The sequence below is a fragment of the Blastococcus mobilis genome, from assembly GCF_900188025.1.
Classification (GTDB): Bacteria; Actinomycetota; Actinomycetes; order Mycobacteriales; family Geodermatophilaceae; genus Blastococcus_B; species Blastococcus_B mobilis.
In genome coordinates this window covers 227,745-282,340 of the sequence record NZ_FZNO01000002.1, presented here as the reverse complement: position 1 = coordinate 282,340, position 54,596 = coordinate 227,745, and the positions used below count along the sequence as shown (strand labels likewise).

The window sequence follows — 54,596 nt, the reverse complement described above, 5'->3', positions numbered from 1 at the left end:
CGCCGGCCCGATCCGGGGGATGACACCCGGCTCGTACCGCTGCAGCGGCTTCCCGTCGAGCGCCGCCGCGAGCTCCTGCAGATCCGCCAACCCCCACCGTCGATCGCCGAACCCGGGCACCCAGCCGTGCACCGCCGACGACCAGCGCATCGGGATCCCGCCCATGCCGAACACCGCACCCGCCAGCCCGCCGGCGACGCAGGCCACCGTGTCGGTGTCCCCGCCGAGGTCGATCACCAGCCGCATCGCGTCGGCGAAGTCGCGCCCGTGCCGCAGCGCCCACACCGCAGTGCCGAGCGTCGGCCACACCGCACCGTTGGATTCCGTCGCCTGCTCCGGCGTCCAGCCCGGATCCAGCACCGCCGTCCACTTTCCCCGGTGCTCAGGCGCCACCAGCGACAGCGCAGCAGGAACCGCGGCCAGGGGATCGCCGCCGTCCAGCGCCACCCGCAGCAGCTCGTGGAACACCACGCATCCCTCGCCGGCCGCCGGATCGCCGTGCGTCAGCGCAGAAACCCGTCGCGCGGCATCCGCGGACGCCTCCGCGCCGAACCGGGAGAACCAGATCGCCGCCGGCGTCGCCCGCATCAGCGAGCCGTTGCCGGCGGCGCGGCCGCCCGAAGCGAAGTGCTCGGCCGCCGCGGAGTCCCACGGCCGCCCGGAGGTGAGCACGGCGCGGGTCTGGTTGCCGATGTCCGGTGGGTCGGCGGCCGCCCAGCGCAGGAACCGGTCGAACAGATCCGCCTCGTCGAGGCCGTTGCTCTCCAGCAGCGACTCGGCGACCAGTAGTGCCATCTGGGTGTCGTCGGTGAACTCGCCCGGCTCCCACCCGAGCGACCCGCCGCCGCACATCTCCGTCCGCGAGCCCCGGACCGGCGTGGGGAAGCGGGCCGAGAACTGGCCGGGCGGACCGAACTCGAACGGAGCCCCGAGCGCATCACCGACGGCAGACCCGACGAGGGCGCCGGCGACCCGATGGGAGCGGTGCATCGTCAGCGGCATGAGGACATCCTCACCCAGCGACTCGCACGATCGGTCGACACGGACGGGAGCGTGGTTGGCCCCCCGTTCGTTCGGGCACCGAGGGGGTCGGTCAACCACGAGGAGGCGAACATGGCAGGCATGATCCGGAAGCTCATCGCGTCGGGCGTCGCGGCGAAGGTGCTGCAGGAGGCCCGCAAGCCGCAGAACCAGGCCAAGATCAAGAAGATGATCGCGGACTTCCAGAACAAGAACAAGGGTGGCACCGGCCGCACCGGCGGTTCCTACTGACCCTGACAGGCATCGGCCCCTGCCCGCACACCGCGGGCGGGGGCCGTCGTCTGTCGCGCGAGGGCCTCCGTGCAGTAGACCCACACCCATGCACCGCATCGCCGTCCTCGACGACTACCAGTCCGTGGCGCACACGTTCACCGACTGGTCGCAGGTTCCCGAGTCCCTCGAGGTCGTCGAGTTCCACGACCACGTCGCCGAGCCCGACGCCCTCGTCGCCCGGCTCCAGATCTTCGACGTCGTCCTCGCCATGCGGGAGCGCACGCGCTTTCCGCGGGAGGTGCTGGAGCGGCTGCCCAACCTCCAGTTGCTGGTGACCACCGGGATGCGGAACAAGTCCATCGACGTCGAGGCCGCCTCCGCCCTGGGCATCACCGTCTGCGGCACCGGCTCCCACGCGACGGCCACGCCGGAACTCACCTGGGGCCTGATCCTCGCGACCCTCCGCCACATCCCGCAGGAGGACGCCGGCATGCGCGCCGGCGGTTGGCAGCAGACCATCGGCGGCGACCTCTCGGGGCACACGCTCGGCGTCGTCGGCCTCGGGCGGATCGGCACCCAGGTCGCCACGGTGGGCCGGGCCTTCGGCATGGACGTCGTCGCCTGGAGCCAGAACCTCACCGACGAGCGCGCCGCCGAGCACGGCGTCCGCCGTGTCGAGAGGGACGAGCTGTTCGCCACCGCCGACGTCGTCACCGTCCACCTGCTCTGGTCCAGGCGCACCCGCGGCCTCATCACCGCCGACGACTTCGCCCTGATGAAGCACACCGCCGTCTTCGTGAACACCAGCCGAGGCCCCATCGTCGAGGAGGGCGCCCTCATCGACGTCCTCCGCGAGGGACGCATCGCCGGTGCGGGCATCGACGTGTACGACCAGGAGCCGCTGCCGCGCGACCACCCGCTGCGGGACCTGCGTCGCGCCGTCCTGACGCCGCACCTGGGCTACGTCACCCGCGGCACCTACGAGGTCTTCTACCGCGAGGCCGTGGAGGACGTCGCCGCCTTCCTGGCCGGCACACCCGTGCGAGTGCTCACCCCCGCCTGATCCGGCGGAGGGCAGGGCCCGGGTGCCCCGAACGGCCGGGGCACCCGGGCGATCTCAGGCGAGCCGGCGGGCCGAGTGGAAGCCCGGCATGCGGTCGAAGCTCGAGACCTTGACGACGTCCCCGGCCCTCGGCGCGTGCACCATCTGCCCGTTGCCGATGTAGATGCCGACGTGGCTGACCGGGTTGTAGAAGAACACCAGGTCACCGGGACGCAGGGCGTTCCGCGACACCGGCGCGCCCATCTTCGACTGCATGCGGGACGAGTGCGGGAGCTTGACGCCGGCCGCCGCGAAGGCGCGCTGCGTCAACCCGGAGCAGTCGTAGGAGTTGGGGCCGGCGCCGGCCCAGACGTAGGGCTTGCCCTTCTGGGCCAGCGCGGTGCTGACGACGGTCTGTGCGGCGGAGCTGGCCGCAGCGGCGGCCGGGGCGGCCGCCACCGCGGCGGAGGACGGGCCACCACCCCCAGCGGCCGCCTGGGCGGGGAGGGGACTGAGGGCGACTCCGGCGCCCGCGAGGAGCACGAGGGCGGCCCGCCGGACGGCGGGAAGTGAACCGGATCTGGGCATGCGGGTAGTCGTCATGGACGACGGATCTCCTGTTCTCCACAGCCGCCTACCGAGTTAGCTGTCGGGTTCGGGCGGGGAACTCGCCCGGCGCGCCGGATCTCACTCCGGCCCGCGCTTCACCCCAGTACTGCGGTGGGTCCCCGGTCCGGGCGTCAGCAGCGCTCACGCCCGGTTCGGCGGCGTCCGGCGGGGGAGTCACGCGGTCGGTGACGGTGGGGGCCCGGCCGGACGGCGAGAACGGTAGGGACGTACTGGGCGGTCCGCAGCAGGGGTCCGACCGGCACGACGGGGCTCCGCAGCGACGCTCACCGGCTCACCGTCGGACGGTGGTGAGCCCCTCACCACCGCCTATCCGATGGCCGGCCCCGAGCGCCGCCGATCGAGACCTGGGCCACAGTTGCGCTCCGTAATCTCTTCGGTGGCGGCGCGGCGGCACGCCTCGTGAGGGACCACGCCGACGAGCGCTCCGTGCTCCGACCGGATCACGCCACCGGACACCGGGGAAATCCCGCGGACAAGCTGTCGCCCGGCGGGTTGCGTCGGGGCCATCACGGCTATGACCGGAGAGCAGCGCACGACTCGGACGAGGGAGTGCAGTGATGACCGAAACCGGCCGTCCCTACGGCGGCGTCAACGACCCGAGCAAGGAGGAGGGCGTGCCCGGCGAGCGCCCCGAGAAGGACCAGGTGACCGCCGCTCCCGAGCAGTCACCGCGCGCGGCGCAGGGCGGCATGTCCGACGACGTCACCCATGTCCCGGAGGGCGGCGCGGGGGAGGGTCCCGAGAGCAGGCGACCCGGAGCAGCGGACGCCACCGGCCCCCAGGGCTGACCTCCACCGCGTGAACCACCCGGCTCCTGCGTCACCTGACCCGGGCCGACGTCGTTGGTCCCCCTGACGCGCCCCACCTGTGCCCGACGACGCCCCGCAGGAGAACCGATGCGCACCCGCACCCGCTCGCCCCGGACCGGACGTCGTCTCGCCGTCCTCGCGACCGCGGTCCTCGTCGTGCTCGCCGGGCTGACCACGACCGCCGCTGCGGCACCGGAGCGGGCCGGTGACGGCGGGCTGCCACGGCTCGACGTCACCGGCACCTACGTCGCCGGCATTTCCTCCGGCGGCTACATGGCCACGCAGCTGCAGGTGGCCCACTCCAGCCGGATCGCCGGCGCCGCGATCTTCAGCGCCGGGCCCTACTGGTGCGCCATGAACAGCGTCGTCGTCGCCCTGCAGTCGTGCACGGCCTACAACGTCCCGACGTCGATGCCGGTCATCCACGACGTCACCGAGCGGTACGAGCGCGAGGGGAAGATCGACCCGCTGTCGAACCTGGCGCGGATCCCCACGTACTTCTTCCACGGCACGCTCGACCCGACCGTCGTCCGCCCCGTCGCCGACAACCTGGCCGACTTCTACGCGCACTACGGCGTCCCGCTGACCTACCGCGACGACCTGGCCGCCGGCCACGGCTGGATCAGCCCGCTGGGCCCGGTCCCCTGCGACCGGACCGCGGCGCCCTACATCAACGACTGCTCGCCCTACGACGCCCAGGCCGACTCGCTGCGCACCATGTTCGGCTCGGTGAAGGCGCCCAACACCGGCACGCCGCGGGGCACGCTCGATGCCTTCGACCAGGACCGCTACGCGGTGGCCCCGAGTCTCGGCAACGGCGACGTCACCCGCTCCGGCGGGCCCGCCATCGGCATGGGCAGCACCGGCTACGTCTACACGCCGGACGTCTGCGCCCGGGGCGCGGAGTGCAAGGTGGTGGTCGCGCTGCACGGCTGCCAGCAGACGGCGGAGCAGATCGGCGACACCTTCGCCCGGAACTCCGGCCTGAACGCCTACGCCGACACCAACCGGTTCGTCGTCCTCTACCCGCAGGCCCGGCCGGACGAGGGCCCCGCCATCTACAACCCCAGGGGCTGCTGGGACTGGTGGGGCTACCTCGGCCCGCGGGACGTCGACTACGCGAACAAGCTGGGCCCGCAGATGCGCACCGTCATGAACATGGTGACGGCGCTCGGCGGCTGACCGACCGGCCATCCGAGCGGATCGGCCTCACTCGCAGCCGACCCCGTCGCCGTCCCGATCGAGGTGCCGGCCGTAGCCGGGCTGTCCGACCCGGACCGGCGCCGCCCCCGCAGCCCGGGCCGCGGAGCAGTTCTCGTAGTAGGGGCCGGGCGCGGGTGGCGCAGGCGCGGGAGCGGGGGCCGGAACAGGAGCCGGGACCGGCGCGGGAGCCGGAGCGGGCGCAGGCGCGGGAGCCGGGACGGGAGCCGGGGCGGGGGCGGGCGCCGGCGGCTGGACGCGCTCAGGGACCTGGGCGACGACCCCACCGGGCAGTGGCTCCTCCGGGCACGACGTGAGGACCGTGGCGATGGCGTTCTTCTCCGCCTGCGTCATCCAGAGGCCGTAGCTCACCTTGACGGCCACCTGCCGCGCCACGTACGCGCAGCGGTACCCCCGGTTCGGGGGCAGCCAGGTCGCCGCATCCCCGTCGCCCTTCTGCATGTTGAGGGGGCCGTCGACGGCGAGCAGGTTCAGCGGGTCGTTGCCGAAGGCGACCCGCCGGGCCGGGTCGAGGTTCTGCGCGCCCTTCTGCCAGGCGTCCGACAGCGCGACGACGTGGTCGATCTGGACGTCGTCGCTGGTGCCCTGCCCGCGCTGGAAGGCGATCGACCGGCCGGAGTACGGGTCGGCCAGCGTGCCGGTCAGGACGACGCAGTTGCGTGTGCCGGCCTTGAAGGTCTCGTTCTCGAGGTCGCGCGCCAGGATGTCGTTGCGGGTGTCGCAGCCGTTGCGGTCGGTGTCGACCCAGCCCGAGCCGAAGTTGTCGCGGTCGTAGCCGGTACGGGGTGCACGACCCTTGACCTCGACCGCGGCGAGGGCGGCCAGCGCCGTCGTCCGGTCCGCCGAGCCGACGGCGGCCTCGGCGGCGGCGTCGTCGAGCACCCCGGTGGACCGGGCGAGCGCGTCGGTGGCCACCGTCTTCTCGGCCGTCTCCGCCTCGGCGAGCGCAGACTCTGCGGCCTCCTCCGCCTGCGTCGTCGGTGCGGCGGGCTCGACCGTCTCCGTGACCGGAGCGCGCGCCCCGGCGGTCGGCGTCGTCGGAGTGGCGGTGGCGCCCGCCACCGCGAGGGCGACGACCCCGGCGGTGGCCACGATCCCGGCGACGCGGCGGCTGGCGATGAACGCCCACCGCGCGTGGCCGGCGACGGCGGCGCCCGCACCGAGGAGCAGGGCGGCGACGCCGGCCATCGCGAGGCCGCCGGTCACGCCCTGCGTGGCGATCCCGCCGATGACGAACAGCAGGACGACACCCGCGGCGACGCCGGCGGCGATCCGCTGGAGCTGTGAGGTGGGACGGGCGACCATGATCTTCTCCGGGGCCGGACACGGGCAGTCGACCGGAAGCTATGGCGCGGGGAGCCGGCGCCGCGGCTGCGACACGGAACGCGCCCCCTCGCGCCCCAGCGGTCGCACGCACCCCTCCTGGGGGAGCCCCTCGCCTGGAGTCGGCCTAGATTCGGCGACGTGAGCCACACCCCGAGCCCCGAGCAGGCACTCCGCTGGTGGGCCGACGGCGAGCTGATCGCCTCCCGCATGGTCCACCGGCTGACCGACGCCGAGCTGGCCGCGGACTCGGCCCTTCCCGACTGGTCCCGGGCCCACGTCGTCGCGCACCTGGCCCGCAACGCCGACGCGCTGGTCAACCTGCTCACCTGGGCGCGGACCGGCGTCGAGACGCCGATGTACCCCTCCCGTGCCGCCCGGGACGCAGGCATCGAGGCGACCGCCGCCCTGCCGGCCGCCGAGCTGCGCAGCGACTACGCGGCCGCGTCCGACCGGCTCACCACCGCCGTCGAGAGCATGCCCGCCGAGGCGTGGACGGCGACGGTGCGCAACGGGCAGGGCGCCGCCGTGCCGGCGTCCGCGGTGCCGTGGATGCGGACCAAGGAGGTGTGGGTGCACGGGGTCGACCTGCGCAGCGACCTCGCCTTCGCCGACGTCCCGGCCGACGTCTGCACCGCCCTCGTCGACGACGTCCTCGGGCTGTTCGCTGCCCGCGACCAGGCACCCGAGGTCACCGTCGTGGCCACCGACGTCGACCGGACCTGGGGGAACGGCGGCACGAGGGTCGAGGGACCGGTGACCGCGGTCGCCGCCTGGTTGACCCGCTCCGACGCATCGGGTCTCAGCGGCGACGTCCCACCGCCGCCGACCTGGCTCTGACTAGACGAGGAAGCGGTAGGCCGTCGTCCCCGGCGCGACGTGCTGGATGCGGAGGGGGCTGGCCTCGATGCGGGCCAGCAGGTCCGACAGCCCGTCGGGTCTGCCGAGTTCGATGCCGGTCAGCGCGGCACCGGTCTCGCGGTTGTCGCGCTTCACGTACTCGAACAGCACGATGTCGTCGTCGGGTCCGAGCACCTCGTCGAGGAAGCGGCGCAGCGCGCCGGGCTCCTGCGGGAACTCCACCAGGAAGTAGTGCTTGAGCCCCCGGTGGACCAGCGACCGCTCGACCACCTCGGCGTAGCGGCTGACGTCGTTGTTGCCGCCCGACAGCAGGCAGACGACGGTCTGGCCGGGCTCGACGGTCACGAGTCCACCGCTGAGGGCGGCGGAGGAGAGGGCGCCGGCGGGCTCGGCGATCACCCCGTCGACCTGGTACAGGTCCAGCATCTCGGTGCAGATCTGTCCCTCGGGGACGGTGAGCAGCTCGGCACCGGAGTCGCGCACCAGCGGATACGTGACGGCTCCCGCCCGGCGGACGGCGGCGCCGTCGACGAACGTGTCGATCTCGGGCAGGTCGACCGGCTGACCGGCGGCCAGCGCCGCGGCCATGTTCGCCGCCCCCGCGGGCTCCACGCCGACCAGCCGGGTGTCGGGGGAGTGGATCCGCAGCCAGGTGCCGCAGCCGGCCAGCAGCCCACCGCCGCCGACCGGGAGGACGACGACGTCCGGCGGTGCGCCGAGCTGCTCGAGGATCTCCACGGCGACCGTCGCCTGACCGGTCACGGTGGACAGCGCGTCGAAGGCGGGCACGAGCGCGGCGCCGCTCTCGCGCGCGAACGTCCCGGCCGCGGCGGCCGCCTCGTCGTAGGAGTCACCGATGACGACGAGCTCCACCATGTCGCCACCGAGGGAGGCGATCCGCTCCCGCTTCTGCCGCGGCGTCGTCCCCGGCACGAACACGCGCCCGCGCACCTGGAGGGCCCGGCAGGCGTAGGCGACCCCCTGCCCGTGGTTGCCGGCACTGGCGCAGACCACACCCGCCGAGCGCGCGGCGTCGTCCAGCCGGCTGATCGTGTTGTAGGCGCCGCGGATCTTGTAGGAACGGCCGACCTGGAGGTCCTCGCGCTTGACCCACACATCGGCACCGGTGCGCGCGGACAGCCGGGCGTTGGGCTGCAGCGGCGTCCGCTCGGCGATCCCGGCGAGCCGGTGACCGGCCTCGCGGACGGCGACGGTGAAGGCGTTGGCGGTCAGAGCGGTGTCGTCCACGGGTGCGCTCACGCCCGTCATCCTCGACGACCTTCCGGTCCTGCGAGCGGCGGGGTCCATCGGCCGCATGGCCCCATCGGGTGGTGTGCAGCCGCTGGTCCCTTCAGCGAGCGCCCGCACTCCCCGTAGACCCGAGGGGTCACACGACGAGGGGGACGGCGGTTGATGGACGGTCACGGGTACGACGGGTCGGGTCCGCTGCGCGCCTCGGCAACCGGCCGGATCCCGCAGTGGGTCCGGGACGAGGCCGCGGGACGGCCGGTCGAGTCGTCGTCGGGGCGCGCCTGGTCCCCGCCACCGGCGTCAGCGATCCGACGCCGCCCGCGGGTCCGGGGCGTCCTGATGGCGCTGGTCGCCGTCGCGCTGACCGCCGGCGCGGCGGTGCTCGTCGCACCCGACTTCCGGGTCGGCGCCCCCTGGGCAGCGGGGCCGGGGTCCCGGCACCCGACGCCGGGTGTCGGCGCCGCCGACGAACCACTCGGCGCTCCCGGACCCGCTCCCGTCGCCGACGGCTCCTACGCCTTCGTCGCCCTCCAGCGGGACGGGAGCGGGCCGGTCGCGTACGACCCCTGCCGGCCGATCCACTACGTCGTCCGGCCGGACAACGCCCCGGTCGGCGGCGAGCAGATCCTGCACGACGCCGTCGACCGCCTCTCCGCGGTCACCGGACTGCAGTTCGTCCACGACGGCGCCACCGACGAACCGCCGTCGCGGGACAGGGAGCCGTTCCAGCCGGAGCGCTACGGGGACAGGTGGGCACCGGTCCTGATCACGTGGGAGACCGAGCAGGAGAACCCGGACTTCGTCACCGATGTGGCCGGGGAGGCCGGCAGCCAGTGGATGTCGCTGCCCGGTGGGCCGCAGGTCTACGTCACAGGTGCCGTCGCCCTCGACGCCGCGGAGTTCGCGCACATGCTCACCGTCAGCGGTGGCGCCGCGGTCGCGCGAGCGGTGATCCTGCACGAACTGGGCCACCTCGTGGGGCTGGACCACGTGTCGGACGCCGGTCAGCTCATGTTCCCGACGACGAGCCACGCGCTCGACTACTCGGACGGCGATCTCACCGGGCTGGTGGAGCTCGGCCAGGGGGACTGCGTTCCCGGTCTGTGAGCGGCCGGCCGATGATCGAACGGTCGAGCCGTGACGACGGAGGCCCCACGGTGGGGAACGCGGCTCTACCGTCGGGAGCCCACCACGGAGGCGGTGAGCGACCCATGAACCGAGCCCTGGTCGTCTACGAGTCGGTGTTCGGCGACGCCAAGCAGATCGCCCTGGCGGTCGCGGAGGGCCTGGCGACCCGGTTACCCGTCGACGTCGCCTCCGCCCGGGAGGCGCCGACGCAGGTGCCGGCCGACGTGCGGATGCTCGTCGTCGGCGGGCCCAACCACGCCTTCAGCATGCCGAGGAGGTCCACCCGCGAGGGTGCCGTCAGGGACCACGGCGCCCAGATCCCCGACACCGGGTTCGGGCTGCACGAGTGGCTGGACATGGTCCAACTGCCCCGGGCGATCAGCGCGGCCGCCTTCGACACCCGGATGGACCGACCGACGCTGATCACGAAGCTGGACCACGCCGCGAGGACGGAGGAGAAGCTCCTCCGCCGCCTCGGCGCCACCCTCGCCGCACCGGCCGAGCACTTCTTCGTCACCGACACGAAGGGCCCGCTCGTCGACGGCGAGGCCGACCGCGCCCGCCGGTGGGGTCAGGCCCTGGCAGAGCTCGTCGCGGCCCGTCCCGCCAACGCCGGCGGCTGAGCGGCCGACGACGGGACACGGTGTCGCACCGAGCGCTGCGTCACCGCCCCACCGAGCGGGCCGGCTCGTCGGCCACCCGGCTGCCGGACCGCAGGAGCACCACGGGTTCCCCGCGCGGCGCCGCCAGCCGCTCGCGCGTCACCGCTTCCCGGTCGCACGAGGCCCGCCGGTGGGTCAGGACTACCCTCTCGGGAGCAGGGTCGTCGCCGGTGAGGAGCCGTTTTCGTGCTGTTCGAGATGCAACGGACGACCGTCGCCGGGCGTCCGGCGCTCACGGTACGGGGCGAACTAGATCTTGCCGCCGCGCCGCAGCTGGCGGCCGCGGTCGAGGCGCAGCTCGCTGCCGGTCCTCGCGCCCTCGTCCTCGATCTCACCCCCACGATCTTCATGGACTCGTCCGGCGCCCGGGAGCTCGTGCGGCTCGCGCGCAGGGCCGCCGCCGCCGGCGTCCCACTGCACGTGGTCGCCCCGCGGTCCAACACCGCCGTGCGGCTGACCATCGACCTGCTGGAGCTCGGCACCGTCGTGCCCATCGTCGAGTCCGCGGCCGACATCCCCTCCGGCAGCGGCTCCGCCTCCGGCGGCGGCACCGCCTCCCGTAGCACCGAGCAGCAAGCCCGCCCGTAACCTCGCGGCGGTGAGCACCGACGCCGCCGCCACCGAGCCGACCGGAGCGACCGAGCAGGCGCTGCTGCGGTGCGCCGACGAGCCCATCGCGGTGCCCGGCGCCGTCCAGCCGCAAGGTGCCCTGCTGGCGGTCACCGAGCCCGACCTCGCCGTCGTGGTCGCCTCCGCGAACGCCTCCGGGTTCTTCGGGCAACCGGTGGCCGGCAGTTCCCTCGACGTGCTCCTGGCGGAGCCGGACGTCGCCCGGCTGCGCGCGGGCCTGGCCGGGGACCTGGCCGAGGTCAACCCGCTGCGCGTCCGGCTGGCCGGCGCCCACGTCGACCTGGTCCTGCACCGCGCCGACGGGCTGCTGCTCACCGAGTGGGAACGCGCCGAGGGCGCCGAGGAGGCCGGCGCGGCGTGGCACCGCCGCCTGCCCTCGGTCCTCCAGCGACTCTCGGGCGCCGCCACGCTGGACGAGCTCACCGACGTGCTCGCCCGCGACGTCCGCGCGCTCACCGGCTTCGACCGCGTGATGGTCTACCGCTTCGACGCCGAGTGGAACGGCGAGGTGATCGCCGAGGACCGGCGCCCCGACCTCGAGCCCTTCCTCGGCCTGCACTACCCGGCCAGCGACATCCCGGCCCAGGCCCGCGCGCTGTACACCACCAACTGGACGCGGCTGATCCCCGACGCCACCTACCGTCCGGTGCCGCTCGACCCGCCGGTTACGCCGTCCACCGGCCGGCCGCTGGACCTCTCCGGGGCCATGCTGCGCAGCGTCTCCCCGGTGCACCTGGAGTACCTGGCCAACATGGGCGTGGTCTCGTCCATGTCGATCTCGCTGATCGACCGCGGCCGGCTCTGGGGCCTCATCTCCTGCCACCACTACGCCGGGCCGCACCGCCCCTCCTACACCGACCGCACCGCCGCGGAGTTCCTCGGCCGGACCGCGTCGCTCCTCCTGCACACGAAGGTCGCGGCGGGGGAGCAGAGCGGCGTCGTGGAGGTCGCCCACCGCGGGGCACAGCTGGCCGGAGCCGTCGGCCGCAGCCCGAGGGCGGTGGCGGCCGCGCTGACCGACGGCGAGGTCACCGCCCTGGACCTGCTGCCGGCCTCCGGTGTCGCGCTGCGGATCAGCGGCCAGCTCACGCTGCTCGGGAGGACGCCACCGGCCGACCGGGTGGAGCCCCTGGTCCGCTCCCTGCTCGCCGCGGGCGCCCCGGTCACCGACGCCGCATCCCGGGTCGTGCCGGAGGCAGCCGATGTCGCCGACACCGCCAGCGGTGTCCTCGCCGTCGAGGTGGCCGGCGGGCGGGACGACTTCCTCGCCTGGTTCCGCCCCGAGACGCTGCGCGAGGTCACCTGGGGCGGCAACCCGTACACGTCGAAGACGACGCAGACCGATCCCGGCCCCCGGCTGAGCCCGCGGCGGTCGTTCGACGCCTGGAGCGAGACGGTGCGGCAGACGTCGCAGCCGTGGCGGGAGCACGAGGTCGCCGCCGCCCGCGCGCTGGCCGGCCAGCTGACCCAGGCCGCGCTGAGCCGGGCGGCGGACGACAACCGGCTGGCCGGTGCGCTGCAGCGCACCCTGCTGCTCGAGGAGCTCCCGAAGGTGCCCGGGCTGGCTCTGGCCGCCCGGTACCTGCCGAGTGCCAAGGACGTCGTCGGCGGGGACTGGTACGACCTCGTCCCGCTGCCCGGCGGCCGGATCTCGATCGTGCTGGGTGACGTCGCCGGCCACGGACTCGCCGCCGCGGCCATCACGGCCCAGCTGCGGCACGCCCTGCGCGCCCACCTGCTGCGCGCGCCGGGGCCGGCCGCGGCGCTCGACGGACTCAACCAGGTGATCGGCACGCTGCTGCCCGCCGAGATGGCGACGGCGGTGGTCGCCGAGCTGGACCCCGCGACCGGGGACGTCGTGGTCGCCAGTGCCGGGCACCTGCCGGTGCTGCACGCCACCGGCGGGGGAGCGGAGTACGTGACCGGCGGCCGCGGGCCCGCCCTCGGGGTGCTCGACGTGGCCGACTACCAGGAGGCCCGCCTCCAGCTGGCCGGCGACGACCGGCTGCTGCTCTTCAGCGACGGACTGGTCGAGCGGGGCCGGAACGGCCTCGGTGCGGGCCTCGACGAGCTGCGCGACGTCGTCGGCACCGGTCCGGTGGACCCGCACGCCCTGCTAGATGCGGTGCTGGGCACGCTGAACCCGCCCAGCACCGACGACGTCACGCTCCTCGGCGTCGCCCGGACCTGAGTACGGCAGCACGGTGTGACAGGTGTACATGAGTCCCTGGGCGTTTCCGGGGTACGGGCCCCCACCATGCGGAACGGGCAGGTGTCGACCGGAGACATGATCGTGCGCGGCGTTGTCGCGGGAGTGGCCGGAACCGTCGTCATGACGACCTTCCAGAAGCTCGTCGAGATGCCGCTCACCAAGCGCGGCGACAGCTACGCCCCCGCCGACTTCGCCGAAAAGGTGACGCCGGTGCGCGCGAGCTCTCCGGAAGGCCGCCGACGCCTGAACTGGGTCACCCACTTCCTGCTCGGAACCATGTGGGGCGCGGCCTACGGCATCGCCGCCGCCCGGGGCCTGCGCGGTCAGAAGGCCGTCAACGCCGTGTTCGGTGTGGTCTACATCGGCGACGTAGCACTCAACACGGCTCTGGGGCTGTACCGCCCGCTGCAGTGGTCGGCGAAGGACGTGCTCGTCGACGTCGTGGACAAGTACGTGCAGGCCCAGGGCACCGGTGCGGTGTTCGACCGAATCCTCGACCCGGCCAGGTAGTCGAGATCTGTCCCCCCACGGCGGGTAGGGGTCAGGCGGGCACCTTGTCGACGACGTAGCAGCCGGGCGCGGCCTCGCGCGGAGGATGGACGGCGCTGCCGAGGTTCGTCGGGGCGTCCACCAAGTGGCCCGAGCGCTCCACCGTCCACGGTGCCCAGGCCTCCCACCAGCTGCCCGTCTGCCGCTCGGCGGACGCCCGCCAGTCCTCCGGGTCGGGGCCGACCTGGCCGCCGGTGAAGTACGACGCCTTCGGATTGCCGGGCGGGTTCACCAGGCTCTGGATGTGCCCGCTGGAGCTCAGCACGAAGGTGCTCGGCCCGGACAGCAACTGGGTCGTCCGGTAGCAGCCGGCCCACGGCGTGAGGTGGTCGGTGAGCGCGCCGGTGACGAAGGTCGGCACCGTGATGCTGGCCAGGTCGACCGGCGTCCCGAGCACGGTCATCGCGCCGGGTCGCACGAGCGCGTTGTCGCGGAGGATCTGCTGGAACTGCTCGTGCAGGGCGGCCGGCAGGTTCGTCCCGTCGGCGTTCCACGCCAGGATGTCGAAAGCCGGCGGGGCCTCGCCCATCAGCCACTGCGTGACCACGTAGTTGAAGATCAGGTCGTCGGGACGCATCCAGGAGAAGACCGAGCCCAGGGAACGGGCCGTGATGACGCCCCGGACGTTCGAGGACAGTCGTGCGACGTCCAGCAGCCGGCGTCCGGAGAACGCGCCGAGCGGCGCCCGCGTCGCGAAGTCGAGCAGGGTGACCGCGTATGCAGCGCTGTGCACGCTGTGGTCGTCGATGGCGGTCAGATGGTTGAGCAGTGTCGTCTGGATGATGCCCCCGGCGCAGAACCCCAGGGTGTTGACGTCGGGAGAACCCGTGATCTCCCGCGCCACCCCGATCGCCCGGCGCACCCGCTCGGCGTAGGTGTCGAGGTTCCAGCCGCCCTGCTTCCGCGTCGGGTTGCGCCAGCTGATCAGGAAGACCTGCAGCCCCTGGCCGACCGCGTACTCGACGAGGCTGCGACCCGGCTGGAGGTCCAGGAAGTAGAAGCGCCCGATCGGCGGCGGCACGATCACCAGCGGCCGCTGGCGCACCTGCGCCGTCGCGGGCTGGTACTGGATGAGTTCGATGACGTCGTCGCGGTAGATCACCGACCCCTTGGTCACCCCGAGATTGCGGCCCACCGCGTAGGCCGACCGGTCGGTCTGCGTCGGCATGCCGCCGTTGTGCCGCAGGTCGTTCACCAGTCGGCCCATGCCGCGCAGGACGCTGAGGCCTCCGGTGTCGAACGCCCGCTTGAGCGCCGCCGGGTTGCCGAACAGCGTGTTCGTGGGGGCCATCGCGCTGGTCAGAGCCCGTACCGCGAACCGCGCGCGCTCCACGTCGCGCCAGTCCGCACCGTCGGCTTCGTACCGGTCGACGAGGCGGGTCAGCGAGGAGCCCCACGCGAGGTAGGCCTGGCCGAGCCGGCGGTAGCCGGGGTTGGACGACCACGCGGGGTCGGTGAACCGCGTGTCCTTCGCCGGCGGCGCGATCCGGTCGGTGCCACGCACGATCGAGCCGAGGTCCCGGCCGAGCCGGACGGTCTCCGAGGCGAGCACGCGGGGTCGGGCGGCCGCCCCGACCAGGCCGCCCACACGGCTGGGCGTCGAGGGAGCGACGGCGGCGTCGTCCAGCGGCGGAACGGGGCGGGCAGGGGACGAGTCGAGCTGGGCGGTCACGCAACCTCCAAGGTCGGTTGCGTCGTGACGCTATGGAGATCAGGGTTTCGTGCCCAAGGGCTTTGGGCCCCGTCGGTGTGCCGACCTGCTCACAACCGGCGAGTAACCCCGTCGGCCCGACGAACGGTCAGACGGTCATCAGGCCCGAGGGCTGCTCGACGAGGCGGCCGCGGTGCAGCGCGAGCTTCAGCGCCGCCTCCAGTACCGGCGTCACCGCGGGGGTCCGGCGCTTGTAGCCGAAGATCGCCGCGGTCTTGGTGAGCAGCTCGTCGGCCATCATCCCGGCGCCCGCCCGGCACAGCGCCGCCATCGCGTTGCCGATCTCCTGCGGTGCCACGTGCTCCAGCGGCCGGTCGGTGCTCGCCGCCTGCCGCCGGAACCCGGCGTAGGAGTCGGGCGAGACGCCGTCGGGCCACAGGTAGTCGTCCACCACCGCGGACGGCGGCAGCAGCGACAGCAGCGTGTTCTTCCGCCCCTCCGACGCCCGGTTCAGCCCGAACGCGTTGACGGTCAGCTTCGCCAGCCGGTCGACGTGGATCGGGCCCTCGGCCTTGATCCCGGCCGTCAGCACCCGCCGCACGGCGCGCGCCGCCTTCGATACCGGCAGCTCGTCGAGCACCGCCTTGTCCCCGGCCGGCTTGGGCAGCCACGGCACGAACGGGGACTCGCCATCCATCGTCACCGGACCGGTCGGCTTCGTGGCAGCTGCGGCCGGCTTGGCCGCCTTCGGGGCGGGCGCCGTGGGCACGGCGACCGCGGAGGTCACCGACGACCGCAGCGCGGCCACGCCCTTGAACGACTCGACCGCCGCCGTCGGCAGGGGGATCGGTTCGGCCAGCGGGGTGCTGGGCACCATGTCGACCGCGGCGACCAGCTCGTCCAGCACCGCGTCGGGGGAGGCCAGCCACGACGGCAGCCAGACCCGCTCGACGACCGGCCAGCGCAGCATGTCGCCCAGGACCTCGACGGGCAGGCCGTCGCGGTCGCCGACCGTGCCGCGGCGCGCCCACGCCGGGCCGTCGAGCAGCACCGCCATGAGCGGCGACTCCGGGTCCGTCGGCCGGGCGACGGCGAGGTCGACCTTGAAGTCCGAGAGCCCGACGTCGGTGCGCACCACGAGCCCGCGCTCCCGCAGCGCGGTGGCGATCTGCTCGCGGTGCCGGTCCACGACGGCGGCCGGGCGGGAGTCCCGGGGCAGGACGTCGGTGCCCTGCGCGGCCATGTCGAGGTAGGCCCGCAGGTGCTTGATGCCGACCGACGACGTCTCCTCGGCCCGCAGCTGCTCCGGGTCGAACGACGAGAACAGCACCACCTGCCGCCGGGCCCGGGTCACCGCGACGTTGAGGCGCCGCTCGCCACCCACCCGGTTCAGCGGCCCGAAGTTCAGCGGCAGCTCGCCGGAGGCGTTGGGCGAGAAGCCGGTGGAGAAGAAGACGACGTCGCGCTCGTCGCCCTGCACGTTCTCCAGGTTCTTCACGAACAGGCCCTCGCCGTCCACCCGATCGAGGGCAGCGGCCAGCCGGTCGTCGTCGGCGTCGCGGAGCAGCGCCTCGATGTAGGCCCGCTGCTGCGCGTTGAAGGTGACGACGCCGATCGACGGGACGGCGTCGGAGCCCTCGCCGTACTTCGGCAGCAGGTCGAACCGTCGGCGGATCTCCGCCACGATCGCCTTCGCCTCGATCGGGTTGGTCCGCAGCAGCCGCCCGGCGCCCGAGCGGTGGAACGTGCCCGGCACCCGCACCAGCGAGACGCCGCGCCCGTCGGGCTCCGAGGAGGGGCGCCCGTGCGTCGGCGCGGGGAACGAGGAGAGCCGGTTGCCGTAGTACTGGGCGTTGGAGAACGCGATCAGCGACTCGTCCTGGCTGCGGTAGTGCCACGACAGCCACTGCCGCGGCACCCGCGCCTGCACGCACTCGGAGAGGATCGACTCCTCGTCCTCCACCGCGGTCTCGGCGAGGTCGCCGGCGTCGTCGGACACCGACGACGGCTCGGCGAAGGACGTCGGGGGCATCTGCTTGGAGTCACCGACGACTACAGCCGCACGAGCGCGGCCCAGCGCACCCACCGCGTCGGCCACCCTGATCTGCGACGCCTCGTCGAAGACGACCAGGTCGAACAGCCCCGAGACGGCCGGGAAGAACCGCGCCACGGAGTCCGGTGAGACCAGCACGCACGGCATCACCTGGGTGATCAGCTCGCCGTACTGCGCCAGCAGCTGCCGCACGCCCAGACCGCGGCGCTGCTTGGCGAGCTCCCGCTGCAGGGCGCCGACCTGGCCCGAGCCCGACTCCGCGTCGAAGGGGCGGGCCGCCAGGACCCGCGCCGGCAGCGCCGAGGTGAGGTGCCCGCGCACCGCCCGCGACGCCGTGATGAAGCGGCGGATCGCCTTCTCGTGCGCCCGCGCGTCGAACATGTCCAGGCCGGACGCGTCCAGCCGCTCGGCCACCGAGGCGGCCGCCAGCCCCCGTTCGAAGGCCCGCAGGGCGTCATCGGCGCGTACAGCGCCTGTAGCGAGCAGCGTCCGCGCGTCGAACAGCCCGGCGAACCGGAGCGGCTCGAGCGTGTCCAGGAAGGAGATCCAGCGGCGCAGCGACATCAGGTTGTCCACCCCGCGCTCGGGGCGGGTCATCGACCAGCGCAGCACCAGTCCGTCGTCCCCGGCCCAGGTCGCGAGCTGGTCGGAGCTGCTGCGCCCCACGGTCAGCAGGGTGGTGACGGCATCCCGCAGCCGGGCCACGGCCTCGGCCGCCTCGGCCGCCGCGGTGCCGGCGGGCAGGCCGGCGACGATCAGCTTGCGCAGCTGCACGTGGAAGAGCGAGGAGCCGTCGACGGCCGCGCCGGCCCGCCCCAGCCACTGCACCTGGCCGGCCAGCAGGTCGGTGTCGAGGAACGGGTTCCAGCCCTCGGGCACCGACAGGCCGGGGATCGAGCCGGCCCGCGTCGCGATCCCCTGCACCGCGGTCTGCACCCGCCACAGGTTCTCGACGACCGCCGGCACGTCCTTCGGCTTCACCTTCGCCTCGGGGCGCAGGTAGGGCGCGAGCTGGTCGCGGACGGCGATCAGACGCCGGCGGCGGCCGAACCACGACGACGCCGCGGCGGTCTGCGCGGCCACGTAGACGTCGGCCAGGGGCAGCTCCAGCGCCTCGGGCGTGCAGACGTCGAGGCCCGGGTGGCGGAACGCGGTGAAGGCAGCGGTCTCACCGAGGACCGCCGACGTCGCCGCCGTCCAGAAGTCGGTGAACGTCTCGTCGATGACGTCCAGGCCCACGTCCATGCCTCGGCCCGGCCCGCTGAGCACGTGCACGAGGGCGTCGAGCTCCTCGGCGGTCCGCGCCCGGCGCAGCACCCCCGACAGCTCGGGGATCAGGGACACCTCGCGCACCGCGGCGTCCACGGCGGCAGCCGCGGACCGGGTCGCCGGCAGGTCGATGTCGGGGGAGTCGAGGAACGCCCACGGGTGCCGCGGCGACGGGCGGGTCAGATCGGCGATGTCGGGCAGCAGCGCCAGCTCCACCCGCACCGACCGCAGCACGTCGGCCGGGGCGTTCGCCGCGAAGGGCTGCGGCACGGGCAGTGGCGGGACCTCCGTCCCGGCGGCCAGCTCCGACGTCCGCGCCGAGTACAGCGACAGCCCGACGGCGTTGTCGTCGTGCAGCCGGTCGGCGTACCGGGCGAGCATCCGCCGCGCGGACCGCAGCGCCTCCCCGTCGGCGGCCAGGCCCTGCTCGTCGACGGTGACGGCGTGCTCCAGCGCCAGCCGGATCTGCGCCCGCACCATGGAGGCCCGCGAACCCTTGTCGTGCAGGTCGAGGGCGAACATGCCCATGCCGACGGCGTCCAGGCGCCGCGCGACGACGTCGAGGGCCGCTCGCTTCTCGGCGACGAACAGCACCTTCTTGCCCTCGGCGACGGCCCGGGTGAGCAGGTTGGTGATGGTCTGGGACTTGCCGGTGCCGGGCGGGCCCTCGAGCACGAACGTGCGGCCGGCGGTGGCCTCGGCGATGGCGCGCAGCTGCGACGCGTCGGCGGGGGCGGGCAGCTCGGCGGCCAGCTCGTCGAGGTCGACGTAGCCGCCGAGGTCGCGGGCGGGGTCCTCGAACGCCTCGGTCGGCTCGTGCACCAGGTGGTGGACCAGCGGGTTGTCGGCGAAGTCGGCCCAGTGCTCGTCGAGGTCCTTCCACAGCCGGAACTTCGCGAACTGGAGGATCGCGAGGTCCGCCGTCGGCTCGACGCGGAAGGGCAGGCCGTGACCGACCAGGGCGGTGCGCACCGCCTCCAGGGCGGCATCGAGGTCGAGGGTGCCGTCGACGGCCTCGGTCAGCGTCGGCACGGTGAGGCCGTGGACCTGGCGCAGCTTCTCCAGCAGGCAGTAGTTCGGGGTGCTGGACCCGGACTCGTCCAGCGACAGCCGGTAGGAGCCGGTGCGGCCCATCGGCGCCAGCACGACGGGGATGAGCACCAGCGGGCTGCGGAGCGGGCGCCCGTCGAGCTCCCAGACCAGGCTGCCCAGCGCCAGGTAGAGGTTGTTGGCGCCGGTCTCCTCGAGCACCGTCTTGGCCTTGTAGGCGACGTTGCGCAGCTTGGGCAGGTAGCTGCCGCTGGTGACGTCGACGTGCACCTCGCGCCGCTCGACCAGCAGCTCGGTCAGTTGCTCGGCGGGGAGCTCGCGGGCCGTCGTCACCCCGCGCTCCTGCTGCACGGCCGCCAGCCGGTCGCCCGGCAGCAGGGTGACCGGCGTCCCGTCGTGGACGAAGTTCTCCAGGACGCCGAGCGCCGAGTCCGGGACGGTCAGCGACAGCCCGGAGCGCTCGGTGTAGTTGATCAGCCGGTTGCGCAGGCTGAGGTCGAGCAGTGCGTTCTTCCACTGCTGCACCCGCGGGGGCTCCTCGGGCCGGCTGCTGGGAGCCGGAGGCGGCGGCTCGGCCTTCGCGGGAGCGCTGTGCACGGCCGGCCGGTACTCGACGACCTGCAGGACGCCGTCCTCGTCCCGGGCCCGGGCCGGCAGCGGGAAGATGCCGTCCTTGCGGGCGCGGTGGACGTCGGTGACGCCGAGGAGGTGGTCCAGCCCGCCGGTCAGCCAGCCGGTGACCACCGGGCCGTGCAGGTCGGCGCCGGGCTCGCCCATGCTGGTGAGCAGCGTCGTCTCGACCAGGCCGATCAGCCCGAGGTCGACCAGGTTGACCAGGGACGTGGCGTCGGTGGTCGCGGCGCTCTCCGCGCTGCGCTCCTCGCGCCAGTAGCCGAGGAAGGCGTGTGCTTCCCCCTCGTGCCCACCGGCCCCACCGGCCAGCCAGAGCAGCGGCCGGATACCGGCCCGCTCGAGCGCGGCGGCCATGAGGACGACGGTGTCCAGCGGGGTGCCGACCCGCCAGGTGAGGACGTCGCCCGGCGAGCGGACCTGCTGACCGAGGTCGGCCCAGCTGACCGGGGGCTCGCTGTAGCGGATGCCGCGACGCTGCAGGACGTCGGCGATCGCGGCGACGATCTCGTCGACCCGCTCCGGGCCGTCCGCGTAGCCCTGGATGCCACCGCGGCCGGTCCGCTGCTCCAGGACGCCGGCGGCCTCCTCGACGACCGCGGTGACCGCCGGGTGGTTGGGCAGGACGTGCGCGGCGAGCATCTCCAGCGCCAGCGGCAGGGGAGTGGCCAGCCACTGCTGGGCGGCGAGCACCTGGACCGCGCGGCTGCTCTCGCCGAGCACCTCCAGCCCGCCATCGGTGCCCTCGACCAGCACCTCGACGTCGATGACGCCGGGTCGCTGTTCCTCGACGTGCAGCATCGCGGCGGGATCCATGACCAGGCCGAGGTCGGTGAGCACCGTCGTCCGGCCCTCGTCGAGGTCGGCGACCAGCTCGACGGTCTGCGCGATCGGGCCCTCGGCGTCGCGGACGCCGAGCCGCACCGTGGCCGCCCGCACCGGGCTCCCGAGATTGGTGATGGCCAGCCGGGACACCACCGGGACGCGGTTGTGGGCCAGCGCGTAGCTGAGGACCGGCGTGGACGTGATCTCGATGGAGACCGCCGCCCGCGGGGCGACGACATCGCCCACCTGGATGTCGGCAGTGCTCTCCATGCCATCTGTGTACCGGAGCGGACGGATCGGTCCGCTCATGCCCCCCGACGGAAGGGGCTCGTGTGACGGATGGGCCGGTTCGTTGTTGACGGTCACAGATTTGCCCGCCGAGCCACCGGTGCCCAGGCGTCGTCTACGCCGACTGTGCCGACTCCGGTCAGCGCCCGCGTCCCCTCCGTCGCCACCCCCGTCCAGCTCGCAGCCGCGACGCGCGCGACGGGTGTGACACGTGCGGCGTCCGGCAGCCGCGCCGGCACCTGACGGGGCTGACCGGGGCGGATGCTGCCGATGGCGACTGCGCGAGGTCGTCGTCGGAAGCGGTCGGAGAGGGTGCATGTTCGGGGTTCCGATGGAGCTGGTCGGTCTGCTGGTCACCGGCGGCCTGGGGTTGCTGGCCGCCCTGTACCTGGCGGAGCGGTCGTCGAGCCGGCGGGCCGCGCAGCACACGCGGTCCACCGCGGACGCGACCCGCGGCAGCCGGGGCGCCGGCATCCCGGTGCCGCGCGCGCCCGTCCAGGTTCCCGAGCCCGAGGGGCCGCTTCCTTTCGCCCGGCCCGGCATGCGCGGTCACCTCTTCCAGTACGGCGGTGACGGCGCCGGCTTCCCCGTCGACGCGCCCTACGCCGTCGTCGACGTGCAGACGACCGGCTTCTCACCGGCCAGGGGCGACCGGATCGTGGAGATCGCGATCGCCCGCGTCGACGCGTCCGGCCGCTTCGAGGACGAGTACTCCACCCTGGTGGACCCCGGCCGCGACGTCGGCCCGGTCCTCGTGCACGGCATCTCCAACAGCGAGGTGCGGGACGCCCCCACCTTCGAGGAGATTGCCGGCGAGCTGCTGGCCCGGATGGACGGCGCCGTCGTCGTCGCCCACAACGCGGCCTTCGGGGAGCGGTTCCTGGCTGCCGAGTTCGCGCGGATGGGGGTGGCGATCCCGCTCAACCCGGCGCTCTGCTCGCTCTGGCTGGCTCGCCACACCCTGCGGGCTCCCGACCATCGGCTGGGCACCCTCGCGCGCGCTGCGGGCCTGCCGACCGCCGGCCCGCACACCGCGCTCGCCGATGCCCGCACGGTCGCCGCGCTGCTGCCGCAGATGCTCGGCGTCCACGGCCAGCCGCCCCGCTACCTGACCGGCCTCCGCCCGATGCCCGCACTCGACCGCGAGGTCCCGGCGAAGACCCGGTCCGGCGAGCTGCGTCCGGGCACCGACGGCTGGCTCGCCTCGATGGTCGCCCGGCTGCCGAGGTCGGTCGTCGAGGCGCCCGCGGCCGACGCCCAGCGCTACGTCGACGCCCTCGCCGTCGCCCTCGCCGACGGCCGGATCCTCGGCGGCGAGAGCCAGCTCCTGGCGCGGCTGGCCGGCTCGGCCGGTATCGGCGGCGACCAGGTGCTGGCCCTGCACCGTCGCTTCCTCGAGCATCTGCGGGCCACGGCGCTCGGGAACCCCATCCTCACCACCGCCGAGCTCCGGCAGCTGACGACCGTCACCCGCGGGCTCGGCCTGCCCGACTTCTTCGACGACCTGCGGCCCACCTCGCCGCAGGACCTGATGGCGGCGCGCCTGCGGTGACTTGCCGACCGGCCGCTCAGCCCGGAGGTTGCAGGTATGAGCGAGCCGATCCGCCACGAGTCCGGACTGATCGTCGAGCGCCGCGGGCACGTCCGCGTGCTCACCCTCGACCGACCGGAGCGCCGCAACGCGCTCTCGTCGGCGCTGCAGGCCGACCTCGTCGAGGAGCTGCTCGACTGCGCGGAGGGCGGCGAGGTGCGGGCGATCGTCCTCACCGGCAACGGCCCGGCCTTCTGCGCCGGGTTCGACCTCAAGGAGATCCGCGAGCGCGACCAGCGCGGCGAGCGCTTCCGGCCACCCATGAACCGGCCCACCCGCTCGCTGTTCGAGGTGGTCACCGAGACGCCCGTGCCGATCGTCGCGGCGCTCCAGGGTGCGGCCGTCGCCGGCGGCTTCGAGCTGGCACTGGCCTGTGACCTGCGTGTCGCCGCCCCCGGCATCAAGCTCGGGCTGCCCGAGGCCACGATCGGGATGGGTGCCAACTTCGGCTCCGTCGTGCTGCCCAAGCGGATCCCCCTGGGCATCGCCATGGAGATGCTGCTGATCGGCGAGTACGTCACCAGTGAGGACGCCGAGCGCTGGGGCTTGGTCAACCGGATCACCGACGACGTCCTGGCCGTGGCGCTGCAGCTGGCGGAACGGATCGCCGCCAACGCGCCGATCAGCGTGCGCCGGATGAAGGAGACCGCTGTGAAGGGCCTGGAACTCCCGATGTGGCAGGCGCTGCGGCTCGACGTCGGCCCCAACCCCTACCTCAGCGAGGACCGCAAGGAGGGCATCGCCGCCTACCTGGAGAAGCGCCCGCCGCGGTGGAGCGGTCGCTGACGCCCCCGCCGAGCGCGTCGCCGGCAGCCGAGCCGTGGGGCCGGCGTGACCCGCGGGGGCCGAGGGACGACCCGCCCCGCCGTTCACCGCAGGACGGGATCACCGGCCCTGCGGACCCCCTAGGTTCCGGATGTCCCTGGACGTGCCGGGGACCCGAACAGGAAGCGGGGGCATGACCACCACGCCGGAGAACCAGTGGACCCAGCAGGAGTACGGCCGGCCCTACCCGGGTCAGCAGTACCAGCAGCCCGCAACGGGGCAGTACGGCTACGGCACGATGCCCGACGTCCCGGCGCACGCCCGGTACGCGCAGCCCATGGGCCCCCTCGGCCAGGTGCGGGGCACCGGCGTGCAGATCCTGCTCTTCTTCGTGACCTTCGGGATCTGGGGGTTCGTCTACTACTTCCAGACCCACGAGGAGATGAAGCGGCACACCGGTGAGGGCATCGGCGGGGTGCTCGCGCTGGTGCTGAGCTTCTTCGTGGGCTTCGCCTCGCCCTACCTGCTCAGCCACGAGGTCGGCGGCCTCTACGAGCGCCGCGGCCGGCAGAAGCCGGTCAGCGCCGTCACCGCGCTCTGGTTCTTCCCGGGCGCGCTGATCCTGGTGGGCCCGTTCATCTGGTTCATCAAGACCAACCGGGCGCTCAACGACTACTGGCGCAGCGTCGGCGCCCACTGATCCCGCGGTACTCCCTCGCCGCTCAGGGGCTGAGGAACCACAGCAGCTGGGTGTCCGCGCGCGGGGTGTCGCACTCGCCGATCATCAGGGCACCCCCGGGCGCCGGATAGACGTTCCGCACGTCCAGCCGTGGCGCGCAGCCGACCGGCAGTGGCCCGCGCGTCTCGCCGGTGGTGAGGTCGACCGCGAGGGCACCCGTCGGCGCGGGCAGCACCGCCCACACCTGCGCCGGCTCGACGGCCAGCGCGTAGCCGTAGACGCGGTCCTCCAGCTGGGCGAGCAGCGGCCCCGCGCCGCCGCCGTCCGGCACGCCCAGCACCCACGCGCCCTCCCGCACCACCACGAGCAGGAACACCGTGCCGTCGGCGGCACCGGCGACCGACTGCGTCTCCGCCCCCTCTGCCAGGTCGGTGACCCGTACCGGCTCACCCACCGGCCGCAGGTCCGCGTCGTAGGTCAGCACGGTCGGGATGCGGTCCTCGGCGACCTCGGTCGGGGAGGCGTCGAAGACCAGCGTCGCGCCGCCCTCCGGCCGCGCGACGAGCCCCGCGAGCTGCCGGCCCACCGGGTACCGCGACGCAGCGGCCACGTCCGTCCCGAGGTCCCGCTCGGCGACGACCCGGCCGCTCGCCACGTCCACCGCGGCCAGCACCTCACGCGTCTGCTCGTCGCCCTCGACGGAGACGAAGAGGTACGCCGTCGTGGCGCCGTCGACCAGCGCGGACCGACCGACCGCCGACACGGCGCCGTCCTCACCCGCGACGACGACCGTCGTCCGCACCGCGCCCGACGCCGGATCGACGATGCGCAGCCCGTGGCCACCCTCGCCGAGTCGCCCCGCGACCAGCACCGAGCCGTCGGTCAGCAGGTGCATGCCCCAGACGTCGTCGACGCGGGGGAGGGGCATGGTGGCGGTGATCGCGTCGCCGCGCACCGTGACCAGTGACTGGGCGACATCCCGGTCCGCCGGGCTGAGCACGGCGTACGCGCCGTCGGGTGTGGCGACCGCGGACACCACCCGCGTGAACAGGCCGGGTGTGGCCGGGGTCAGGTCGACCGCGGCCTGCACCCGGGTGACCGGCCCCACGCTCGCCGGCACCTCGTCGGGCGGTCCGCCGTACGCGGGGAGATCGGTCGAGGCATCGGTCGGCAGGGCGGGCGGCGCCGGCGCTGCCGACTCCGATGGCTCGGGAGCCGGCTCGCCGTCCACCGGGCAGCCGCTGACCGCCAGGAGCAGGCAGGTCGCGAGGGTGGCCGCCGCCAGCCGCCGACCGGTCATGCACAGAGGTGTACACCGCGGCGCATCGAAGGGGTTCGGTCGAGCCCGCGGCGGAGGACGATGACGTGCTGCCATCGGGGGACGCCGAGAGGAGCAGGTTCTTCGTCACGCTCGGCGTCTGGGGCTTCGTCTACTACTTCCTGGTGGGCCCGTCCATCTGGTTCGTCCGGACCAGCAACGCGCTCGACGACTACTGGCAGAGCCTGGGGGCGCGCGGCACGACCCTCGTCTGATCAGCTGGGGCGATGCCGAGGACGAGTGCGGGGATCCTGCTGTACCGGCTGCGGCCGACCGGGCCGGAGGTTCTGCTCGGCCACATGGGCGGCCCGTTCTGGATGAACAAGGACGACGGTGGCTGGTCGATCCCCAAGGGCGAGCACGGCCCCGACGAGGACCCGCTCGCCGTCGCCCGGCGGGAGTTCGCCGAGGAGCTGGGCGCACCCGTGCCGGCCGGGGACCTCCTGCCGCTCGGAACGCTGCGCGTCACCAGCGGCAAGGTGCTCGCGGTCTGGGCGGTCGAGGGCGACCTGGACGCCGCGGCCGCCCGGAGCAACACCTTCACGATGGAGTGACCGCCGCGGTCCGGGCGGGTGCAGGAGTTCCCCGAGATCGACCGGGCCGCCTGGTTCGCGTTGGACGAGGCGAGAGCGAAACTGGTCCGGGGGCAGGTGCCGTTCCTCGATCGCCTGCGGGACGGCGTCGTCCGCGGATAGCCGTCCTGCGTCGGCTGTACGGAAGCCGAGGAACCCCGCGCAGCTCTCGGTACGGAAAGCTGCGCGGGGCTCCGTTCAGTGGGCGCCCACGAGCTCCGGTTCACGCCGCGGCGCCGGGTCGCCGTCGGACTCGCGGATGCCGTAACGGATGTAGAGCCGGGCGAGCGGTCCCGGCGCCCACCAGTTGGCCCGACCGAGCAGCCGCATCGTCGCGGGCACCAGCAGGACCCGGACGACGGTCGCGTCCACCACGATCGCGATGAGCATCGCGACGCCGATCATCTTGATGAAGGTGATCCCCGACAGGGAGAACGCGCCGATCACCACGAGCAGCAGCAGCGCCGCGCTGGTGATGATCCCGCCGGTGCGCTGCAGGCCGGTCGCGACGGCGGTGGTGTTGTCGCCGGTCAGGTCGTACTGCTCCCGGATCCGGGACATGAGGAACACCTCGTAGTCCATGGAGAGCCCGAACACGATCGCCAGCACCAGGATCGGCTGGGTCGCCTCGACGAACCCGGTCGGCGTGAAGTCCAGGACCCCGGACAGGTTGCCGTCCTGGAAGATCCAGACCAGCGCGCCGAACGAGGCGCCCAGCGACAGCACGTTCATCACCACTGCCTTGACCGGCAGCACGACGGAGCCGAACGCCAGGAACAGCAGCACGAACGTCGTCGCCACCACGAACACCGCCATCCACGGCAGCAGCGCGGCGAGGCTGTCGAGCAGGTCCTCCAGCGCCGCGGTCGGACCGCCGATGAGCGCCTCACCACCGGCGGGCGCCGGCACGGCGCGGATGTCACCGACCAGGGCCCGTGCGCCGGTGGACAGGGGGTCGCCGGCGTAGGCGATGTCGACGTGGGCGGTGGTGCCAGCCGCGTCGACGACCGCTGCGCCCTCCACCCCCGGGACCGAGGCCACGTCGTCCACGTAGGACTGCAGGGCCGCCCCGCCGGCGGGCGAGTCGACCGGGTCGGCCAGGGTGACGACGGCGTCGATCGGACCGTCCACGCTCGGCGGGAAGTCCGCCCGGATCGTCTCGGTGACCACCCGGCTCTCCGTGCCCTCGGGCAGCGCCCGCTCGTCGACCCCACCGAACTGCACTCCCAGGAAGGGCAACGCCAGCACCACCAGCACGGCGGTGACGACGACGGTGTAGACCACCGGCCGGCGCATCACGCTGTGCGCGATCCGCGCCCAGGCGCCGTGCTCCCCGACGGCCTTCGTGGCCACCATGGCCGGGGACGGACGGCGGAAGACCCGGCGCAGCCACGGCCGCACCGACAGCGCGTCGACCTTCGGCCCGAGCATCGCGAGCAACGCGGGCAGCAGGGTGAGGGCGGCGAGCATCGCGATCAGGACGGCACTCATCCCGCCGAACCCCATCGAGCGCAGGAAGACCTGCGGGAAGATCAGCAGCCCGGCCAGCGAGACCGCCACCGTCACGCCGGAGACGGCCACGGTCCGGCCCGCCGTCGCCATCGTGCGGGCCAGTGCCGCCTCGGTGTCGGGCTGCCTGCGGATCTCCTCGCGGAACCGGCTGACCATGAACAGGCCGTAATCGATGGCCAGGCCGAGGCCGGTGATGGTGACGACGTTGACCGCGAAGATGGACACGTCGGTGACCATCGAGAACCCGCGCAACGCCGCGAACGAACCGAGGATCGCCACCACACCGATCGCCAGCGGCAGGCCCGCCGCGGCGAAGCTCCCGAAGATGATCACCAGCAGCACCGCCAGGATCGGCAGCGAGATCGTCTCGGCACGCGCGATGTCCGCACTCACCCGCTCGTTGATGTCGCGGTTGATCGTCGTCGCGCCACCGATCTGCGTCTCCAGGCCCGGCGCGGCGAGCTCGTCCTCGATCCGCTCCAGGCCCTCGGTGCGCTGATCCTCGTCGCCGCTCAGGGTGAGGACGGCGTAGGTGGCGCGTCGGTCCTCGCTGACCAGCTGCGGGGCACCGGTGCCGAAGAACGTCACCGACTCCTCGACCACGCCGTCCGGGAGCGCGGACAGGCTCTGCTGCACCGCGTCGGCGTACGCCGGGTCGTCGACGGTCAGCGTGCCGCTGGAGTAGAGGACGACCACGTCGCCGCCGCCCCGGCCGAGTTCGCGCTCGGCCACCTCGGACGCCTGCGAGCTCTCGCTGCCGGGGTCCTCGAAGCCGCCTCCGGTCATGGCGCCGAAGACGCCGCTGCCCCACATCCCGGCGAAGGCCACGAACGCCAGTGCCAGCGCCACCACCCAGCGACGGCGGCGGTACATCACTCGACCGAGGGCCTCGAACATGGCGTCTCCAGTGCTGGCGTCGTCCGTTGTAAACACTGTTAGCTAACGGCGGTCACTATGCTTACGGCGTTCACTGGCGTCAAGGGGATTGCGGAGGGGACATGGCCGAGCCGACCGACAGACCGGTGAGCCGACGCGACCGCGCGCGTGCCGACACCGCGCGTGAGATCAGGACGACGGCCCGCCGCGTCCTGGTGGAGCAGGGGGTCGACGGGCTGGCGCTGCGCGCGATCGCCCGGGAGATGGGGATCACCGCCCCGGGGCTCTACCGCTACTTCGACAGCCGCGAGGACCTCGTCGAGCACGTCGTCGCCGACCTCTACGACGAGCTCACCGACGTCCTGGAGGCCGCCCGCGGCAGTGCGGATCCGGCGACCCCGGGCGTCCAGCTGCTCGCCGTGTCGCGTGCCTTCCGGCGGTGGGCGACGACCCACCACGCCGAGTTCGGTCTGCTCTTCGGGAGTGCGGGGGAGCGGGTGCTGGAGCCCGGGGAGCCGCAACGGGACGGCGAGCGGCCGTCAGCGATGGCCGGCCGGCGCTTCGGCGGCGTCTTCGCCGAGCTGGTCGCCCGGATCTACCTGCAGCAGGGCTTCCCGGTGCCGGACGAGGCGGACCTCGACCCCGGACTCCGGGACCAGCTGCGCGAGTGGTGCGCCAGGCTGCCGGTCCCGCTGCCCTTGGGAGTCGGATACGTCTTCCTCTCCTGCTGGATCCGGCTCTACGGCATGGTCTGCATGGAGGTCTTCGGGCACCTGCGGTTCGCGCTGGACGACGCGGAACCCATGTTCGAGGCGGAGCTGCGGGCGCTCGGCGAGGCCCTGGGTGTCGCGGGGGAGTACCAGCCGCCGGCGAGGTGACGCGGGGACCGCCGGCGAGTTGTGTGACGAGGGTCACTGCTTGCAATATGCTTGCAGAAGTTAGCACCCCGGATGACCAGGGCATGACACGGCCGTCAGGTCATCCCCGAACCCCCCTTGGAGTTGTTCTCTCGCCATGGCCGACATCAACAGCAAGCTCATCAACCAGCTGCGCGCCCTCGTCCTGCTCACGCAGACCGAGGAGCAGGTCGCACGCACCCGCATCTCGCAGGCCCGCACCGACGCCGTGCGCCGCGAGCTCACCCAGAACGCCGACAACGCCGCGGCACGCTCGCTCGAGATCACCGAGGCTCTTCGCTCGCTCGGTGGCGTGCCCGACGTCGTCACCCCCGCGATCGGCCGGCTGTCGGCGAGCCTCAAGGCCACCTTCGAGCAGGCCACCCCGATCGAGGAGGCCCTGCTCACCGACCTGCAGCTCGAGCACCAGCTCCTCGACCGCGCCACCTACGTCAAGGTCCTGGCCGAGCAGGCGGAGCAGCCCCAGGTTCGCCAGCTCGCCGAGAAGCTGATCACCGCGCACCAGGCCACGGTCGAGTGGTTGACCGTGGTGCTCGCCGAGGAGGCCATGGGTGGCCCCGCCGCCCTCGTCGCCACCCCGGTGCAGAAGGTGGCCGGGGGTGTGGCCCGCGCGGTCAACGCACCGGTCCGCTTCTGGGCCAACACGGTGAACAACGCCGTCGACACCGTGCGGCACGCCGGTGAGGAGACCTCCGACCGGTTCTCCGCCGTCACCGACCGGGCCGCGGCCCTGACCGGTGCCGTCCGCGAGACCCTGACCGCCGGCCGCAGCGCCTCGCTGCGCCGGGCCGAGCAGGTCGCCCGCCGCGAGGGCAACAAGGACGCCGCCGCGGCGGCCAAGTCCGCCCGCGAGGAGCTCGGTGACGTCTCCGCCGACGAGCTGCCGATCAAGAACTATGACCAGCTCTCGGTGAGCGACGCCGTGAAGGCGATCAAGGGCCTCAAGGAGCCGCGCGACATCCGCGTGATCATCCGTTACGAGGAGACCCACAAGGGCCGGGCGAACGTGGCGAGCGCCGCGCAGACCCAGCTCGCCGCCCTGGCCAAGGAGGCCGTCGGCGTCTCCGAGTGAGCAAGGACCCCCTCCTGGAGGGGGTCGGAAGGGCCCGCACCCCGCTGCTCGGGGGGCGGGCCCTTCCGCGTGTCTGCGTGCCCGGACGTGTCCGTTGCGTAGCGCCTCGCCTGTCCACGCGTGGGTTAGGGGAGTCACGCCGAGCGGGAGTTTGGCGCACCGACGGTGGCGGGGAAGTCTTTGCGCATGAGCATCACCCCCGAAGCACTGGCGGCGGAGTTCTCGCTGCCGACGGCCGCGACCCGCCTGGACTTCCTGAGCCGTCGTGACAGTGGGGGAACCGCGCTCAACACCGCGCAGGATGTGGACGAGGACGACTGGAGCTCCCTCAAGACCCTCGAGACCTCGCTGGACACCTACGAGGCGCTGGAGCTGCTCGCGCTCGGGGAGGTCGTCGCACGCAAGGCGCATGACAGCCAGCTCATCGGCATCCGCGCGGCCCTGCGCGGCGGTGCGGGGTGGAACGAGATCGGCGAGGCGCTGGGCACGACCCCCGACGCGGCGTACGACGCCTTCCAGGAGGCGATCACCCGCCAACTGGATGCCGACGCCGCCGATGCCGCCCGCGAACTCGCCGGCGCCCGCCCCTCCCGCTGACCCCCCGGGCATCTGCGCTCACCAGCGCAGGGGGTACATCTCCCGCGACTGGGCCGTCCGGCAGGCCCGGCAGTGACCCCAGCTGACGATGTTCAGCGGGGTCGTGGCGGTGCCGCACTCGGGACAGTCGACGGACTCCTGGGCCTGTGCCCGCGCCTCGCCGATCTCCTTGGACCGTTCCTCGTGGATGGTCTGGTCGCCCCGGCAGGGGCAGCCCAGATGGGCTTCGGTGCAGCGTCCGAGCCACGTAGCGACGGGGTGCCTCCCGGGCAGCAGGGGTGTCGGCCCTGACGCTACCCACCCGAGCCGGATCCCCGCGTCCCCCGCACGGGTCGTCATCGAGTCGACGTCCCGACAGGCCGGCCCCTCCGACCGTCGAGACCACCACGGGGAAGGCGTAGGCGGGCCCGGGTGGGGCACATCCCGGGTCGACGGCCGTGCCGTCCCGGCGACGGCTGCCGACGACGAGGAGCTGCGCCATGTCCACCGCCGACGATCCCGACCGCTCACCGTCCGCCGACCGCACCGGCCGCAAGCGGGGCCGCCTGCTCATCGCCGGTGCGGTCCTCGGCGCCGTCGTCCTGGTGCTCGGATTCATGCTGCTGGTCAGCCAGTGCGGAACCGGCGGCGACAGCGAGATCTACGGACGTGGCGCCGTGCCGTCGTCCGCAGGGATCTCACTCGTGCAGTAGCGCGAACGTCGCGACGGCGTGCACCAGGCCGCGGCCGTCCTGCTCGACGTCGGCGTCGCACACGGTCAGGTGCTCGCCGCGGGTACGTACGCGTGCGGTGACGCTCAGCTCGCCGGGCTTCCCCGGCCGCAGGTAGGTGACGGTCAGCTGACTGGTCGCCGGTACGTCGCCGTCATCGGCCGTCGACCGGACCGCCGCACCCATCGCGGTGTCCACCAGCGTGGCCAGGACACCGCCGTGCAGCGTGCCCGCCTGGTTGAGGTGCTCCTCCCGGGCGGTGAATCGCACCTGCGCCGAGCCGTCGTCGGCCGTCTCCGCCCGCGCACCCAGTCGTTCGGCGAACCCACCTGTCACCCCGTCGTCGCTCATGCGTCGCCCCTACCCGCGGACGGCCCGGGCAGTCGTCCCGTGGGACCGCTGGGGCATGCGCGCCGGGACGGAGCCCTTCGTCGCCGCTTCGGCACTGCCGCGACCCCGGAAAAGAATTCGTGGAGTCGTGTCGATCCGGGTCCGGGCCGTTCGACGTGTAGGTAGAACGGGGTCCGCGCCGGTCGGGTCGACCGGCCTCCGTTCCCGAGCGGGACACGACAGGGAGAGTCAGCGATGCGTTTCATGGTGATCGTCAAGGCCAACGAGGACACCGAGCGCGGCGTCATGCCCACCGAGCAGCAGCTCGCCGCGATGGGCGCCTACAACGAGGAGCTGGTGAAGGCCGGCGTCATGCTCGCCGGCGAAGGCCTGCACCCCACCTCGAAGGGGGCGCGGGTGCGCTTCGACAAGGACGGCGCCAGCACCGTGATCGACGGGCCGTTCGCCGAGACCAAGGAGCTCGTCGCCGGGTTCTGGATCCTCGAGGTCTCCTCCCGCGAGGAGGTCATCGAGTGGGTGAGGAAGGCCCCCTTCCGCAACGAGGAGATCGAGATCCGGCAGGTCTTCAGCAGCGACGACTTCGGTGACGCGATGACCCCCGAGCTGCGGGCGAAGGAAGAGGAGATGCGGGCCACCGTCGAGGCCCAGCACGGCGCCTGATGACCCACCCGCCGGCCGGGACGGCCACGGGTCAGGGGCTGGCGACCGCGGACCTGCACCGTGTCGTCGACGCCGTCTGGCGCATGGAATCGGCGAAGCTGATCGCCGCCCTGACCCGCGTTGCCGGGGACGTCGGGCTGGCCGAGGAACTGGCGCAGGACGCGTTGGTCGCCGCGCTGGAGCGGTGGCCGGAGACCGGTGTGCCCACCAAGCCCGGCGCCTGGTTGATGGCCACCGCGAAGCACCGGGCCATCGACACCTTCCGCCGCGCTGAGCGGCTGGAGCGCAAGACCGCCCTGCTGGGCCGCGAGCTGACCGAGGCCGAGGAGCCGGACTGGGCGGCCGCCCTCGACGAGGTGGTCGAGGACGACCTGCTCCGGCTGGTCTTCATCTCGTGCCACCCGGTGCTCTCCCGCGAGGCCCGGGTCGCGCTCACCCTGCGGCTGCTCGGCGGCCTGAGCACCGACGAGATCGCGCGGGCCTTCCTCGTCGCCGAGTCGACCGTCGCGCAGCGGATCGTGCGGGCCAAGCGCACGCTCACCGCCGCGCGCGTGCCGTTCGAGGTGCCGACGGGGGCGGAGTTCACCGCGCGGCTCGGGTCGGTGCTCGAGGTGATCTACCTGGTGTTCAACGAGGGCTACTCGGCCACCTCGGGACAGGAATGGGTGCGGCCGGCCCTCTGCCAGGAGGCGATGCGGCTGGGCCGCATCCTCGCCGAGCTGACGCCGGCGGAGTCCGAGGTGCACGGCCTGGTGGCGCTCATGCAGATCCAGGCCTCGCGGCTGCGGGCGCGCGTCGGCCCCTCGGGTGAGCCGGTGCTGCTGGCCGACCAGGACCGTGGCCGCTGGGATCGCGTCCTCATCGGCCGGGGCCTCGCCGCCCTGGACCGCGCCGAGCGGGCCGGTGGAGCGCTCGGGCCCTACGCGCTCCAGGCCGCGATCGCCGCCTGTCACGCCCGGGCCACCACCGTCGAGGACACCGACTGGGCGCGGATCGCCGCCCTGTACGAAGCGCTCGCCGAGCTGACGCCGTCCCCGGTGGTCGAGCTCAACCGCGCCGTCGCCGTGTCGCGGGCCTACGGGCCGGCCGCCGGTCTCGCACTCGTGGACGTGCTCACCGACGTGCCTGCCCTGCAGGGCTACCACCTGCTCCCGACGGTGCGCGGGGACCTGCTCGAGCAGCTCGGCCGGCGCGACGAGGCCCGCGCCGAGTTCGAGCGGGCCGCATCCCTCACCCGCAACGAGCGGGAGCGGACGCTGCTGCTCGACCGCGCGGAGGCGTGCGGACGGCAGCTCGGCGCCTGAGTGGGCTCCGCGCGAGACGCCGGGCTCAGTCGGGTCGCGCGTTCTCCGTGAGCTGCCCGAGCAGCCGCCGCAGCTCCGCGACGTCGCTGTCGTCCAGACCGGCGCGCAGCCGGCCGTCGAACGAGGCCGCGGCCCGGCGCAGCCGCAGGAACAAGGCTTGGCCGGATTCCGTCACGGTGACGCGTTGGACGCGGCGGTTGGCGACCTCACGTTCGCGGGTCACCAGGCCGGCCCGCTCGAGCGCGTCGAGGTGATGAGTGAGGGTCGGCTGCCGGACCCCGATCGCCGCGGCGAGGTCGGCCTGCGTCCGGTGGTCGCCGGCCGACAGCGCCCGCAGCACCTGCCAGGTGGGGCTCGAACCGCCGGCGGCCACGAGCACGTCGTCGAACGCCCGGCTCAACTCCTTGGCGACGCCGCCGATCAGGAGGCTGAGCGACTCCTCGCCAGGTGCCATCGGCCGAGCTTAGACGTCTAACCGTTAGGCGTCTCATCGTCGTGGAGCGGCTCGACCCGTCGCAGGAACGAGCGGACCGCCAGGTGGTGGGACAGCGACTCCCGGTGCTGGTCACAGGCGGCCCAGACCTTCTCGCGGTCGGGCGTGTGCAGCCGGGGGTTGTTCCAGATCAGCCGCCAGCGGGCGGGTTCCCGGCAGCCCTTGGCCGAACAGAGCGCGACGTCGTCCACCGCATCAGTCTGGACGGCGGCTCATCCGCGGTCGGCCGGGGAGAGGGCGGTCAGGGCCGGGGGTTGGTCCTCGTCCAGCCGCGCTCGTCCCGGCGGGCGCCCTGGGCCGCGCGGCAGCGCCGGCACACGGCCTGCACGCCCTCCGCGTGCCGGCCGGACTCCGGCTGGACGTCCGCCCAACCGACGTGGGGGAACCGGGCCAGCCGGGACCTGCTCAATGACAGCCCGCAGGCCGTCTCGTTGCGCCCGCGCTCCCACGCGTGGACCTCACCGGCGGGGTAGCGGATGCCGTCGTCGGGGTCGGTCCACTGGTCCGCGGCCGCGACCGCCGCGTTGCGCACGCCCATGAGCGACCTCATACCCGCGTGCCGCGATGCGCACCGTCAGAGGTGGTCTCGCGCGGGGGAAGTCGCTGGAGCAGGAGGCGGACGACGGCGGCGCGTCGTCGTCCACCGGGTCGCCGGCGGCCGCGCGCGCGACCACCTCCGGCCGCGTGGCGAGCAGCCTGCCCAAAGGCGGGGTTCGGTTGTGGCCGGGTCTGCGGGGTAGGGCCGGTCGACCGGGGCGGGCCGTGCGGGACCCGTCCGGCGTCGGCCCACAGCAGCAACGGAGCCCCCATGGACACCCCGACCCCGGAGCTGCAGACGATGCCGCTCGGGCTGTACGACCTCGTGCAGTTGGCACTGCTCGGCGCCGGTTTCGCGCTGTTCGCGTACTTCGTCTACGCGTGGAACAGCAAGGACGAGGTGTCGGTCCGCTACCGGCCGTCGGCCCTGGCCGGGTTGTGCCTCGCCGGTGTGGCGGCGCTGGCCTACCTCATCCTCTACCTGGACTGGGACAGCGGCTTCCGCCTCGAGGGCGGGGTGTACGTGCCGAACGAGGAGGCACGGACGTCGGAGGCGACGCGCTACATCGACTGGTCGGTGACGGTTCCCCTGCTCACCGTGGAACTGCTCGCCGTCTGCTCGGTGGCGGGCGCGAAGGCGCGGACCCTGCGCTTCACCACCATGGCCGCGGCCTTCCTGATGATCGTCACCGGGTACCTGGGCTCCCAGGTGCTGGCCGAGGGGCGCGACCGGACGGCGCTGGTCGTCTGGGGACTGATCAGCACCGTCTTCTTCGTCTACCTGTACGTCGCGCTGATCGGTGCCGTCCGGGTGTCGCTGCCCACCATGGGGCGCGAGGCCGCTCTGAGCCTCCGGAACGCGGCGATCGTGCTGCTCGGCAGCTTCGGCATCTACCCGCTCGTGTACGCCGTCCCCGTCTTCGCCGACGTGACCCCGGCCTGGTTCACCACGATGCAACTGGCCTACTCCGCCAACGACGTCGTGGCGAAGGTCGGCTTCGGTGTCCTGGTCCACAAGGTCGCCAAGCTGCGCACCGCCGAGGACGTGGCCGCCGGCATCGACACCCACCCCGAGCCCGTCTGGTCCAGCCACGTGCACAAGAGCGACGCCGTCCAGCCCCGGATCCGAGGGGTGGCGTCGGGCGCTGCCGTGCCGGCGGCACCGAGATGAGGGTCAGACGGGCTCGCGCCGCATCGGCACGTGCGGGATGCCGTCCTCGATGTAACCCGGGCCGCTGCGCCGGAAGCCGAATCGCTCGTACCACCCCTCCAGGTGTGCCTGCGCGCCCAGCGTGATCGGGAATCCCTCGCACAGGGCGATGCCCTCGGCCATCAGCCGCGCCGCCAGACCCCGACCGCGGAAGGCGGCCGCGGTCGCGACCCGCCCGATGGCCCGGGTCGGCCCGTCGTCGAGGACCCGGATGGTCGCGGCCGGCACGCCGCCGGATTCCAGCCACAGGTGCACCGTGCCCGGTTCGGTGTCGCGGCCGTCCAGCTCGGGATAGGGGCACTCCTGTTCGACGACGAACACGTCGACCCGTAGCCGGCAGAGGGCGTACACCTCGAACGGCGTCAGCTCGGCGAAGTGGGCCCGGCGGGGCAGGAGGGAGTCGACGGCGGTGCTGGAGCTCATGCTGGAGTTGTAGCCCACCCCGGTGCGCGCCCGGTCGTCGGCGTGCGCTCAGTCGTCAGGCCGGTCCAGCGTGTTGCGGGCGCGCTGCCAGAAGGGCGCGAGCATCCACCACCACACGAGCAGGGCGGCCACCACCCCGGCCGCGAGCCACGCCTGCGCCCGCCCACGCCGATCCCACGCGAACGGATGACCGGTGGACATGACGATCAGTCGACCGGCGACGTGCCGGCGCCGGGCATCAGAGCCCCAGTGCCTCCTTCGCCTGATCCACGAGCTGGTAGTGCCCGACCGCCCAGAAGGCGAGTCCGGCGGCGGCGAGGCCACCGAGGGTGACAGCGGCGGAGGACACCGGGTGCTGCCTGGCGTGCCGCCAGGTCTCCTGTGCCTTGCGCCGGAACGTGGCGAAGATGCGGGCGGCCCACAGGAACTCGCTCGACCAGATCCAGAGGCCGATCAGGATCGGCGGGATGGTGAGCGGACCAGGCAGGGCGGTGAGTGCGATGCCCAGCATCACGAACAGCAGCCCGACCACGAAGACGGCGATGCGATAGGGCACCACCAGGCCGGGGGTGTCGTGGATGCGCGCCCGCCACGAACCCGGCTGGGCCGGCCGCGGCTGGCCGAGCCCGTCGGTGCAGTCCGGGCAGCGGGTGGCGCCGGGGGTCTTCCCACGGGGTGCGTGGGAGGCAGCAGCGGTCTCGGTCATGGTCGGCAACCCTCGTCGGCGGGGAGCGGGTCAGGCGGCGGCCGTGCCCGCCGCCACCTCGGAGGGGCGCTGCTGCTCGCCGGCGTAGGAGCTGACCGCGACAAGGGCACCGGTGAGGGCCGGGATCACCCACTGCAGGGTGTCCAGCTGCTGCTGCGCGGCCGCGACGTCGGCCTGCAGGGCCTGCGTGCGCTTGCTGGGCCTGGTGCCGCGCTTGGACGGCGGGTTGCCGGCGGCCGACACACGCTGGCCGAGGACCCGGCTGTAGGCGGTGGCGCCGAGAGCCCCGGCGGTCAGCAATGTCTTGAGCAGGGACATCGAGGCGACCCCCTCCTGCTGGGCCATGCGCGCCCTGTTGGCACGCAGCTGGCCGATGCTGCCGAGCAGGTGGGCGCCGATGGCGACGGCGTTGACCGGCGTCCAGCGGTCCCAGCCGGCGTTGGCCACGCGGCCGGTGGCCGAGTCGCTCCCGGCCTCGCCGGCAGCGGCGTTGAGGGCTACGGCATTGGCCAGCGTGCCGCCGAACCAGGCGGACAGGCCGACATCGTGCAGGGTGCGGGACAGGGTGTTGCGCGCCATGGCGAGCTCCTAGACCGGGAGGTTGGTGTGAGCCTCCTTACCCCGGTCGTCCGCCGTCATGCCGGTTGTGCGCAATGCAAACCATGCGTCGCTCAGGTGCCGTAGCGCAGGGCGGCCCGCTCCCGCGCCTTGGCCGCTTCCACCTCGCGGTCCTTGGGTGCTGCCGTGGTGACGAGGGAATCGAGCAGGCGGACCGAGGCCGCGGCGACCTCGGCGACGGCCCGGTCGAAGGCCTCGGCGTTGGCCCGGGACGGCTTCGTCGTGCCGCTGATCTTGCGTACGTACTGCAGGGCCGCGGCCTGGATCTCGTCGTCGGTCGCCGGTGGCTCGAAGTTCGAGAGCGGACGGATGTTCCGGCACATGGCGCCGAGCGTAGGTGCGTACCGGCGGGCACGAAATGGCCCCGTCCAGGGCACCGCCCCGAGGGTGCGAGGGGTGGGGAGGACGGGGTCCTTTCTCAGGCGCCGAAGCCGGCCCGGTCGACCTTGCGGTGGTAGCGCTCGCCGACCTTGCCGCCGACGAGCGCCCCCAGCAGCGTGACCAGCAGGATGGCCACCAGCGTGACGATCCCGGCGGTGGTGGCGGTGCCCTCGTCGACCGGGATGCGCGGCAGGTTCAGCTGCTGCAGCACGTTGTACTGCGCGCCCAGGAGCGCCCCGGCCGCGGCCAGGAGCAGGACCACGAGCAGGCCGATCAGCCACACGGCCACGCCCTGGCGGGCACCGTCGAACCGGGCCATCCGCCCGGCCACGTACCCACCGGCCAGGTAGGCCAGGAAGAGGACGACCAGGACGGCGATGCCGCCCCCGATGCCCAGGGTCTCCACCTGCTGGGCGGCCTCGTCGGCGGTGTCGACCCCCTGGGCGAGACCGAGAGCGACCCCGGCCGCCGACAGCAGCGCCACCAGCAGGACCGCCAGACCGTTGGCCGAGAGCCAGCCGAAGAAGGCCGCCCCCCACTTGATCCCGCCGAACACCGCGCGCTGGGCGGCCACCGCATCGCGGGCCGTGCCGAGCGTCACCGTCGCATCCTCGGTGCGGCTCGGTGCCGCCGGTCCGGGGTGGGGCAGGTGCGGGGTGGTGTCGTGCCGGGTGCCGTCGTGCTGGCTGCCGTCGTGCCGGGTGTGGTCCTGCCGGGTGCGGTCGTTGCCGGCCATCATGGGTCTCCTTCGTGCCGGTGGGCTGAGTCGATCCCCTGCCATCCGGGCCCGGCTTGCCGGCGGGGTACCGGGGGCAAACGGCGGGGGAGCGCGGCCGCCCGTCCGGGTGACCGCGACCACCTGAACGAGGGACGCCGATGACCGTGCTGCTCGTCGATGCCGCCAACGTCGTCGGCGCGCGCCCGGACGGCTGGTGGCGCGACCGCGCCGGCGCGGCCACCCGCCTGCTGGGCCGCCTCGCCGGGCTGCCCGGCCGCTCGCTCCCGGGGCCGGACGGCGGGGTCGTGGTCTGCGACGAGGTGGTGGCCGTGGTCGAGGGTCAGGCGCGGGACGTGACCGCACCCGTCGGCGTCCGGGTCGAGCGCGCGATCGGCAGCGGGGACGACGCCCTCGCCGCCTGCGCGGCCCGGCTGACGGCCGACGGGACCCGGCTGCTGGTCGTCACCGCGGACCGTGGTCTCCGCGCCCGGTTGCCGCCGGCGACCCCGGTGGCCGGGCCGGGCTGGCTGTGGCGGCTGCTCGACGAGATCGGTTGTGCACCACCCGCATGAGGGCGTCGGCGCCCGGGTAGCGGGACGGGGATGCCGAGCGGACGCACGTGGGTGGACCGCCCTCCCCCTTCCGCCCCGAGGAGCTGAGTCCGTGCCCACACCCACTGATCCCGCGAGCCCGCAGACGGTGCTCATCACCGGCGCCTCGAGCGGCATCGGCCGTGCCACGGCGCAGCAGCTGGCCGGCCGGGGCTCCCGGCTGGTACTGGTCGCCCGCGGGCGGGAGCCCTTGGCGGAGGCCGCCGCCGAGGCGCTGGCCGCCGGGGCGCAGGCCGTGCTCGTCCGGCCGGCGGACGTCACCGACGAGGACGCGATCCAGGCGGCCGTCGACGACGCCGTCGCCGAGTTCGGCCGCCTCGACGTCGTCGTCCACGCAGCCCAGGTGATGGCCTACGGCCGCATCGAGGACGTGCCGCGTGAGGTCTACGAGCAGGTCGTCGACGTCGCGGTGCACGGCACCGCAACGGTGGCCCGCGTCGTCCTGCCCGTGTTCCGCAAGCAGGGCGCCGGTCATCTGGTCGTCGTCAACTCGCTGCTCGGCAGCATCGCCGCGCCCCTGATGGGCAGCTACGTGACGGCGAAGTGGGGGCAGCTCGGGCTCGTCCGGGTGCTGCAGCAGGAGACCCGGGACGAGCCGGGCATCTCCGTGTCCGCGGTGCAGCCCGGGGGCGTCGACACCCCGATCTACTTCCAGGGCGCGACGTGGGCGGGGAGCACCGGCCGGCCCCCGCCGCCGGTGTACTCGCCGCAGCGGGTCGCCCGCGCGGTCCTGTCCACGCTGGACCGGCCGCGGCGGATCGTGCAGGCCGGGCTGTTCAACTCACTGTTCACCGCCGGCTTCCGGCTCGTGCCGGGCGTGTTCGACACCCTGGTCGGGCCGCTGCTGCAGCGCATGGCGATGGCGAACGACGACGTCCCGCCGACCGAGGGGAACGTCTTCGAGTCCAAGCCGGCGGGCAACGCCACCGAGGGGCGCTGGCGCAGCATCTGAGCCTGGCGCGGTCGACCCGGCTACGGCAGCGTGTGGTGACTCTCACGCGCCGATCGGGCGGGTGAGGCGGCGAGGGCCGCGAACCGCTGTCACCGTGGAGATCGGGTGCCCGAGCTCGTGGCTCCGCCCCCGTTCCCGTGGCCACCTCTCGAAGACGCGAGTGGCCGGCGTCTTCCCTGAGAGGTCTCCCGTGCCCGCCCTTTCCCTGCTTCCGCGCGCCCGCGTGCCGGTCCCCGGTCTCGCCCGGTCCGCCGGCACCCGCGTCCCCCCGCCGTCCGTCGCCCGCCTCCGTGCCGCCGTCACCGTGCTCTTCGTCCTCGACGGCGCCGTCTTCGGCAGTTGGGCCGCGCGCGTCCCCGACGTCGCCGCCCGTGTGGGTGCCGGCCATAGCACGCTCGGGATCGCGCTGCTCTCCCTGTCCCTCGGTGCCCTCGTCTGCATGCGCTTCACCGGCGCCTGGTGCGTCCGGTTCGGCGCCGGGCCGGTGAGCGCCGTCGCCGCGGTCGCGGTGTCGGCGGCCGCCGTCCTGCCGGGGCTGGTGTACTCCGTCCCGGCGCTGTGCGTCGCGCTCTTCGTCTTCGGCGCCGCGACCGGCATGGTGAACGTCGCGGCCAACTCCGTCGGGGTGCAGGTGGAGGCCGCCGTCGGCCGGCCGATCCTGTCCGGGCTGCACGCCGGCTTCAGCTTCGGCGGGCTCGGTGGCGCGCTGCTCGGCGGTGCCGCCTCCTCCGTGCTCGGCGTGGGCGCGCACCTGACGCTCGTCGCCGCGGCGGGGTTGTTCGCCAGCGCCTGGGCGCTGCCGGCCCTCCTCGCCGCGGGGCGCGGGACCGAGGCCGCGGAGCCGCACGCGCCGCCCGGTGGCGTGCACCGACGGCCGACCGCCGTCCTGGTCGTGCTCGGCGTGATCGCGGGTTGTACGGCGTTCGGCGAGGGGGCCCTGACCGACTGGGGTGCCCTGCTGCTGCGTGAGCAGCTCGGCGCGCCGGCCACCGTAGCCGCCGCGGGATACGCCGGCTTCTCCCTCGCCATGGCCTGCGGCCGACTGGCAGGCGGACGGCTGGTGCTCGCCCTGGGGGAGCGGCAGCTGCTCGTGGGCGGTGCGGTGCTGGCGGCGACCGGCGCCGTCGCCGCAGTGACGACCAGCTCCCTGGCCGTCGCCCTCGGCGGCTTCGTGGCCGTCGGCCTGGGGCTGGCCAACGTGTTCCCGCTGGCGATCGCCCGCGCCGGTCTGCTCGGGGGTGCGCGCGGCATCGCACTGTCCACCACGGTGGGCTACACGGGCCTCCTCGGTGGGCCACCCGCGATCGGCTTCCTGGCCGAGTCCGCCGGCCTCCCCGCCGCGGTCGGCTCGGTCGCGGTCCTGGCGCTCGTCGCCGCCGTGCTCGTGCTGACCGTCTCCGGCGAGCGGGTCCGGATGCCGCAGCCCCGCGCCCTGCTCGACCGGGCCGTCGCTACCGTCAGCGGACGGCTGCAGCCGGTGGTGTCCGGCTTCGGGCACGGCACCGGTGTCTACGTGCGGGATCTCCGGTCACTCTTTCCCGACGAGCGGCCCGCCGATCGCACCCGCGTCCCGAACGTCCGCGCCCTGGAACTCCAGGACGCCACGCAGTCGGGGTAGGCCGAGACCCCGACGACGAGGGCCCCGCGCTCCCGTCCGACGCCGGCTGAGCGGCGGACGCGTGCACGGGGCCCTCGACGATCGAACGGTCCGGCAGGGTCAGGACGTGCGGTCCCCGTCGTCGGCGTGCCGTTCCACCGAGACCGAGTCGGTGAGCCCGTGGTGGTGGTGGGCCTCCTCGATCTCGTGCACCGCGTCGGCGAGCACCGGTACTGCCGCCTTGCGCGGCAGGAACCGGCGGACGAGCGGCCACAGCAGGACCAGCGCCACGATGACGTACACGATCACGGTCAACGGGGTGACCAGCCCGCTGAGCTGACCGTTGCTGATCTGCAGCGCCTGGCGCAGCTCCTCCTCGGCGAACGGCCCCAGGATCACGCCGATGATCGCCGGCAGGATCGGCAGGCCGTACCGGCGCATCATGAACCCCAGCGCCCCGATCGCCAGCAGGAGGAGGAGGTCGAACGGCGAGGCGTTGGCTGCGTAGGCGCCGAGGCTGGAGAAGAACAGGATTCCCGCGTAGAGGTACGAGCGCGGGATCCGCAGCAGGCGCGCCCAGACCGGTGCCAGCGGCAGGTTGAGCACCAGCAGGGCGGTGTTGCCGATGAACAGGCTGGCGATGAGACCCCAGACCAGCACGGGCTCGGTCTCGAACAGCCGGGGCCCGGGCTCGATGCCGTAGCTCTGGATGGCCGCGAGCATGACCGCCGCCGTCGCCGTGACCGGGATGCCGAGGGTCAGCAGCGGGACCAGGCCGCCGGCTGCGGAGGCGTTGTTGGTCGCCTCCGGACCGGCCACGCCCTCGATGGCGCCCTCTCCGAACTCCTCGGGGTGCTTGGAGAGCCGCTTCTCGCTGACGTAGGAGAGGAACGTCGGGATCTCCGCGCCGCCGGCGGGCACGGCACCGAAGGGGAAGCCGATGGCGGTACCGCGCAGCCAGGGCTTCCAGGACCGCCGGAAGTCCTGCCGGCTCATCCGCGGGTTGCCGACCGGGATCACGTCGATCGGACGCCGGCGCAGGTGAGCCGCCGTCCACAGCGCCTCCCCGACGGCGAACAGACCGACCGCCACGACGACGACGTCGATGCCGTCGGCCAGCTCCGGGATGCCGAAGGTGAGCCGCTGCTGACCGGAGGTCGGGTCGATGCCGATCAGGCCGATGGTCAGGCCCAGGCCCAGCGCGGCCAGGCCACGGAGCCGGGAGCTGCCGAGGACCGACGTCACGGCGATGAAGGCCAGCACCATGATCGCGAAGGTGTCCGCGGGGGAGACCTCCACGGCCAGGTCGGCGACCGTGGGTGCCACGAGCGCCAGCAGGAGGGTGGCGATGGTCCCGGCGACGAAGGACCCGATCGCCGCGGTGGCCAGCGCCTGGGCTGCGCGCCCGCTCCTGGCCATCTTGTTGCCCTCGATGGCGGTCACCACCGACGCGCTCTCGCCGGGGGTGTTCAGCAGGATCGACGTCGTGGATCCGCCGTACATCCCGCCGTAGTAGATGCCGGCGAACATGATGAGCGCCGTCTCCACCTCCAGGCCCCGCGTCAGGGGCAGCAGCAGGGCCACCGTCATGGCGGGGCCGATGCCGGGGAGCACGCCGATCGCGGTGCCGAGGAGCACGCCGAGCAGTACGTAGAAGAGGTTCGTCGGCGTCAGCGCGGTGGCGAAACCGCCCATGAGCTCGTTCAGTGCGTCCATCAGAGGATCCCCCTCAGGATGCCCACGGGCAGGCTGATGCCGAGGCCGAGGACGAACAGGTACCAGGAGCCGACGGACAGGACGACGGCGATGGCGGCATCCCGGACGTAGTGCCGGCTGCCCAGCGCGAAGGCCGACCCCCAGAAGAGGATGGCGCCGGAGACGGGCCACCCGAGCGGCTCGATCAGCAGGGCGTTGGCGATGAACGCCGCCGCCAGCATCGCGATCGTGCGCCAGTCGCTGCGGCCGGTCAGCTCGATGTCCTCGCCGCCCTCCGGCTCACCACGGCCCCCGCGCCACACGTCGACGGCGAGGAATCCCGCGACGACGACGAGCAGCGAGCCGACCACCACGGGGACAGCGGCAGGCCCGACCGGACCGCGTGCGATCCGGCTCTCGGGCAGGAGCAGCGCCTGCACGATGACGAGGACACCGAGCGCCCCGAGGAACAGGGCCACGCCGAGCTCGGAGCGGCCCTGCTCCTCGGTGCTGCCGGGGGCGGCCGAGCTCACGCCAGCCCCAGCTCGCTCATGACGGACTGGACGCGGTCGCTCTCGTCGGCCAGGAACTGGGAGAACTCGTCACCGGTGACGAAGGCGTCGGTCCAGCCCTGGTCCTGGAGGACCTGCTGCCAGGCCTCGCTGTCGTGCATCTCGGTGATCGCGTCGACGAAGCGCTGCGTCTCCTCCTCGGAGATGCCGGGAGGGGCCACGATGCCGCGCCAGTTGCTGAAGACCAGGTCCACGCCCTCGTCGGCCAGCGTCGGCGCGTCCACCCCCTCCACGGGCTCGTCGGTGGTCACCGCGAGGATGCGGACGTCACCGGCGGCGGCCGACTCCTCCACCTCGCCCACGCCGGTCGCCGCGAACGCCACGTCGCCACCGAGGATGCCGGCCAGCAGCTCGCCGCCGCCGTCGTAGGCCACGTAGTTGACGGTCGCCGGGTCCACGCCGACCTCCTGGGCCAGGAGCATCGGGGTCAGGTGATCCGGGCCGCCCGGGTTGGACGCGCCGCCGACCGGGGTGTTGCCGGGGTCGGCCTTCCACGCCTGGACGAGGTCGTCGATCGACTGGAACGGGGAGTCGCCGGGGACGACGATCGCCTCGGCCTCCTCGATGAGCTTGGCGATCGGCGTGGTCTCGTCGAGGGTGGCCTCGGACTGGTTGCTGAACTGGGCGCCGACGACGCCGAGGCCCATCTGCATGAGCATCTCGGCGTTCCCCTCCTCGTTGACGAGGCGCTGGAGGCCGACGGTGCCGCCGGCACCCTCGAGGTTGAACACCTCGATGCCCGAGGCGAGCTCCTCGTCCTCCAGCACCTGGGCGACGGCCCGGCCGGTGGTGTCGTACCCGCTGCCGGGGGAGTTGGGGACCATGAGCCGCAGCCCGCTGATCGCGCCCTCCTCGCCGCCGCCTGCTGCCGAGCCGCCCTCGGCCGTCGTACCGCAGCCGGTGAGCACGAGTCCGGCGGCGACGGCGCCGACGGTGAGCCTCCGCAGGGAAGCAGTGCGCATCTGGTTCCTCCTGTGTGTCCGGCGGGTTCCCGCCGGTTGAAGGAACGATGGACACCGCGGGGGGCCGTGTCACCCTTGAGTGCGCAATGAGCTTTGTGGTCGTTGTGTCCACGGTCCGGTCCCGCCGACGGCCGTGGTCAGCTGGACGCCGGATACCGATCCCGAGCCCCCGTCAGGAGTGACCGTGAGCAGGCGGCTGTCGCTGGCCGGCCAGCTGCTGGCCCTCCAGGTGGTCATCATCTGCGTGGTCCTCGTCGGCGTGGCCGCCGTGACGGTCGCGCAGTCGACCGAGCGGGCGGAGGAGGAGGAGGGCCGGCGGGCTCTCGCGGTGGCCGAGACGCTGGCCAACGCCCGGGCGACCCGGGAGGCGCTGGCGGAGGACGAGGTGGAGTACGTCCGGGTGGCCGCCGAGAACCTGCGCAGCGCGTCGTTCTCGGAGTCGGTGGTGGTGGCCCGCCCCGACCGGACGGTCGTCGCGACCGCGGACCCGGCCCAGATGGGGGAGCGACTCGACCTCGGGAACTCCGACGTGCTGACGGGGCGGTCCTGGGTCGGCGACGTGGAGTCCCACGGCCGTCGCGCCGCGATCGCGATGGCTCCGGTCTACGCCCCCCGCGGCAACGCCCTGGTCGGCCTCGTGGCGGTGCGGCGGTCCTTTCCGGGCGTCCTCGACGGGCTCGCCGCAGCCTTGCCCAATCTGCTCACCTACCTCGGGCTGGCCAGCGCCATCGGCATCGGCGGCTCGCTGCTGGTGGCCCGGCGGGTGAAGCGGCAGACCCTCGGGCTGGAACCCCCCGAGATCGCCGGCCTGGTGGAGCACCGGGACGCGATGCTGCACGGCATCCGTGAAGGTGTGGTGGGGCTGGACCTGCGGGGCCGGGTGACCCTGGTCAACGACGAGGCGATCCGGCTGCTGCGCATCCCGGGGGACGCCCTCGGCCGGACCCTGGCCGATCTCGGGGTGGGGGACGAGCTGCTCGACGCACTGCTCTCGGCGGAGGTCGAGCGCGACCGGCCGGTGGCGAGCGCCGGGCGCGTGCTGGTGCTCAACCGGCTGCCCATCTCCAGCCGCGGCAGGCGGATCGGGTCGGTCACGACACTGCGCGACCGCACCGAGCTCCTGGAGCTGCGCCGCGAGCTGGACCTCACCCGGCACGTCACCGACACCCTGCGGGCCCAGGCGCACGAGTTCGACAACCGGCTGCACACGATCGCGGGCCTCATCGAGCTGGGGGAGGGGGAGGAGGCCGTGCGCTTCGTGCACCGGGTGAGCTCCAGCCGGTCGGAGTTCAGCGGGACCGTGACCGGGGCGGTGCGCGACCCCGCCATCGCCGCCCTGCTGATCGCCAAGGCCAGCCAGGCGGCCGAGCTGGGCGTCGACCTGCGGATCGCCCCCGACTCCGCCCTGCCGGTCCTGAGCGACGGGCTCAGCGCCGACGTCGCCACCGTCGTCGGCAACCTGGTGGACAACGCCATGGACGCGGCCGGCACGGCTCCCGAGCGCTGGGTCGAGGTCGGACTCGGCCTGGTCGACGGCGAGGTCGACGTCGTCGTCCGGGACTCCGGCCCGGGCGTTCCGCCCGGCATGGAGCGCGAGATCTTCCGGCGGGGGGTCTCGACCAAGGACGGTCCCGGATCGGGGGAGCGGGGCATCGGGCTGTCGCTGGTGCACCTGGTGTGCACCCGCCGGGGTGGGGACGTGACGGCCACCTCGGTGGGCGGCTCCACCTTCACCGCCCGTCTCCCGGCCGACTCCAGGACGGTCGACGGCGCCCTGGTGGACGCATGATCGGCGTCCTCATCGTCGACGACGACTTCATGGTCGCCAAGGTGCACGCCGGGTTCGTGCGGGCCCTCGACGGCTTCGACGTCGTGGGCACCGCGTCCACCGGTGCACAGGCCCTGGAGGAGATCGAGCGGTTGCGTCCGGACCTCGTGCTGCTCGACGTCTACCTGCCCGACATGACCGGGCTGGAGATCCTGCGGCGCCTGCGCGCGTCCGGCTCGGAGGTCGACGTCATCGTCATCAGCGCTGCCCGGGACGTCGACAGCATCCGCAGCGCGCTGCACGGCGGTGTCCTGCACTACCTGGTCAAGCCGTTCGACCGGCAGACGTTCGAGACCCGGCTGCGGGACTACGCCGCGCTCCGCGAGAACCTCGGTGAGCTCGGCGAGGCCGGCCAGATCGACGTCGACCGGGTGTTCGGGTTCTCCCGCGGGACCGTCGCGGCGCCCGCACCGACCCCCAAGGGGATCGCTCCGGAGACGCTGCAGCTGGTGCGCGGGGCCCTTGCGGCCGCCGGGTCCGACGGACTGTCGGCCACCGAGTGCAGCGAGCGCACCGGCCTGGCGCGGGTCAGCGCCCGGCGCTACCTGGAGCAGATGGTCACGCAGCAGGAGGCCGACGTCCGCCAGAGGTACGGCACCGCCGGGCGGCCGGAGCGCCGCTTCACGATCCGCGGTCAGCGGCGTCCCGGCTGAGGAGCCGTTCCGGCGGCGTCCGGGCGGCCGCCGTGCACGCAACGACCGAAACGTCCGTTAGGGCCGTAATGCTGACGTGCTGGGCAGGGTCGGAGAAGCTGCCCGCATGACCATCGTCGTGGGCTACGTCCCCACCCCCGAGGGCGAGGCCGCGCTGGCCGCCGGCATCCGCGAGGCCGGTCTCCGCGAGGAGCCGCTGCACGTCGTCAACACCTCCCGCGGCGACTCGCTGGTGGACAACCGGTTCGCCTCGGAGGACGCCCTCGAGGCGGTGCGGACCCGGCTGGAGGAGTCCGGTGTCGTGTTCGAGATCGACCAGCAGGTGGGCGGGCACGAGGCCTCCGAGGAGCTCGTCCGGACCGCTGACCGGATCAAGGCGAGCATGATCGTCATCGGACTGCGCCGTCGCAGCGCCACCGGCAAGCTCATCACTGGCAGCCAGGCGCAGCGGATCCTGCTCGACGCGCACTGCCCGGTGCTGGCGGTGAAGGCCTCCTACTGACGCATCAGTCGAGGAGGTCGAGGCCGTCTCCGGGCCCGGAGGCGAGGTTGCGGAAGATCGTCCGCAGGCTCTCCGCGAGGTGCTCGGTGATCGCGGCCGCCGCCTCGTCGGGATCCCCGGCCAGCAGCGCGTCGCACATGCGCAGGTGCTCGCTGACCGAGACCTCCACGCGCCGGGGGTCGACGTGGGAGAGGTTGCGCAGCCGGGCGGTGTGCGGCCGCAGCTCGGCGATGGTCCGCCGGAGGTGCTCGTTGCGGGTCGCACCGATGATGGCCCAGTCGAACCGGTCGGCCAGCTCGTAGAACGCCCGGGAGCGGGCCTGCGAGGGCGCCCGGCGCACGACGCGGGTGAACTCGGTCCGCATCGAGGCGAACGCGCGGCGCAGCTCCGGATCGGCGGCCGCGGCCTCGGTCGCCTGGCGCATCGCGGCCGGCTCGAGCAGCGACCGGAAGTCGAACAGGTCGCGCACGCTCCGCAGGGACACCCGCGACACCCGGGCTCCCTGCCGTGGCACCAGGTCGACCAGACCCTCGGCCGCCAGCCGGCGCAGCGCCTCCCGGACCGGCGTGCGGGACGCGCCGGTGCGCTCGACCAGCGCGAGCTCCGACAGCGGTGTGCCGGGCGCCAGCTCACCGAGCTCGATCTCCTCCTTGATCTGCCGGTGGACCAGGTCGGCCTTGCTGACGTCGGGTACGGCCCCTTCGGCGGTGGTCATCGAGCACCCTCCGCAGGGAACGGCACGCCGGCCTCGGCACCCAGGGCGCGGAGGTCGGCCAGCGACTGCTCGGCCAGGACGACGCCGCCGGCGGCGCGGTTCGCCGCCTCGGCCCGGTCCTCCACCTCACCGGGGTAGAAGACCTCGTCGAAGCCCCGGGCGAGGGGGACGGTCTTGACCTCGTCGATCAGCTGGCGCACCCGCGCCTCGTACCCGGCGCGGTCACCGAAGGCGTCGGGGTCGAGGGCGAGGAAGAGGTGACCGCAGCCGCTGGGCCGGTCGGCCTCGTAGGGGCCGCCGACCCCGGTGCCCACGGAGCTGCCGGTCAGGGCGCCGGAGAGCACGTCCATCAGGAACGTGATGGCGTAGCCCTTGTGGCCGGCCATCGGCAGGATCACGCCGAGCACTCCTTCCGCCGGGTCCGTCGTCGGTGCGCCGTCCGCCGTGAGCGCCCACGTCTCCGGGATCGGCTCGCCGCGGTTCTTGGCGAGATAGATCTTGCCCCGCGCCACCGCGGTGTTGGCGATGTCGACGGTGACGACCCGGCCGTCGGGGCCGGGCGCGGAGATCGACCACGGGTTGGTGCCCAGCCGCTTCTCCCGGCCGCCCCAGGGGGCCATGGCCGGACTGGCGTTGGTGGTGAGGACGGCGACGCACCCGTCGCGGGCCGCCCGGCGGGTGAAGTACATGGCCGTGCCGAAGTGATTGGAGTTGCGCACGCCCACGACGCCGACGCCGTGGGTCCGCGCCCGCTCGACCGCCAACAGGCGGGCGCGCTCGGTGAGCACCTGCCCGACGCCGTCACGGCCGTCGAGCAGCACCAGGGGACCGGTGTCGGACAGGACCGCCGGATCGGTGACCGCCCGCATCGCGCCGGAACGCAGGCGGGCGGCGTACCAGGGCAGCCGCAGGAACCCGTGCGACTGGTGGCCCCACAGGTCGGCCTGGACGAGGCTGTCCGCGACCAGGGCGCCGTCATCTTCGGGGATGCCCAGGGAGACGAGGACGCGCGTCCCGAATTCCCGGAGGGTGTCCGGCGCGATCCGTGCTTCCGTCATGGCTGCCCCTTGCGCTCTGCTGTACTCAGTGCTGTATACAGTAAGGCATACAGCGATCGACGAGAAGCGGAGGACGGCGAATGTTCAGCCTGGTGGTCCAGGTCGAGGTGCACCCCGGCCGGCGGGAGGAGTTCGTCGCCGGTATCGCCGCCAATGCGGAAGCGTCCGTCCGGGACGAGCCGGGGTGCCTGCGCTTCGACGTCTCCGCGGTCGCGACCGATTCGAACCGCTTCTTCCTGTACGAGCTGTACACCGACGCCGAGGCCTTCGCCGCGCACAAGGCGTCCCCGCACTTCGCCCGGTGGCGCGAGATCGCCGAGCGGGTGCTCGTCCCCGGCTCCCAGGTCAACACCGCTGGCGAGCTGCTCACCACCCACGCCTCCGAGGAGTCCGCATGAGTTCCCAGCCGGTCCCGCCGTCGATGGTCCTGCGCCCGGAGGAGATCGAGCGCTTCGATCGCGGCAACGGCGTCGTCACGATCCCGTTCGTCGGGAAGTGGAACTGCGAGGGGAACGAGGTCACCACCGGCATGACGGTCTTCTCGCCCGGCACCGGCATCCCGCTGCACTCGCACAACGTCGAGGAATCGGTGCTCGTCTACGAGGGCGAGGCCACCGCGGTCATCGGGAACGAGGAGTTCGACCTCGTCGCCGGTCAGGCGACCTGGGTGCCGGCCGGCGTTCCGCACTGCTTCCGGAACCGCGGCGAGGGCTCCATGACCATCTACTGGGTCTACGGCGGACGGAACGTCACGCGCACCATCACGGCGACGGGGGAGACCTTCGAGCACCTGTCCGAGGCCGACCGTGGCGCTGTTCCCGCCGTGCCGTCCTCAGGGGAGCCGGCATGAGCGCCCTCGTCACCTCCAACCCCGCGACCGGCGAGCCGCTGGCCGAGTACGCCACGTTCACCGACGCCGACGTCGATGCCGCACTGGACCGCGCCGCCGAGGCGCAGCAGGAGTGGGCAGCACGGCCGATCGGGGAGCGCGCCGTCGTGCTCCGCCGGGTGGCCGCGATCCTCCGGGACGAGATCGACGACCTGGCCCTGCTGATGACCCGGGAGATGGGCAAGCCGCTCGTCGAGGCGCGGGCCGAGGTGGAGAAGTGCGCGACCACCTGCGACTTCTACGCCGACAACGCCGCCGCGTTCCTCGCCGACGAGTCGGTGGTGACCTCCGCCGACCGCAGCTGGATCTCCTACGAGCCGGTCGGCGTCGTGCTCGCCGTCATGCCGTGGAACTTCCCGCTGTGGCAGGTGCTGCGCTTCGCCGCTCCGGCGCTGATGGCCGGCAACGGCGCGCTGCTCAAGCACTCGCCGAACACGACCGGCTGCGCGCTGGCGGTCCAGCGGGTCGTCACCGCGGCGGGGGCGCCGGATGGCCTGTTCGGCGCGCTCGTCGTCGCGGAGGCCGACGTCCCCACCGTCACCCGGCGGCTGATCGGCGACCCGCGGGTCGGCGCGGTCACCATCACCGGCAGTGAGCGGGCCGGCCGGGCGGTCGGCGTCGCCGCCGGGGACGCGATCAAGAAGTCGGTGCTCGAGCTGGGCGGCTCCGACGCGTTCGTCGTGCTCGCCGACGCCGACCTGCCGCGGGTGGCGGCGCTGGCGGCGCGCGGGCGGCTGATGAACGCCGGGCAGAGCTGCATCTCGCCGAAGCGGCTGATCGTCGACGCGTCGGTGGCCGAGGAGTTCACCCGGCTGCTCGTGGCCGAGGTCGAGGCCCTCGTCGTCGGCGACCCCGAGGCGCCCGGCACGCACGTCGGGCCGATGGCTCGCGCCGACCTGCGCGACGGCGTGCACCGTCAGGTGGAGGCCTCCGTCGCGGCCGGTGCGCGGCTGCTCGCCGGCGGCCGGCCGCTGCCCGGCCCGGGGTGCTTCTACGCCCCCACCGTGCTCGGCGACGTCGTCCCCGGGGTGCCCGCGTACGACGAGGAGGTCTTCGGCCCGGTCGCCGCGGTCATCGTCGCCCAGGACGAGGACGACGCGGTGCGCATCGCCAACGACACCCGCTTCGGCCTCGGCGCCAGCGTGTGGACGACGGACCCCGAGCGTGGCATCGCCGTCGCCCGCCGGATTCGCTCCGGTGCGGCCTTCGTCAACGCGCTGGTCGCCTCCGACGCGCGGATGCCCTTCGGCGGCACGCGGGCCAGCGGCTACGGCCGCGAGCTGGCCGCGGCGGGGATCCGCGAGTTCGTGAACGTCCGCACCTGGTGGGTCCTGGACCAGCCCGCTGGTTCCGCCCCCGTCAGCGAGTGACCCACCCGAGGAGAGACATGACCACCACCCGCCGCTACCGCCTCGGCGTGATGCTCGGCGACGGCATCGGGCCCGAGATCGTCCCCGCATCCGTGCGGGTCGTCGACGCCGCCCTGGCCGCCGCAGGTGCGGACGCCGTCGACTGGCAGGAGCTGCCCCTCGGCGCCGCGGCCATCGAGGAGCACGGCAGCGCCATCCCCGCCGCCACGATGTCGGCGCTGGCCGAGCTGGACGGCTGGCTGCTCGGGCCGCACGACAGCGCGGCCTACCCCGAGCCGTTCCGATCGCAGCTCAACCCGAGCGGCGCCATCCGCAAGCACTTCGACCTCTACGCGAACATCCGGCCGGCGCGGGGCTTCGAGGGTGGGAAGGCGATCGCGCCGGACACCGACCTGGTGGTCGTCCGGGAGAACACCGAGGGCTTCTACGCCGACCGCAACACCTACGCGGGCACCGGCGAGTTCATGCCGTCACCGGACGTCGCCGTCGCCATGGGGATTTTCACCCGACCGGCCGTCGAGCGGATCGCCCGCGCCGCGTTCGAGCTGGCGCAGCGCCGCCGGAAGAAGGTCACGATCGTGCACAAGGCGAACGTCCTGCAGCTGAGTTCCGGGCTGTTCAAGCGGGTCTGCCTGGAAGTTGCCGAGGGCTACCCCGACGTCGAGGTGGACGACTTCCACATCGACGCGATGACGGTCCACCTGCTGCGCCGGGCGTCGTCCTTCGACGTCGTGGTCGCCGAGAACATGTTCGGGGACATCCTCTCCGACATGGCCGGCGAACTGGCCGGTTCGCTGGGCATCGCGCCGTCGATCAACGCCTCGGACGACCGCTGCATGGCGCAGGCCGCGCACGGGTCCGCTCCGGACATCGCGGGGAAGGATCTGGCCAACCCCGTCGCGATGATCCTGTCGTCGGGGATGCTGCTCGACTGGCTGGGCACTCGGCACGGCGACGAGCGGGCGCTCGACGCCGCCGCGCGGGTCGAGGAGGGCGTCCGCGCGGCCGTGCGGGGTGGGGTCTGCACCCGGGACCTGGGTGGCACGGCCTCCACCGACGAGTTCACCGCCGCGGTGGTCGAGCGCGTCACCCCGGGCTAGGTCCCGCGTCGCCGTCCACGGCGAGGCGCCGGGCCGCCACCCCGACGACTGCGAGCGCGGCGGCGGTGGCCCAGAGCACGCCGGCCGCACCGACCCCGGCAGCCACCAGGCCCACTGTGCTCGGGATGAGCACCTGGCCGAGCCGGTTCCCGGTCAGCCGCAGCGACATGGCACGTCCCCGGAGTCCGGCGGGAGCGACCTCGGCGAGCCACGACATCGTGAGTGGCTGCCCCACCCCGAGGCCCAGACCGAGGAGGACGACGACGACCGCCACGGCGACCGGGGGCATCGGGGCCGCGACCGCGGCCATCGACACCGCCGACAGCGCCACGCTCACGATCATCAGCCGACGCCGACCGATCCAGTGGACCAGGCGCCCGAGGAACAGACGTGAGGACATCGAGGCCACGGCGCGCAGGGTCAGCAGCAGTCCGACGAAGCCCGCAGCCAGGCCGCGGTCCGCGCCGAGGGCGGGCAGGTAGACGACGGTGATGTCCACGGCGGCCAGCACGACGCAGCTGATCAGCAGCGCACGGAGGAGCCCGGGCAGACGCAGCAACGTGCCCATGGCGCCGTGTTCGGCACTGCCGGCCGACCGTTCGCGGGTGGGCATCCGCAAGAACGCGGTGCACGCCAGGAGGACGACGCCCAGCACGGTGGCGGTCACGAAGATGGGCGTGGTGTCGGGCAGTTCGCCCTTGCCGCCGATGAGCGTGATGAGGGCAGGCCCGACGGCCTGCCCGA

The 54,596-nt window shown here is 73.4% G+C and carries 57 protein-coding genes and 1 riboswitch (2 of these 58 cut by a window edge); of the genes, 33 read left to right on the top strand and 24 right to left on the bottom strand.

From position 1 onward, the window contains the following. Positions 1–1,002, bottom strand: partial view of an ADP-ribosylglycohydrolase family protein gene (locus CHB94_RS03110; protein WP_089335108.1) — the 5' portion only. The gene continues 414 nt to the left of window position 1, outside the view; only the first 1,002 of its 1,416 coding nucleotides appear in the window; its start codon is at positions 1,000–1,002; its stop codon lies off the left edge, out of view. Positions 1,003–1,113: 111 nt separating this feature from the next. Between CHB94_RS03110 and CHB94_RS24930 the strand changes: the two genes are divergently transcribed. Together CHB94_RS24930 and CHB94_RS03105 are read left to right on the top strand one after the other, a co-directional pair. After that, positions 1,114–1,272 (top strand): hypothetical protein, encoded by a 159-nt coding sequence (locus CHB94_RS24930; RefSeq protein ID WP_176445384.1) that lies wholly within the window; start codon positions 1,114–1,116, stop codon positions 1,270–1,272. An 88-nt stretch (positions 1,273–1,360) separates the two neighbouring features. After that, positions 1,361–2,317: a D-2-hydroxyacid dehydrogenase family protein gene (locus CHB94_RS03105; protein ID WP_089335107.1), complete on the top strand. Its 957-nt coding sequence runs from the start codon at positions 1,361–1,363 to the stop codon at positions 2,315–2,317. 54 nt (positions 2,318–2,371) lie between these two features. Here CHB94_RS03105 and CHB94_RS03100 read toward each other — a convergent pair whose 3' ends face one another. Next, positions 2,372–2,899, bottom strand: a complete 528-nt coding sequence (locus CHB94_RS03100) for a C40 family peptidase (protein ID WP_089335106.1) — start codon at positions 2,897–2,899, stop codon at positions 2,372–2,374. Positions 2,900–2,911: 12 nt separating this feature from the next. Continuing rightward, a riboswitch (cyclic di-AMP (ydaO/yuaA leader) is annotated at positions 2,912–3,073 on the bottom strand. 410 nt (positions 3,074–3,483) lie between these two features. Between CHB94_RS03100 and CHB94_RS03095 the strand changes: the two genes are divergently transcribed. Together CHB94_RS03095 and CHB94_RS03090 are read left to right on the top strand one after the other, a co-directional pair. Further along, on the top strand, positions 3,484–3,714 hold the full coding sequence (locus CHB94_RS03095; protein WP_141137403.1) for a hypothetical protein: 231 nt from the start codon (positions 3,484–3,486) through the stop codon (positions 3,712–3,714). A 108-nt stretch (positions 3,715–3,822) separates the two neighbouring features. Next, on the top strand, positions 3,823–4,917 hold the full coding sequence (locus CHB94_RS03090; RefSeq protein ID WP_089335104.1) for an extracellular catalytic domain type 2 short-chain-length polyhydroxyalkanoate depolymerase: 1,095 nt from the start codon (positions 3,823–3,825) through the stop codon (positions 4,915–4,917). A 27-nt stretch (positions 4,918–4,944) separates the two neighbouring features. Here the strand turns inward: CHB94_RS03090 and CHB94_RS03085 are convergent, their stop codons facing one another. Then, a complete protein-coding gene (locus CHB94_RS03085) occupies positions 4,945–6,261 on the bottom strand; it encodes a GmrSD restriction endonuclease domain-containing protein (protein ID WP_254920365.1) in 1,317 nt (438 codons plus the stop codon). 159 nt (positions 6,262–6,420) lie between these two features. Here CHB94_RS03085 and CHB94_RS03080 point away from each other — a divergent pair, with 159 nt between their 5' ends. Beyond that, a complete protein-coding gene (locus tag CHB94_RS03080) occupies positions 6,421–7,119 on the top strand; it encodes a maleylpyruvate isomerase N-terminal domain-containing protein (protein WP_089335103.1) in 699 nt (232 codons plus the stop codon). On the opposite strand, the gene ilvA is transcribed toward CHB94_RS03080, so the two are convergent. After that, a complete protein-coding gene (ilvA, locus tag CHB94_RS03075; protein ID WP_254920364.1) occupies positions 7,120–8,400 on the bottom strand; it encodes a threonine ammonia-lyase IlvA in 1,281 nt (426 codons plus the stop codon). Between the two features lie 153 nt (positions 8,401–8,553). Here ilvA and CHB94_RS03070 point away from each other — a divergent pair, with 153 nt between their 5' ends. The 5 genes from CHB94_RS03070 (at position 8,554) to CHB94_RS03050 (ending at position 13,533) form a co-directional block, all read left to right on the top strand. Further along, complete coding sequence (locus tag CHB94_RS03070; RefSeq protein WP_089335101.1) at positions 8,554–9,498, top strand: matrixin family metalloprotease; 945 nt, start codon at positions 8,554–8,556, stop codon at positions 9,496–9,498. Positions 9,499–9,602: 104 nt separating this feature from the next. Then, a complete protein-coding gene (locus CHB94_RS03065) occupies positions 9,603–10,142 on the top strand; it encodes a hypothetical protein (RefSeq protein WP_089335100.1) in 540 nt (179 codons plus the stop codon). Between the two features lie 225 nt (positions 10,143–10,367). Continuing rightward, positions 10,368–10,769, top strand: a complete 402-nt coding sequence (locus tag CHB94_RS03060) for an STAS domain-containing protein (protein WP_089335099.1) — start codon at positions 10,368–10,370, stop codon at positions 10,767–10,769. Positions 10,770–10,779: 10 nt separating this feature from the next. Further along, positions 10,780–13,002 carry a SpoIIE family protein phosphatase gene (locus CHB94_RS03055; RefSeq protein WP_089335098.1) on the top strand — a complete coding sequence of 741 codons (2,223 nt, stop codon included), beginning with the start codon at positions 10,780–10,782 and terminating at the stop codon, positions 13,000–13,002. Positions 13,003–13,083: 81 nt separating this feature from the next. Continuing rightward, positions 13,084–13,533 (top strand): hypothetical protein, encoded by a 450-nt coding sequence (locus CHB94_RS03050; protein WP_254920363.1) that lies wholly within the window; start codon positions 13,084–13,086, stop codon positions 13,531–13,533. A gap of 31 nt (positions 13,534–13,564) precedes the next feature. On the opposite strand, the gene CHB94_RS03045 is transcribed toward CHB94_RS03050, so the two are convergent. Together CHB94_RS03045 and proA are read right to left on the bottom strand one after the other, a co-directional pair. After that, positions 13,565–15,244, bottom strand: coding sequence for a PHA/PHB synthase family protein (locus CHB94_RS03045; protein WP_089335096.1), 1,680 nt, complete (start codon positions 15,242–15,244; stop codon positions 13,565–13,567). Positions 15,245–15,371: 127 nt separating this feature from the next. Beyond that, positions 15,372–21,320 (bottom strand): anti-phage protein ProA, encoded by a 5,949-nt coding sequence (proA, locus tag CHB94_RS03040; protein WP_089335095.1) that lies wholly within the window; start codon positions 21,318–21,320, stop codon positions 15,372–15,374. Positions 21,321–21,654: 334 nt separating this feature from the next. On the opposite strand from proA, the gene CHB94_RS03035 reads away from it, so the two are divergent. The 3 genes from CHB94_RS03035 (at position 21,655) to CHB94_RS03025 (ending at position 24,394) form a co-directional block, all read left to right on the top strand. After that, on the top strand, positions 21,655–22,890 hold the full coding sequence (locus CHB94_RS03035) for a 3'-5' exonuclease (protein WP_089335094.1): 1,236 nt from the start codon (positions 21,655–21,657) through the stop codon (positions 22,888–22,890). A gap of 36 nt (positions 22,891–22,926) precedes the next feature. Next, positions 22,927–23,715: an enoyl-CoA hydratase/isomerase family protein gene (locus CHB94_RS03030; RefSeq protein ID WP_089335093.1), complete on the top strand. Its 789-nt coding sequence runs from the start codon at positions 22,927–22,929 to the stop codon at positions 23,713–23,715. A 172-nt stretch (positions 23,716–23,887) separates the two neighbouring features. Then, positions 23,888–24,394: a DUF4234 domain-containing protein gene (locus tag CHB94_RS03025; RefSeq protein ID WP_254920362.1), complete on the top strand. Its 507-nt coding sequence runs from the start codon at positions 23,888–23,890 to the stop codon at positions 24,392–24,394. A gap of 22 nt (positions 24,395–24,416) precedes the next feature. Here the strand turns inward: CHB94_RS03025 and CHB94_RS03020 are convergent, their stop codons facing one another. After that, on the bottom strand, positions 24,417–25,673 hold the full coding sequence (locus CHB94_RS03020; protein WP_089335092.1) for a hypothetical protein: 1,257 nt from the start codon (positions 25,671–25,673) through the stop codon (positions 24,417–24,419). Between the two features lie 65 nt (positions 25,674–25,738). On the opposite strand from CHB94_RS03020, the gene CHB94_RS24925 reads away from it, so the two are divergent. Genes CHB94_RS24925 through CHB94_RS25940 form a run of 3 tightly spaced genes read left to right on the top strand, consistent with a single transcriptional unit; the run spans position 25,739 to position 26,386 of the window. After that, positions 25,739–25,906: a hypothetical protein gene (locus tag CHB94_RS24925; RefSeq protein WP_176445383.1), complete on the top strand. Its 168-nt coding sequence runs from the start codon at positions 25,739–25,741 to the stop codon at positions 25,904–25,906. A gap of 12 nt (positions 25,907–25,918) precedes the next feature. Next, on the top strand, positions 25,919–26,245 hold the full coding sequence (locus CHB94_RS03015; RefSeq protein WP_254920361.1) for an NUDIX hydrolase: 327 nt from the start codon (positions 25,919–25,921) through the stop codon (positions 26,243–26,245). A gap of 18 nt (positions 26,246–26,263) precedes the next feature. Further along, entirely contained in the window at positions 26,264–26,386 is a 123-nt protein-coding gene (locus tag CHB94_RS25940) for a hypothetical protein (protein WP_254920360.1), read from the top strand. 75 nt (positions 26,387–26,461) lie between these two features. Here CHB94_RS25940 and CHB94_RS03010 read toward each other — a convergent pair whose 3' ends face one another. After that, positions 26,462–28,672: an MMPL family transporter gene (locus tag CHB94_RS03010; protein WP_089335091.1), complete on the bottom strand. Its 2,211-nt coding sequence runs from the start codon at positions 28,670–28,672 to the stop codon at positions 26,462–26,464. Positions 28,673–28,773: 101 nt separating this feature from the next. Between CHB94_RS03010 and CHB94_RS03005 the strand changes: the two genes are divergently transcribed. From CHB94_RS03005 to CHB94_RS02985, 4 genes are all read left to right on the top strand, one after another. Then, the gene (locus tag CHB94_RS03005) at positions 28,774–29,529 is read left to right on the top strand and encodes a TetR/AcrR family transcriptional regulator (RefSeq protein ID WP_089335090.1); all 756 of its coding nucleotides are present in this window, start codon (positions 28,774–28,776) and stop codon (positions 29,527–29,529) included. A gap of 136 nt (positions 29,530–29,665) precedes the next feature. Beyond that, a complete protein-coding gene (locus CHB94_RS03000) occupies positions 29,666–30,640 on the top strand; it encodes a ferritin-like domain-containing protein (RefSeq protein ID WP_089335089.1) in 975 nt (324 codons plus the stop codon). A 186-nt stretch (positions 30,641–30,826) separates the two neighbouring features. Next, positions 30,827–31,237, top strand: a complete 411-nt coding sequence (locus tag CHB94_RS02995; RefSeq protein ID WP_089335088.1) for a hypothetical protein — start codon at positions 30,827–30,829, stop codon at positions 31,235–31,237. Between the two features lie 479 nt (positions 31,238–31,716). After that, a complete protein-coding gene (locus CHB94_RS02985; protein ID WP_089335086.1) occupies positions 31,717–31,929 on the top strand; it encodes a hypothetical protein in 213 nt (70 codons plus the stop codon). Here the strand turns inward: CHB94_RS02985 and CHB94_RS02980 are convergent. Beyond that, on the bottom strand, positions 31,915–32,298 hold the full coding sequence (locus CHB94_RS02980; RefSeq protein ID WP_089335085.1) for a PaaI family thioesterase: 384 nt from the start codon (positions 32,296–32,298) through the stop codon (positions 31,915–31,917). The genes CHB94_RS02985 and CHB94_RS02980 overlap by 15 nt on opposite strands. Before the next feature lie 234 nt (positions 32,299–32,532). On the opposite strand from CHB94_RS02980, the gene CHB94_RS02975 reads away from it, so the two are divergent. Then, a complete protein-coding gene (locus tag CHB94_RS02975) occupies positions 32,533–32,958 on the top strand; it encodes a YciI family protein (RefSeq protein ID WP_089335084.1) in 426 nt (141 codons plus the stop codon). Continuing rightward, complete coding sequence (locus CHB94_RS02970) at positions 32,958–34,262, top strand: RNA polymerase sigma factor (RefSeq protein WP_089335083.1); 1,305 nt, start codon at positions 32,958–32,960, stop codon at positions 34,260–34,262. Before CHB94_RS02975 ends, CHB94_RS02970 begins: the two co-directional genes overlap by 1 nt. 25 nt (positions 34,263–34,287) lie before the next feature. Here CHB94_RS02970 and CHB94_RS02965 read toward each other — a convergent pair whose 3' ends face one another. Genes CHB94_RS02965 through CHB94_RS02955 form a run of 3 tightly spaced genes read right to left on the bottom strand, consistent with a single transcriptional unit; the run spans position 34,288 to position 35,293 of the window. Continuing rightward, on the bottom strand, positions 34,288–34,716 hold the full coding sequence (locus CHB94_RS02965) for a MarR family winged helix-turn-helix transcriptional regulator (RefSeq protein ID WP_089335082.1): 429 nt from the start codon (positions 34,714–34,716) through the stop codon (positions 34,288–34,290). Positions 34,717–34,733: 17 nt separating this feature from the next. Beyond that, positions 34,734–34,946, bottom strand: a complete 213-nt coding sequence (locus CHB94_RS02960) for a hypothetical protein (RefSeq protein ID WP_089335081.1) — start codon at positions 34,944–34,946, stop codon at positions 34,734–34,736. A 50-nt stretch (positions 34,947–34,996) separates the two neighbouring features. Then, positions 34,997–35,293 carry a hypothetical protein gene (locus CHB94_RS02955; RefSeq protein WP_089335080.1) on the bottom strand — a complete coding sequence of 99 codons (297 nt, stop codon included), beginning with the start codon at positions 35,291–35,293 and terminating at the stop codon, positions 34,997–34,999. 270 nt (positions 35,294–35,563) lie between these two features. Between CHB94_RS02955 and CHB94_RS02950 the strand changes: the two genes are divergently transcribed. Continuing rightward, on the top strand, positions 35,564–36,463 hold the full coding sequence (locus CHB94_RS02950; RefSeq protein ID WP_089335079.1) for a bacteriorhodopsin: 900 nt from the start codon (positions 35,564–35,566) through the stop codon (positions 36,461–36,463). A 3-nt stretch (positions 36,464–36,466) separates the two neighbouring features. Here the strand turns inward: CHB94_RS02950 and CHB94_RS02945 are convergent, their stop codons facing one another. The 6 genes from CHB94_RS02945 to CHB94_RS02925 form a co-directional block, all read right to left on the bottom strand. Continuing rightward, positions 36,467–36,925 (bottom strand): GNAT family N-acetyltransferase, encoded by a 459-nt coding sequence (locus CHB94_RS02945; protein ID WP_089335161.1) that lies wholly within the window; start codon positions 36,923–36,925, stop codon positions 36,467–36,469. Between the two features lie 48 nt (positions 36,926–36,973). After that, the gene (locus CHB94_RS24920; protein ID WP_176445382.1) at positions 36,974–37,126 is read right to left on the bottom strand and encodes a hypothetical protein; all 153 of its coding nucleotides are present in this window, start codon (positions 37,124–37,126) and stop codon (positions 36,974–36,976) included. 37 nt (positions 37,127–37,163) lie between these two features. After that, positions 37,164–37,631, bottom strand: a complete 468-nt coding sequence (locus CHB94_RS02940) for a PGPGW domain-containing protein (protein ID WP_089335078.1) — start codon at positions 37,629–37,631, stop codon at positions 37,164–37,166. Between the two features lie 30 nt (positions 37,632–37,661). Continuing rightward, positions 37,662–38,210 (bottom strand): hypothetical protein, encoded by a 549-nt coding sequence (locus CHB94_RS02935; protein ID WP_089335077.1) that lies wholly within the window; start codon positions 38,208–38,210, stop codon positions 37,662–37,664. A gap of 92 nt (positions 38,211–38,302) precedes the next feature. Beyond that, positions 38,303–38,572 carry a DUF2277 domain-containing protein gene (locus tag CHB94_RS02930; protein ID WP_089335076.1) on the bottom strand — a complete coding sequence of 90 codons (270 nt, stop codon included), beginning with the start codon at positions 38,570–38,572 and terminating at the stop codon, positions 38,303–38,305. 95 nt (positions 38,573–38,667) lie between these two features. After that, positions 38,668–39,369, bottom strand: coding sequence for a hypothetical protein (locus CHB94_RS02925; RefSeq protein WP_254920359.1), 702 nt, complete (start codon positions 39,367–39,369; stop codon positions 38,668–38,670). Positions 39,370–39,506: 137 nt separating this feature from the next. Between CHB94_RS02925 and CHB94_RS02920 the strand changes: the two genes are divergently transcribed. The 3 genes from CHB94_RS02920 to CHB94_RS02910 all read left to right on the top strand — a co-directional run bounded on the left by CHB94_RS02920 (position 39,507) and on the right by CHB94_RS02910 (position 42,529). Continuing rightward, positions 39,507–39,920 carry a hypothetical protein gene (locus tag CHB94_RS02920; RefSeq protein ID WP_089335075.1) on the top strand — a complete coding sequence of 138 codons (414 nt, stop codon included), beginning with the start codon at positions 39,507–39,509 and terminating at the stop codon, positions 39,918–39,920. A gap of 91 nt (positions 39,921–40,011) precedes the next feature. Then, entirely contained in the window at positions 40,012–40,911 is a 900-nt protein-coding gene (locus CHB94_RS02915; protein ID WP_089335074.1) for an SDR family NAD(P)-dependent oxidoreductase, read from the top strand. 190 nt (positions 40,912–41,101) lie between these two features. After that, complete coding sequence (locus CHB94_RS02910; protein WP_176445381.1) at positions 41,102–42,529, top strand: MFS transporter; 1,428 nt, start codon at positions 41,102–41,104, stop codon at positions 42,527–42,529. Between the two features lie 99 nt (positions 42,530–42,628). Here CHB94_RS02910 and CHB94_RS02905 read toward each other — a convergent pair whose 3' ends face one another. From CHB94_RS02905 to CHB94_RS02895, 3 genes are read right to left on the bottom strand one after another with little or no spacing between them, the layout of a single operon-like run. Continuing rightward, the gene (locus CHB94_RS02905; RefSeq protein WP_089335073.1) at positions 42,629–44,224 is read right to left on the bottom strand and encodes a tripartite tricarboxylate transporter permease; all 1,596 of its coding nucleotides are present in this window, start codon (positions 44,222–44,224) and stop codon (positions 42,629–42,631) included. Beyond that, positions 44,224–44,736, bottom strand: a complete 513-nt coding sequence (locus CHB94_RS02900; protein WP_089335072.1) for a tripartite tricarboxylate transporter TctB family protein — start codon at positions 44,734–44,736, stop codon at positions 44,224–44,226. Before CHB94_RS02900 ends, CHB94_RS02905 begins: the two co-directional genes overlap by 1 nt. Beyond that, a complete protein-coding gene (locus tag CHB94_RS02895) occupies positions 44,733–45,737 on the bottom strand; it encodes a Bug family tripartite tricarboxylate transporter substrate binding protein (protein WP_089335071.1) in 1,005 nt (334 codons plus the stop codon). The genes CHB94_RS02900 and CHB94_RS02895 overlap by 4 nt, the downstream gene beginning before the upstream one ends. 184 nt (positions 45,738–45,921) lie before the next feature. Between CHB94_RS02895 and CHB94_RS02890 the strand changes: the two genes are divergently transcribed. The 3 genes from CHB94_RS02890 (at position 45,922) to CHB94_RS02880 (ending at position 48,720) form a co-directional block, all read left to right on the top strand. Further along, complete coding sequence (locus tag CHB94_RS02890) at positions 45,922–47,526, top strand: sensor histidine kinase (RefSeq protein ID WP_089335159.1); 1,605 nt, start codon at positions 45,922–45,924, stop codon at positions 47,524–47,526. Continuing rightward, on the top strand, positions 47,523–48,218 hold the full coding sequence (locus tag CHB94_RS02885) for a response regulator (protein ID WP_089335070.1): 696 nt from the start codon (positions 47,523–47,525) through the stop codon (positions 48,216–48,218). The genes CHB94_RS02890 and CHB94_RS02885 overlap by 4 nt, the downstream gene beginning before the upstream one ends. A 106-nt stretch (positions 48,219–48,324) precedes the next feature. Beyond that, positions 48,325–48,720, top strand: a complete 396-nt coding sequence (locus CHB94_RS02880; RefSeq protein ID WP_089335069.1) for a universal stress protein — start codon at positions 48,325–48,327, stop codon at positions 48,718–48,720. A gap of 4 nt (positions 48,721–48,724) precedes the next feature. Here CHB94_RS02880 and CHB94_RS02875 read toward each other — a convergent pair whose 3' ends face one another. Then, on the bottom strand, positions 48,725–49,435 hold the full coding sequence (locus CHB94_RS02875) for a GntR family transcriptional regulator (RefSeq protein ID WP_089335068.1): 711 nt from the start codon (positions 49,433–49,435) through the stop codon (positions 48,725–48,727). Further along, complete coding sequence (locus CHB94_RS02870; protein ID WP_089335067.1) at positions 49,432–50,493, bottom strand: Ldh family oxidoreductase; 1,062 nt, start codon at positions 50,491–50,493, stop codon at positions 49,432–49,434. The genes CHB94_RS02875 and CHB94_RS02870 overlap by 4 nt, the downstream gene beginning before the upstream one ends. A gap of 80 nt (positions 50,494–50,573) precedes the next feature. Here CHB94_RS02870 and CHB94_RS02865 point away from each other — a divergent pair, with 80 nt between their 5' ends. Genes CHB94_RS02865 through CHB94_RS02850 form a run of 4 tightly spaced genes read left to right on the top strand, consistent with a single transcriptional unit; the run spans position 50,574 to position 53,852 of the window. After that, complete coding sequence (locus CHB94_RS02865; RefSeq protein ID WP_089335066.1) at positions 50,574–50,891, top strand: putative quinol monooxygenase; 318 nt, start codon at positions 50,574–50,576, stop codon at positions 50,889–50,891. Then, complete coding sequence (locus CHB94_RS02860; protein ID WP_089335065.1) at positions 50,888–51,343, top strand: cupin domain-containing protein; 456 nt, start codon at positions 50,888–50,890, stop codon at positions 51,341–51,343. The genes CHB94_RS02865 and CHB94_RS02860 overlap by 4 nt, the downstream gene beginning before the upstream one ends. Continuing rightward, positions 51,340–52,752 carry an NAD-dependent succinate-semialdehyde dehydrogenase gene (locus CHB94_RS02855; protein ID WP_089335064.1) on the top strand — a complete coding sequence of 471 codons (1,413 nt, stop codon included), beginning with the start codon at positions 51,340–51,342 and terminating at the stop codon, positions 52,750–52,752. Before CHB94_RS02860 ends, CHB94_RS02855 begins: the two co-directional genes overlap by 4 nt. Positions 52,753–52,769: 17 nt before the next feature. Next, a complete protein-coding gene (locus tag CHB94_RS02850) occupies positions 52,770–53,852 on the top strand; it encodes an isocitrate/isopropylmalate dehydrogenase family protein (RefSeq protein ID WP_089335063.1) in 1,083 nt (360 codons plus the stop codon). Here CHB94_RS02850 and CHB94_RS02845 read toward each other — a convergent pair. Next, positions 53,839–54,596, bottom strand: the 3' portion of a protein-coding gene (locus CHB94_RS02845) for an MFS transporter (protein ID WP_089335062.1). 427 nt of this gene lie beyond the right edge of the window; 758 of the gene's 1,185 nt are visible here — the last part of the coding sequence; its start codon lies off the right edge, out of view — the gene reads right to left on this strand; the stop codon is at positions 53,839–53,841. The two genes, CHB94_RS02850 and CHB94_RS02845, sit on opposite strands and share 14 nt — an antisense overlap.

Excerpts from the sequence above, each read along its gene's own strand:
- CHB94_RS02875 (WP_089335068.1), bottom strand. The coding sequence starts at position 49,435 with ATGACCACCGCCGAAGGGGCCGTACCCGACGTCAGCAAGGCCGACCTG.
- CHB94_RS03090 (WP_089335104.1), top strand. The coding sequence starts at position 3,823 with ATGCGCACCCGCACCCGCTCGCCCCGGACCGGACGTCGTCTCGCCGTC.
- CHB94_RS02880 (WP_089335069.1), top strand. The coding sequence starts at position 48,325 with ATGACCATCGTCGTGGGCTACGTCCCCACCCCCGAGGGCGAGGCCGCG.
- CHB94_RS02925 (WP_254920359.1), bottom strand. The coding sequence starts at position 39,369 with ATGATGGCCGGCAACGACCGCACCCGGCAGGACCACACCCGGCACGAC.
- CHB94_RS03015 (WP_254920361.1), top strand. The coding sequence starts at position 25,919 with ATGCCGAGGACGAGTGCGGGGATCCTGCTGTACCGGCTGCGGCCGACC.
- CHB94_RS02950 (WP_089335079.1), top strand. The coding sequence starts at position 35,564 with ATGGACACCCCGACCCCGGAGCTGCAGACGATGCCGCTCGGGCTGTAC.
- CHB94_RS02955 (WP_089335080.1), bottom strand. The coding sequence starts at position 35,293 with ATGGGCGTGCGCAACGCGGCGGTCGCGGCCGCGGACCAGTGGACCGAC.
- CHB94_RS03025 (WP_254920362.1), top strand. The coding sequence starts at position 23,888 with ATGACCACCACGCCGGAGAACCAGTGGACCCAGCAGGAGTACGGCCGG.
- CHB94_RS03070 (WP_089335101.1), top strand. The coding sequence starts at position 8,554 with ATGGACGGTCACGGGTACGACGGGTCGGGTCCGCTGCGCGCCTCGGCA.
- CHB94_RS02935 (WP_089335077.1), bottom strand. The coding sequence starts at position 38,210 with ATGGCGCGCAACACCCTGTCCCGCACCCTGCACGATGTCGGCCTGTCC.
- CHB94_RS02970 (WP_089335083.1), top strand. The coding sequence starts at position 32,958 with ATGACCCACCCGCCGGCCGGGACGGCCACGGGTCAGGGGCTGGCGACC.
- CHB94_RS02895 (WP_089335071.1), bottom strand. The coding sequence starts at position 45,737 with ATGCGCACTGCTTCCCTGCGGAGGCTCACCGTCGGCGCCGTCGCCGCC.
- CHB94_RS03000 (WP_089335089.1), top strand. The coding sequence starts at position 29,666 with ATGGCCGACATCAACAGCAAGCTCATCAACCAGCTGCGCGCCCTCGTC.
- CHB94_RS02885 (WP_089335070.1), top strand. The coding sequence starts at position 47,523 with ATGATCGGCGTCCTCATCGTCGACGACGACTTCATGGTCGCCAAGGTG.
- proA (WP_089335095.1), bottom strand. The coding sequence starts at position 21,320 with ATGGAGAGCACTGCCGACATCCAGGTGGGCGATGTCGTCGCCCCGCGG.
- CHB94_RS02930 (WP_089335076.1), bottom strand. The coding sequence starts at position 38,572 with ATGTGCCGGAACATCCGTCCGCTCTCGAACTTCGAGCCACCGGCGACC.
- CHB94_RS02920 (WP_089335075.1), top strand. The coding sequence starts at position 39,507 with ATGACCGTGCTGCTCGTCGATGCCGCCAACGTCGTCGGCGCGCGCCCG.
- CHB94_RS02980 (WP_089335085.1), bottom strand. The coding sequence starts at position 32,298 with ATGAGCGACGACGGGGTGACAGGTGGGTTCGCCGAACGACTGGGTGCG.
- CHB94_RS02870 (WP_089335067.1), bottom strand. The coding sequence starts at position 50,493 with ATGACGGAAGCACGGATCGCGCCGGACACCCTCCGGGAATTCGGGACG.
- CHB94_RS02965 (WP_089335082.1), bottom strand. The coding sequence starts at position 34,716 with ATGGCACCTGGCGAGGAGTCGCTCAGCCTCCTGATCGGCGGCGTCGCC.
- CHB94_RS02865 (WP_089335066.1), top strand. The coding sequence starts at position 50,574 with ATGTTCAGCCTGGTGGTCCAGGTCGAGGTGCACCCCGGCCGGCGGGAG.
- CHB94_RS03005 (WP_089335090.1), top strand. The coding sequence starts at position 28,774 with ATGGCCGAGCCGACCGACAGACCGGTGAGCCGACGCGACCGCGCGCGT.
- CHB94_RS03065 (WP_089335100.1), top strand. The coding sequence starts at position 9,603 with ATGAACCGAGCCCTGGTCGTCTACGAGTCGGTGTTCGGCGACGCCAAG.
- CHB94_RS02905 (WP_089335073.1), bottom strand. The coding sequence starts at position 44,224 with ATGGACGCACTGAACGAGCTCATGGGCGGTTTCGCCACCGCGCTGACG.
- CHB94_RS24930 (WP_176445384.1), top strand. The coding sequence starts at position 1,114 with ATGGCAGGCATGATCCGGAAGCTCATCGCGTCGGGCGTCGCGGCGAAG.
- CHB94_RS03030 (WP_089335093.1), top strand. The coding sequence starts at position 22,927 with ATGAGCGAGCCGATCCGCCACGAGTCCGGACTGATCGTCGAGCGCCGC.
- CHB94_RS03105 (WP_089335107.1), top strand. The coding sequence starts at position 1,361 with ATGCACCGCATCGCCGTCCTCGACGACTACCAGTCCGTGGCGCACACG.
- CHB94_RS02945 (WP_089335161.1), bottom strand. The coding sequence starts at position 36,925 with ATGAGCTCCAGCACCGCCGTCGACTCCCTCCTGCCCCGCCGGGCCCAC.
- CHB94_RS02850 (WP_089335063.1), top strand. The coding sequence starts at position 52,770 with ATGACCACCACCCGCCGCTACCGCCTCGGCGTGATGCTCGGCGACGGC.
- CHB94_RS03035 (WP_089335094.1), top strand. The coding sequence starts at position 21,655 with ATGTTCGGGGTTCCGATGGAGCTGGTCGGTCTGCTGGTCACCGGCGGC.
- CHB94_RS24920 (WP_176445382.1), bottom strand. The coding sequence starts at position 37,126 with ATGTCCACCGGTCATCCGTTCGCGTGGGATCGGCGTGGGCGGGCGCAG.
- CHB94_RS03085 (WP_254920365.1), bottom strand. The coding sequence starts at position 6,261 with ATGGTCGCCCGTCCCACCTCACAGCTCCAGCGGATCGCCGCCGGCGTC.
- CHB94_RS02995 (WP_089335088.1), top strand. The coding sequence starts at position 30,827 with ATGAGCATCACCCCCGAAGCACTGGCGGCGGAGTTCTCGCTGCCGACG.
- CHB94_RS02855 (WP_089335064.1), top strand. The coding sequence starts at position 51,340 with ATGAGCGCCCTCGTCACCTCCAACCCCGCGACCGGCGAGCCGCTGGCC.
- CHB94_RS02985 (WP_089335086.1), top strand. The coding sequence starts at position 31,717 with ATGTCCACCGCCGACGATCCCGACCGCTCACCGTCCGCCGACCGCACC.
- CHB94_RS03100 (WP_089335106.1), bottom strand. The coding sequence starts at position 2,899 with ATGACGACTACCCGCATGCCCAGATCCGGTTCACTTCCCGCCGTCCGG.
- CHB94_RS03020 (WP_089335092.1), bottom strand. The coding sequence starts at position 25,673 with ATGACCGGTCGGCGGCTGGCGGCGGCCACCCTCGCGACCTGCCTGCTC.
- CHB94_RS02940 (WP_089335078.1), bottom strand. The coding sequence starts at position 37,631 with ATGACCGAGACCGCTGCTGCCTCCCACGCACCCCGTGGGAAGACCCCC.
- CHB94_RS02860 (WP_089335065.1), top strand. The coding sequence starts at position 50,888 with ATGAGTTCCCAGCCGGTCCCGCCGTCGATGGTCCTGCGCCCGGAGGAG.
- CHB94_RS03010 (WP_089335091.1), bottom strand. The coding sequence starts at position 28,672 with ATGTTCGAGGCCCTCGGTCGAGTGATGTACCGCCGCCGTCGCTGGGTG.
- CHB94_RS02975 (WP_089335084.1), top strand. The coding sequence starts at position 32,533 with ATGCGTTTCATGGTGATCGTCAAGGCCAACGAGGACACCGAGCGCGGC.
- CHB94_RS03095 (WP_141137403.1), top strand. The coding sequence starts at position 3,484 with ATGACCGAAACCGGCCGTCCCTACGGCGGCGTCAACGACCCGAGCAAG.